Annotated in this window: 40 protein-coding genes and 1 tRNA gene (1 of these 41 only partly in view); 22 read left to right on the plus strand and 19 right to left on the minus strand. The window is 41.2% G+C overall.

Annotation, left to right across the window (positions count from 1 at the left end; all coding sequences use genetic code 11):
- Window positions 1-318: 318 nt before the first annotated feature.
- A tRNA-Arg gene (locus RM347_RS15725) sits at window positions 319-391 on the minus strand.
- A gap of 44 nt (window positions 392-435) precedes the next feature.
- The gene (locus tag RM347_RS15730; protein ID WP_322719410.1) at window positions 436-1623 is read right to left on the minus strand and encodes a murein hydrolase activator EnvC family protein; all 1188 of its coding nucleotides are present in this window, start codon (window positions 1621-1623) and stop codon (window positions 436-438) included.
- A 159-nt stretch (window positions 1624-1782) separates the two neighbouring features.
- Here RM347_RS15730 and RM347_RS15735 point away from each other — a divergent pair, with 159 nt between their 5' ends.
- Window positions 1783-2070: a hypothetical protein gene (locus RM347_RS15735; RefSeq protein ID WP_322719409.1), complete on the plus strand. Its 288-nt coding sequence runs from the start codon at window positions 1783-1785 to the stop codon at window positions 2068-2070.
- A 115-nt stretch (window positions 2071-2185) separates the two neighbouring features.
- On the opposite strand, the gene trmFO is transcribed toward RM347_RS15735, so the two are convergent.
- A complete protein-coding gene (gene trmFO / locus RM347_RS15740) occupies window positions 2186-3502 on the minus strand; it encodes an FADH(2)-oxidizing methylenetetrahydrofolate--tRNA-(uracil(54)-C(5))-methyltransferase TrmFO (RefSeq protein WP_322719408.1) in 1317 nt (438 codons plus the stop codon).
- 77 nt (window positions 3503-3579) lie between these two features.
- Between trmFO and RM347_RS15745 the strand changes: the two genes are divergently transcribed.
- Window positions 3580-3714, plus strand: a complete 135-nt coding sequence (locus tag RM347_RS15745) for a hypothetical protein (RefSeq protein WP_322719407.1) — start codon at window positions 3580-3582, stop codon at window positions 3712-3714.
- Between the two features lie 367 nt (window positions 3715-4081).
- Here the strand turns inward: RM347_RS15745 and RM347_RS15750 are convergent, their stop codons facing one another.
- From RM347_RS15750 to RM347_RS15760, 3 genes are all read right to left on the minus strand, one after another.
- Window positions 4082-6001 (minus strand): tetratricopeptide repeat protein, encoded by a 1920-nt coding sequence (locus tag RM347_RS15750; protein WP_322719406.1) that lies wholly within the window; start codon window positions 5999-6001, stop codon window positions 4082-4084.
- Between the two features lie 314 nt (window positions 6002-6315).
- Window positions 6316-6705: a type II toxin-antitoxin system VapC family toxin gene (locus RM347_RS15755; protein ID WP_322719405.1), complete on the minus strand. Its 390-nt coding sequence runs from the start codon at window positions 6703-6705 to the stop codon at window positions 6316-6318.
- A complete protein-coding gene (locus RM347_RS15760) occupies window positions 6705-6932 on the minus strand; it encodes a type II toxin-antitoxin system Phd/YefM family antitoxin (RefSeq protein ID WP_322719404.1) in 228 nt (75 codons plus the stop codon). Before RM347_RS15760 ends, RM347_RS15755 begins: the two co-directional genes overlap by 1 nt.
- 199 nt (window positions 6933-7131) lie before the next feature.
- On the opposite strand from RM347_RS15760, the gene RM347_RS15765 reads away from it, so the two are divergent.
- Window positions 7132-8403 carry a ribulose bisphosphate carboxylase small subunit gene (locus tag RM347_RS15765; protein ID WP_322719403.1) on the plus strand — a complete coding sequence of 424 codons (1272 nt, stop codon included), beginning with the start codon at window positions 7132-7134 and terminating at the stop codon, window positions 8401-8403.
- A gap of 226 nt (window positions 8404-8629) precedes the next feature.
- On the opposite strand, the gene RM347_RS15770 is transcribed toward RM347_RS15765, so the two are convergent.
- Together RM347_RS15770 and RM347_RS15775 are read right to left on the minus strand one after the other, a co-directional pair.
- Complete coding sequence (locus tag RM347_RS15770) at window positions 8630-9385, minus strand: hypothetical protein (protein ID WP_322719402.1); 756 nt, start codon at window positions 9383-9385, stop codon at window positions 8630-8632.
- A gap of 387 nt (window positions 9386-9772) precedes the next feature.
- On the minus strand, window positions 9773-10168 hold the full coding sequence (locus RM347_RS15775) for a hypothetical protein (RefSeq protein WP_322719401.1): 396 nt from the start codon (window positions 10166-10168) through the stop codon (window positions 9773-9775).
- 792 nt (window positions 10169-10960) lie between these two features.
- Here RM347_RS15775 and RM347_RS15780 point away from each other — a divergent pair.
- The 5 genes from RM347_RS15780 (at window position 10961) to RM347_RS15800 (ending at window position 15450) form a co-directional block, all read left to right on the plus strand.
- Window positions 10961-12121: a sigma-70 family RNA polymerase sigma factor gene (locus tag RM347_RS15780; RefSeq protein ID WP_322719400.1), complete on the plus strand. Its 1161-nt coding sequence runs from the start codon at window positions 10961-10963 to the stop codon at window positions 12119-12121.
- Between the two features lie 179 nt (window positions 12122-12300).
- Entirely contained in the window at window positions 12301-13497 is a 1197-nt protein-coding gene (locus RM347_RS15785; RefSeq protein WP_322719399.1) for a DUF1822 family protein, read from the plus strand.
- A gap of 73 nt (window positions 13498-13570) precedes the next feature.
- Entirely contained in the window at window positions 13571-14038 is a 468-nt protein-coding gene (locus tag RM347_RS15790) for a DUF4870 domain-containing protein (RefSeq protein ID WP_322719398.1), read from the plus strand.
- 64 nt (window positions 14039-14102) lie between these two features.
- Complete coding sequence (locus tag RM347_RS15795) at window positions 14103-15200, plus strand: Gfo/Idh/MocA family protein (RefSeq protein WP_322719397.1); 1098 nt, start codon at window positions 14103-14105, stop codon at window positions 15198-15200.
- A 4-nt stretch (window positions 15201-15204) separates the two neighbouring features.
- Complete coding sequence (locus tag RM347_RS15800) at window positions 15205-15450, plus strand: HNH endonuclease (RefSeq protein ID WP_322719396.1); 246 nt, start codon at window positions 15205-15207, stop codon at window positions 15448-15450.
- Window positions 15451-15722: 272 nt separating this feature from the next.
- Here the strand turns inward: RM347_RS15800 and RM347_RS15805 are convergent, their stop codons facing one another.
- Window positions 15723-18440, minus strand: a complete 2718-nt coding sequence (locus RM347_RS15805; protein ID WP_322719395.1) for a DUF3536 domain-containing protein — start codon at window positions 18438-18440, stop codon at window positions 15723-15725.
- Window positions 18441-18935: 495 nt separating this feature from the next.
- Here RM347_RS15805 and cax point away from each other — a divergent pair, with 495 nt between their 5' ends.
- Window positions 18936-20057 carry a calcium/proton exchanger gene (cax, locus tag RM347_RS15810; RefSeq protein ID WP_322719394.1) on the plus strand — a complete coding sequence of 374 codons (1122 nt, stop codon included), beginning with the start codon at window positions 18936-18938 and terminating at the stop codon, window positions 20055-20057.
- A gap of 305 nt (window positions 20058-20362) precedes the next feature.
- Entirely contained in the window at window positions 20363-21502 is a 1140-nt protein-coding gene (locus tag RM347_RS15815) for a serine/threonine-protein kinase (protein ID WP_322719393.1), read from the plus strand.
- A 156-nt stretch (window positions 21503-21658) separates the two neighbouring features.
- Here RM347_RS15815 and gndA read toward each other — a convergent pair whose 3' ends face one another.
- Window positions 21659-23089 (minus strand): NADP-dependent phosphogluconate dehydrogenase, encoded by a 1431-nt coding sequence (gene gndA / locus RM347_RS15820; RefSeq protein WP_322719392.1) that lies wholly within the window; start codon window positions 23087-23089, stop codon window positions 21659-21661.
- Between the two features lie 216 nt (window positions 23090-23305).
- On the opposite strand from gndA, the gene RM347_RS15825 reads away from it, so the two are divergent.
- Complete coding sequence (locus RM347_RS15825) at window positions 23306-24058, plus strand: Ycf66 family protein (RefSeq protein ID WP_322719391.1); 753 nt, start codon at window positions 23306-23308, stop codon at window positions 24056-24058.
- Between the two features lie 205 nt (window positions 24059-24263).
- Here RM347_RS15825 and RM347_RS15830 read toward each other — a convergent pair whose 3' ends face one another.
- Window positions 24264-24629 carry a DUF1622 domain-containing protein gene (locus RM347_RS15830; RefSeq protein ID WP_322719390.1) on the minus strand — a complete coding sequence of 122 codons (366 nt, stop codon included), beginning with the start codon at window positions 24627-24629 and terminating at the stop codon, window positions 24264-24266.
- Window positions 24630-24838: 209 nt separating this feature from the next.
- On the opposite strand from RM347_RS15830, the gene RM347_RS15835 reads away from it, so the two are divergent.
- From RM347_RS15835 to RM347_RS15845, 3 genes are all read left to right on the plus strand, one after another.
- Window positions 24839-25156, plus strand: coding sequence for a hypothetical protein (locus RM347_RS15835; RefSeq protein ID WP_322719389.1), 318 nt, complete (start codon window positions 24839-24841; stop codon window positions 25154-25156).
- Window positions 25157-25393: 237 nt separating this feature from the next.
- Window positions 25394-26392: a M48 family metallopeptidase gene (locus RM347_RS15840; protein WP_322719388.1), complete on the plus strand. Its 999-nt coding sequence runs from the start codon at window positions 25394-25396 to the stop codon at window positions 26390-26392.
- A gap of 215 nt (window positions 26393-26607) precedes the next feature.
- Window positions 26608-26814, plus strand: coding sequence for a hypothetical protein (locus tag RM347_RS15845; RefSeq protein ID WP_322719387.1), 207 nt, complete (start codon window positions 26608-26610; stop codon window positions 26812-26814).
- 30 nt (window positions 26815-26844) lie between these two features.
- Here the strand turns inward: RM347_RS15845 and RM347_RS15850 are convergent, their stop codons facing one another.
- From RM347_RS15850 to RM347_RS15865, 4 genes are all read right to left on the minus strand, one after another.
- Complete coding sequence (locus tag RM347_RS15850; RefSeq protein ID WP_322719386.1) at window positions 26845-29157, minus strand: AAA family ATPase; 2313 nt, start codon at window positions 29155-29157, stop codon at window positions 26845-26847.
- A gap of 263 nt (window positions 29158-29420) precedes the next feature.
- A complete protein-coding gene (locus RM347_RS15855) occupies window positions 29421-29813 on the minus strand; it encodes a type II toxin-antitoxin system VapC family toxin (RefSeq protein WP_322719385.1) in 393 nt (130 codons plus the stop codon).
- Complete coding sequence (locus RM347_RS15860) at window positions 29810-30028, minus strand: hypothetical protein (protein WP_322719384.1); 219 nt, start codon at window positions 30026-30028, stop codon at window positions 29810-29812. Before RM347_RS15860 ends, RM347_RS15855 begins: the two co-directional genes overlap by 4 nt.
- 14 nt (window positions 30029-30042) lie before the next feature.
- Window positions 30043-31140 carry an ATP-binding protein gene (locus RM347_RS15865; RefSeq protein WP_322719383.1) on the minus strand — a complete coding sequence of 366 codons (1098 nt, stop codon included), beginning with the start codon at window positions 31138-31140 and terminating at the stop codon, window positions 30043-30045.
- Between the two features lie 214 nt (window positions 31141-31354).
- Here RM347_RS15865 and RM347_RS15870 point away from each other — a divergent pair, with 214 nt between their 5' ends.
- Complete coding sequence (locus RM347_RS15870; RefSeq protein WP_322719382.1) at window positions 31355-31591, plus strand: hypothetical protein; 237 nt, start codon at window positions 31355-31357, stop codon at window positions 31589-31591.
- A gap of 424 nt (window positions 31592-32015) precedes the next feature.
- Here the strand turns inward: RM347_RS15870 and RM347_RS15875 are convergent, their stop codons facing one another.
- The 3 genes from RM347_RS15875 to RM347_RS15885 form a co-directional block, all read right to left on the minus strand.
- Window positions 32016-33659: an acetolactate synthase large subunit gene (locus RM347_RS15875; protein WP_322719381.1), complete on the minus strand. Its 1644-nt coding sequence runs from the start codon at window positions 33657-33659 to the stop codon at window positions 32016-32018.
- Window positions 33660-33762: 103 nt separating this feature from the next.
- Entirely contained in the window at window positions 33763-35130 is a 1368-nt protein-coding gene (locus RM347_RS15880; protein WP_322719380.1) for an NAD-dependent succinate-semialdehyde dehydrogenase, read from the minus strand.
- A 203-nt stretch (window positions 35131-35333) separates the two neighbouring features.
- On the minus strand, window positions 35334-36974 hold the full coding sequence (locus RM347_RS15885) for an adenylate/guanylate cyclase domain-containing protein (protein WP_322719379.1): 1641 nt from the start codon (window positions 36972-36974) through the stop codon (window positions 35334-35336).
- Window positions 36975-37863: 889 nt separating this feature from the next.
- On the opposite strand from RM347_RS15885, the gene RM347_RS15890 reads away from it, so the two are divergent.
- The 6 genes from RM347_RS15890 to RM347_RS15915 all read left to right on the plus strand — a co-directional run bounded on the left by RM347_RS15890 (window position 37864) and on the right by RM347_RS15915 (window position 56347).
- On the plus strand, window positions 37864-38118 hold the full coding sequence (locus RM347_RS15890) for a helix-turn-helix domain-containing protein (RefSeq protein ID WP_322719378.1): 255 nt from the start codon (window positions 37864-37866) through the stop codon (window positions 38116-38118).
- A 175-nt stretch (window positions 38119-38293) separates the two neighbouring features.
- A complete protein-coding gene (locus RM347_RS15895; RefSeq protein WP_322719377.1) occupies window positions 38294-43780 on the plus strand; it encodes an ATP-binding sensor histidine kinase in 5487 nt (1828 codons plus the stop codon).
- Between the two features lie 24 nt (window positions 43781-43804).
- Window positions 43805-53110: a non-ribosomal peptide synthetase gene (locus RM347_RS15900; protein WP_322719376.1), complete on the plus strand. Its 9306-nt coding sequence runs from the start codon at window positions 43805-43807 to the stop codon at window positions 53108-53110.
- 186 nt (window positions 53111-53296) lie between these two features.
- On the plus strand, window positions 53297-54151 hold the full coding sequence (locus RM347_RS15905; protein ID WP_322719375.1) for a phytanoyl-CoA dioxygenase family protein: 855 nt from the start codon (window positions 53297-53299) through the stop codon (window positions 54149-54151).
- 193 nt (window positions 54152-54344) lie between these two features.
- On the plus strand, window positions 54345-55427 hold the full coding sequence (locus tag RM347_RS15910; RefSeq protein ID WP_322719374.1) for a class I fructose-bisphosphate aldolase: 1083 nt from the start codon (window positions 54345-54347) through the stop codon (window positions 55425-55427).
- Between the two features lie 554 nt (window positions 55428-55981).
- Window positions 55982-56347 carry a hypothetical protein gene (locus tag RM347_RS15915; RefSeq protein ID WP_322719373.1) on the plus strand — a complete coding sequence of 122 codons (366 nt, stop codon included), beginning with the start codon at window positions 55982-55984 and terminating at the stop codon, window positions 56345-56347.
- Here the strand turns inward: RM347_RS15915 and RM347_RS15920 are convergent.
- Window positions 56326-56541 carry a hypothetical protein gene (locus RM347_RS15920; RefSeq protein WP_322719372.1) on the minus strand — a complete coding sequence of 72 codons (216 nt, stop codon included), beginning with the start codon at window positions 56539-56541 and terminating at the stop codon, window positions 56326-56328. The genes RM347_RS15915 and RM347_RS15920 overlap by 22 nt on opposite strands.
- A gap of 184 nt (window positions 56542-56725) precedes the next feature.
- Between RM347_RS15920 and RM347_RS15925 the strand changes: the two genes are divergently transcribed.
- Window positions 56726-57671, plus strand: partial view of a pyridoxal phosphate-dependent aminotransferase gene (locus RM347_RS15925; RefSeq protein WP_322719371.1) — the 5' portion only. The gene runs 221 nt beyond the window's last position; only the first 946 of its 1167 coding nucleotides appear in the window; the start codon lies at window positions 56726-56728; its stop codon lies beyond the right edge, outside the window.

Here is a 57671-nt window from a genome sequence, read left to right on the forward strand (position 1 = left end):
TTAATTGCGCTCCACAAAAATCCTAGTTGCATCAAACCCATGTGCTGCTAATAGGGAAGATTTAGCCTCTACCTCTACTTTAGGAATTCCCCTCAACAAATGCGCCGTTGTTTTATTTTTTAAAGAAGTTTGGGGTAGGCATAGGGGTGAGAGACTGAATGAGAAAACAAAATGTATAGTGTTATATCACTCACCACAAACGTACACTAATTTTTGTATTCCAGACTATCCGTTGGCATTCTGTCTCATAGGTTAAACTTGGTTTATCCCATGAGAGAAAATGACCTCTCAATTTTGTGCTTAGTCTTGTAAAGGTAACGAGCGCGGAGGGATTTGAACCCCCGACCCACAGAACCGGAATCTGTTGCTCTATCCACTGAGCTACGCGCCCTTAATCTTCAACATTATAGCACGTCTGTGATAAAATTCGCAGCCTTAAAGATAATTAGCTGGGTCTACGGGTGTACCATTCCGGCGGACTTCAAAGTGGAGGTGGGGGCCAGTTGAGAAACCTGTGGAACCGACAGCAGCGATCGCTTGTCCGCGTTCAACTGCTTGTCCCTCAGAAACATACAACTCGCTGGTATGACCGTAGAGTGTAGTCATGCCATTACCGTGATCGATAATTACCGCTCTGCCATAACCACCATACCACCCAGCAAAAATTACTCTTCCCGAATCGGCGGCCCGAATTTTACTGCCATAGCTGGCGGCAAAATCCAATCCGGCATGAAAGCGACGATAGCCAAGAATAGGGTGAATCCGCCAGCCGAAGGGACTGCTAGTAGAAGCATCGCTAGGATATGCCATTACACCAGTTCCCCGAATGATGATACTTGTCCGGCTGTTGGTTTTTGCTTGGGCTTCTGCTACCTTTTGTTGAATCAAGATTTCCAGATTTTTGGATTCTCTCTCTAGCTGATTTTGTGCGGCTTCTAAGGCTAGGCGATCGCTATTGAGGCGTTGAATCAATTCTGTTTGTGACTGCGCCTGAGTTTGATAATCGGATTTTTGTGCCAGCAGTTGCTCACGAATTAAAGCAATTTCGTTTTTTTGCTGTTCTACGTCTGTTTTTTGTTGATTTATCAGGTTTGCTTGGGCGTTGAGTTTTGCCAAAATTTGTTGGTCTGCCTGAAACACTAACTTCAACTGATGACGACGGCTGATAAAGTCGCTAATATTTTGGCTTTGCAGCAAAACTGCCCATCCAACAGATGCAGGCGATCGCTGGAGATAACGCAATCGTGCTACTGTTGCTATTTGACGCTCCTGATATGAACGTTCCGCCACAGCTAAATCAGTTTCCAACTGCTGGAGGCGTTGGGTAGCGAGTTGTAATCGTGATTCGCTCTCTTGAAGATAGCTATCTGTAGTTTGCAGATTTTGCTTTAAACCAGTGAGGTGTTTTTGGGCCTCTTGTTGGAGATTTGTTAAGCGATCACGCTCGTTAACCACACCCTGATGCTGCTGGTTCATTTGCTGCTGCTGTTGTCGCAGAGTATCAATAGACCCTATAGACGTTGCGTAGGCTGGAATTAATGCCAAACAAGCCCACAAAATGCAGCAAAATGCAATAGATAAACAGCAATAAATCTGCTTTTTTCCTAGAAATCGCCCTCTCATAGTGCGAGCCTAACTAAAACGATGCTTTCAAACACTATGAGGATTATTCCCAAAATCTGATTCACCCACTCCAACACATTATTAAATTGGTCTGCCAAGTTGTAACACAAGGATTCCAACTGTGTCAGCATTGAGCAGGTATATCAGCGGGTGAGGTGTATGAATGCACGTATAGCAATTCTCTTAATTACCTTGGTTTTTCCGGGTTTGGCGGTGGTGGGAGTATCGTTGTATTGGTTTAATCTCGATTATGCAGCACTAATCAAAGCTGAAAAGTATGTGGAAAACCTGGTAGAGTCCCCAAAAGTAAATGATAGACAGTTACAGTATGCTTATCATCGCACCTACATTCATCGCATCAATGTATTTGCCAATGGTACCTGGGGATTACTGGGAGGTGTAATTACAGCGCTAGGTATACATGGATTAGTCACTATTAAAGAATAGATGGGGGACAAGGGAACAAGAGGTGAGAACTTGCAACAAGTCTTTCTCCTTGTCCCCAATTCTCCTTGTCCCCTTGTCCTCTTCCCAATCCCCAATCCCCAATCCCCAATCCCCATTAATTATGATTAGCTTTCCAGTTTGCCAAATCAGTTAAAGAGCGATCGCGGTAACGTCCATAACGCTCTGGTTTACTTTTGATTTTCATTCCTAAATCGGGAAAAATCCCAAAGTTGGGCGGCATTGGTTGGAAATGCTTCGGCGAAGCAGAACTAATAAATTCCAATAACGCACCCATCATTGTTGTTGGTGGTAAAACCAAAGCTTCTTTACCCAAAGCCAACCGCGCTGCATTAATTCCCGCCAAGCAACCACCCGCAGCTGCTGCGGTATAACCTTCTGTACCAATCAATTGTCCAGCGGCTAACAATGTCGGACGTTGCTTAAATTGCAAAGTAGGATGCATTAATTGGGGAGCATTAATAAAAGTATTGCGGTGCATTACTCCCAGCCTGACAAACTCTGCTTTTTCCAAACTTGGAATTAATTGAAAGATTCGCTTTTGCTCACCCCAACGCAGATTAGTTTGAAATCCTACCATGTTCCACAGTTGACCAGCTTTATCTTCTTGTCGCAACTGCACTACAGCATAAGGACGTTCCCCTGTGCGAGTATCTGACAATCCCACTGGCTTTAGGGGGCCATAACGCATGGTATCTTCTCCCCGCTGTGCTAGTTCTTCAATGGGTAGACAGGCTTCAAAAAATTTCGCTGTTTCCCGTTCAAAACCTTTGAGTTCTGTTTGTTCAGCTTTACAAAGTTCTTCTCGAAACTGCAAGTACTGCTCTTTATTCATTGGGCAGTTGAGATAAGCGGCTTCACCTTTGTCATAACGTGATGCCATAAAAGCAATGTCACGATTAATCGATTCTCCCACGATAATCGGACTAGCCGCATCAAAAAAGCTCAGGTATTCCATCCCCGTAAAGCGCAGCAAATCTTCTGCTAAGTCGGGGCTGGTTAAAGGCCCGGTTGCCAAAACCACAATCCCTTCAGGAATCGCAGACACTTCACTCCGACGGAATTCAACTAAAGGATGACTCGCTAAAGTTTCAGTTAAATCTTGGCCAAATTGTCCCCTGTCTACAGCTAGCGCCCCACCAGCAGGAACGGCGTGTTCATCAGCTTTAGAAATGACGATAGAACCTAGTTGGCGTAACTCTTCGTGCAATAATCCCGCCGCGCGATCGCTTGCCATTGCTCCAAAGGAATTACTACACACTAATTCTGCCAAATGTTCTGTATGATGAGCAGGACTAAATCGCTTTGGACGCATTTCATGCAGAATTACTGGCACTCCAGCTTGGGCTATTTGCCACGCTGCTTCTGTCCCAGCTAGTCCACCTCCAATTACTTGTATCGGTTGTGTTTCCATAGTTAAATTTTTAATTCCCATATCATAAGTATCCATCAGCATCACAGAAGTAAAATTAAATAAAAAGAGGTAAACTCATGACTACTTCTGTAAATACAACCAAAGTTTACGACGAAATTGTTGAGTTCATTGCTACTGGAACTACTCCCCAAAGTGTAATTAATTTTCAATTTTCCAATGCAGCGAAAGAGCGCTTAGAGGATCTAGTTTAGCGCGCAACAAATGAAGGTCTTCCAAAAAGCGACCAACGAGAGTTAGATTATTTCCTCACGTTAGAGCATATTATGACATTAGCAAAAGCGAAAGCTCGTAAATGCATCAACCCTAAGTGAGTATTCAAAGTGCCTCGTCCATTAGAGCGTTTTACAGATAGCCAGCGTCATTACGAATTCGCAAGAGAAGATTCAATAAACTTAACAACGCGCTTAAGGGTTAGCAGAAAAATTGCGTAGACGCGTAGCAGCTTGTCGTTAAACATCGCTTGGCATAGATCCAGATAGTCTTGACTAACCCTAATTACTATAATTTTTCTCTTTTGCAAATAATATTGCTGACTTTTTGAACCAGTCGGTAATCTGGTTATTTCTCAAGTTGTTTAATGCGTTTTAGAGCATATTCATAGTCATTTTCTTTTCCTTCTTGTTTATACAAATCGGCAGATTTACGAAAATCTTCAATTGCTGCTTGCTTATCTCCTAAAGTAGAACGAGCTAAACCCCGGTTGTAGTAAGCATTTGCATAGTTAGGATTAATTTTAATGGCTTGGTTATAATCTTCAATTGCTGCTTGCTTATCTCTTAATTCATAGCGAATTACACCCCGGTTGTAATAAGCTAGTGCATAGTCGGGATTAATTCTAATGGCTTGGTTGTAATCTTCAATTGCTGCTTGTTTATCTCCTAATTCATCCTGAGCTACACCCCGGTTGTAGTAAGCTAGTGCATAGTCGGGATTAATTTGAATGGCTTGGTTGTAATCTTGAATTGCTGCTTGTTTATCTCCTAAAGCAGAGCGAATTACACCCCGGTTAATGTAAACATTTGCATAGTTAGGATTAATTTTGATGGCTTGGCTGTAATCTTCAATTGCTGCTTGCTTATTTCCTAATTCATCCTGAGCTACACCCCGGTTGTAGTAAGCTAGTGCATAGTTAGGATTAATTTTGATGGCTTGGTTATAATCTTCAATTGCTGCTTGCCTATCTCCTGAATTCGAGCGAGTTACACCTCGGTTGTAGTAAGCTAGTGCATAGTTAGGATTAATTTTGATGGCTTGGTTGTAATCTTCAATTGCTACTTGCTTGTCTCCTAAATCATCGTGAGCTAAACCCCGGTTTATGTAAGCATCTACATAGTTGGGATTAATTTGAATGGCTTGAGTGTAGTCTTCTATTGCACCGCGAAAATCTTTGTTGTTGTATTTTTCTATTCCTTCTTTATAGTAAATATCAGCACTTTTCTGTTCTATTCTTCCTGGATTTGTCAGTCCTAGCAAATAAACAGTACCACCACCTATCAATACAATTAATGGAATGACAATAAGATATATAGGAATAGAATTTTTTTGGCGGGGTGGTGGAGTAACTGCATGTGTAACAGGCTGAGTTACTGGTATTGGCTCTGAATTTAACGTTTTTAAAACTTCCGCCACCGACTGATAACGCTGCTGGTATTCTTCTTGCAACAACTTATCCAGCATTCGCCCTAATTCTTGACTGACTGGTTGCTGCAAATATTGTCGCCAACTAGTGACCCAACCATAACCTTGTCGTTGCCAAAGTTCCCAAGGGTGAATTCCACTCAACATGTGAAAGCAAGTTGCACCGATACTATATAAATCACTCGCTGGGTAAGCTTGACCTCCCTGCATTTGTTCTAGTGGGGCATAACCAAAAGAACCAATGGTGGTTCCTACTTGCGTCATCACCGTTGCTGTCAATTGTTTGGATGCACCAAAGTCAATTAGTACGAATTTCCCATCACCTCGACGAATGATATTCTCTGGCTTGATGTCGCGGTGAATGACTTTCTGTTGATGAACTGTTTTGAGAATATCTAACAAATCCAGCAATAATTCTCTGACTTTTTGCTCGTTGAAAATTCCCTGCTGTTGTAATTCCACCAATAAATTCTGCCCTTCGATAAACTCCTGCACTAAATACAGGCGATTATCTTGTTCAAAATACGCCAACAGTGTCGGAATTTGGGGATGGTTTCCTAAGTGTTGCAGTTGCTTTGCTTCTTGCTGAAATAGTTCTGTGGCTTTGTTTAGTGCGCTTGTTCCCTGGACTTGCGGTGCAAATTGCTTGATTACACAATGCTCATTTAGTTTGTCTATATCTTCTGCCAAATAAGTTTTACCAAATCCGCCACCACCCAATGTTTTAATTGGGCGATAGCGGTTTCTCAGCACCACCAATCCTGTGCCGCAGTTGGAGCAAAACATTGTGCGATCGGGATTAGGCGGATTGTGGCAAACTGGATTAAGGCAGCAGAGCATAACTGTGCTTTTATTGGCAAATATAATTATTATCGCCTAGCTACAGGCTATTACTCAGAGAAATCGCAAAATAGTATATAAATTGACTTATTCGCAGCAAGCAGGTTTGCAAACAGTCAGCATCTAGGGTTTATATTATTTATGTCACAGATGAGGGACAGTTTTAAAAGGAATTTTGGGTAATTAGACTTAGTAGATACAAAGGACTTCCATTAATTGTAGCGACCTGCAATACTAGGGCGTGTTTTCAAACCTCGCTGTCTTCTAAAAAATAGGCAAGTGGATCTATCTTATTGCGACTTATTTTCTGAAATTTATTCACCAAAGTCGCGTAATTGAATAAGCATCAAATGCTGTATTACACTAATAATTGGAATTTTCTCTACCATTGCTTGGGCAATCAAAATCCTATCAAAGGGGTCACGATGTTGTAAAGGTAAGCTAGTAATTACATCAATATGGTCGAGATTGATATTGAGTAAATTAAAATCATTCAATGCTAGTTGTTGCTCAATAAAAGTTTTAATTGGTAAACTAAAACTTAGTTTACCAATGCTTTGTTTGATTGACATTTCCCAAACGCTAACAATGCTGATGAGCTTTTCATTATTTTGGTCTTCGATTAATAGTCTCATCTTGTCACTAAAACTTTGATGTCCTTGGAAAAACCAAATCAAAGTATGAGTATCTAATAGCACCTGCATTACATGTAATCCTGGAATTCTTCTAATGGCTCATCAAAGTCATCTGATATTGTTATCAAATCTTTGGCACTCCCAAATAAAGGAGAGCGTTTTTTTTCTAGAATCACCGGAGTCAGCTTAACCATTGGCTGCTCATCTTTGGTAATAATAATTTCCTCACCATTGATTGCTGCTGCGATTAATTCATGTAAGTTTTGTGATGCTGCGTCAATCGTAATGTGTTGCATGACTATCACCATTTCATTTAATTAATTATTTTACAGCAGTTTTCACGAGTCCATGCTTGGGAGCGTGTTCAACTTTGGCAACAGACAATCAACCCAACAAATGAACAAGCACAAGCTTGTCTGAAAGAAAAGCGATCGCTATCCCAAAAAAAAACTTAACATTAAACTTAGAAGTGTTAATTTTTCATCATATAAACTCATGGGTTACTACATCGCTCCCCGCTTTTTAGACAAACTTGCTGTCCACATCACTAAAAACTTCTTGAAGCTTCCTGGCGTGCGAGTTCCTGTGATTTTGGGTATTCATGGACGCAAAGGAGAAGGCAAAACATTTCAATGTCAATTAGTCTTCGAGAAAATGGGTATCGAAGTAACTCACGTATCTGGCGGCGAATTGGAAAGTCCAGATGCAGGAGATCCGGCGCGGTTGATTCGGCTGCGCTATCGGGAAACAGCGGAACTCATTAAAGTACGCGGCAAAATGTGTGTACTGATGATTAACGATTTAGATGCAGGTGCTGGGCGCTTTGATGAAGGCACTCAATATACTGTAAATACACAGTTGGTGAATGCCACACTGATGAATATTGCTGATAATCCCACAGATGTGCAGTTGCCGGGTAGCTATGATTCTACGCCTTTACATCGTGTGCCGATTATTGTCACAGGTAATGATTTTTCTACCCTCTATGCACCGTTAATTCGGGATGGACGGATGGAGAAATTCTACTGGGAACCAGATAGAGAAGACAAGGTGGGAATTGTCAAGGGGATTTTTGAACCAGATGGACTGTCACAGAAGGAAGTTGAACAGCTAGTTGATACTTTTGTCAATCAGTCTATTGACTTTTTTAGCGCTTTGCGATCGCGCATTTATGACGAACAAATCCGCAACTACATCCATAAAGTAGGGTTTGAGCAGATATCCTTGAGTGTGGTTAACAGCGTTGAAGGGCCACCAGAATTTAAAAAGCCAGATTTCAGGCTGTCTCACTTAATTGAGTCTGGTAACTTCCTCGTTGGTGAACAAAAACGGGTGGAAAATTCTCATTTAGTTGATGATTACAATCGACTAAATCGAGGTAGAAATTCTCAATCTGCACCACCTGCTGCTGTGACACCAATTAGTCAGCCGTCAAATGGCGCAACCCAAGAAGTAAAAACTAATGGATTCCAGAAACAGCAAGTATCGAGTCCACATTTGACTTTAGAGACACAAGAACAGATTCGGCAATTATTGTCTCAAGGTTACAAAATTAGTATTGAACACGTAGATGAGCGTCGTTTCCGCACAGGTTCTTGGCAAAGTTGTGTTAATAGCCACATTGATGCCGAATCTGATGCAATCTCAAATTTGGAATCAACTCTAACAGAATATAGCGGTGAGTATGTGCGCTTGGTTGGGATTGATCCAAAGGCTAAACGGCGGGTAGTAGAAACGATTATTCAGCGTCCAAATGGGAGAAATTAGGAATAGATACAGCCGAATTCAAGAGTTAGGAATCAGAAGTTAAATCGGCAGTAAAAAACCGCATTTACAACAGACAAAACCCGCACAGGCGGGTTTCAACAAGGGGCTTAAGCCCTTTGTTAATTTTCTATTAAGTAAGTAGGCACAATAAAACCAAACGATGTGAAGCAAGCTAAACAGGACTAAAATTCCTTGTCCCTCTGCCTCTTCGTTGAATTCTAACTTTTTAACTACAAGTGTTTGCTGAAGCCGAGTTCATCGTTCTTAAATCACCAGTGAATATAACTGTGTATGGATAAGGTGATGAACCAGAGCAACTCATGGAATTTGTATTAGTACGACGGGGAGTCCACCATGACTTTGCTTGCACAGTTAAAGTCGAATTTGTGCTATTCCATGATAGGTTGTTGACAACTAAAGAGTTAGTTTGTCCATTATCCGCTTTTTTGGCACTTAAGAAAGTCGCATAGGAAACATCGCCATTAGCTGGATTAATCCGGGCTATAACTGCGACTTTTGGCCCGCCTCCGCTACCATAGCTAGGTAACCAACGCCCAATGGCAAAGCGGCGAAAATCATTACCTGTCTGACTACCGGTGGAAGAGAAAACGCCATACAAAACACTACCACCATTCCAATACAATCCGTAACCTGTACCATCATCCTTGGTTGTTTCGTAATCAGTCCGACACCATGCTTTTATCCCATTATTGAAGCGGGCAATTATCGGGTCTTTGTTATTTGAGAGTTGCCGATAGCCAATGTAAACGCTTGTTGTTCCATTAACTACTTTGGGCCCATTTTTAGCTTTGATTGTTGCTTCACTATCGTTGCAACTAAATGTCACAGCATTAGCGATAGATGTATTTACTGTTTGGGCTAAAGCTGGAGGAGCTTTTTGTGTGAGTACTAAATCAGATACTAATATTAGAGACAAGGAAAAACCTGCAAAATACTTCTGTAATTTGCCAGAATAAATCATGGTATAAACCTGCCGAGTAAAGGGGAACGGAAAACACCGTACCACTATAAACTCTAATCAGTATTTAGACAAGTAAAATTTTTTATTTAGACAAGTAAAATTCTTTAAACTCCCATTTTGCAGGATTTTCAACATTAAAAAAAATGAGACTATACTATAAAGTGCATAATCTAAGATACATTAGAATGCATGTTATTAGCTGCATATAATTGTTTCTTATCAAAGAGCGTCAGTGAATTGAAGAAATTACGATGGGCTACGCCTCTCAATAGGGGATTGCAGCAGTCAAAAACATGGTTTTAATGAACAATGTAGCGTTTGTTCATTCTCCACATTCCTTACGAGAAGCTTTCTTCCCCTATGCTTTCTGCTTCTGGTCGTAATTTCTTAGGCGATTTTAGCATTTTCTACTGATACTTCTCCTGCACCACCTTTCAGGCGGCTCAATCTGCTTTTGCGAATACGTTCGCTATCACGAACGCCACCTGCCATCTCATACTCGCTGCTGTCTTTGCCATATTTAAAAGCAACTCCCCTTAGCATCTTATCTGTAAGATTGCTTAAAGTTTTTTCCATCTCATCAATTTTAGTTTTGGAAGAATCAATTACAGCTAAAGCGGTGTTATAAGAATCAAGCATAGTCCGTAGCTGCTCAATTGATTTATTCAGATTTTGCAAATCGCAATTATTACCAAAATCCATATTTGAATCAATTACTTTCAGCCCAGTGGATCTCAATTCAGCTTTTTCTAAAACACGGGATGTACGTTTTCTACGAGACATAGAGATATTTGTTAGAGAGGGTTATAGAGCTAGTTTGCCTTAGTAAAGCTGTTTTCTGGTTCAGTAAAATTAGTGAATAATTATCTTTGCTAAAAAGATACAAATAAATCTGTGTGAATTTTCTTAATTTATAGCTTGTACCTGTTTTTCTTCACAATTGCTTTAATGTTGATGACGGAGATTACAATGTTGATGACGAATATTCCAATGTTGATGATGGAGATTGCAATGTTGATGACGGAGATTACAATGTTACTGAGGAATGTTGCAATGTTTATGAAGAATGTTGCAATGTTTATGAAGAATGCTCCAATGTTGATGAAGAATGTTCCAATGTTTATGAAGAATGTTCCAATGTTTATGAGGAATGTTCCAATGTTACAGCAGTTTTCATGTATTTAGACCACAACTAAGAATACAAACGAAAAGCGCTATAGCAGACTAATAGAGACTGTTTTCAAACCCGAAGATCCCCCCCAACCCCCCTTAAAAAGGGGGGCAAAAACCTCTCAAAGTCCCCCTTTTTAAGGGGGATTTAGGAGGATCAGATGACGTTTTGCATCGTGTGTAGAGATGTGTGTACACCGTAGCCTTGCCTTTTTAAGGAGGGTTAAGGGGGATCTTCAAAAATTGGGGTGCTTAGGGAGAGGTTTGAAAACACGCCCTAGTACAGCTGGGGCGTAAATCCAGCTACCATCTCAATTAACAAGACTTGGGGCGGAAGCAACTGGTTAAATGTAGGTAAGCTTTTGCCACAGTGTATTAGACTTAATTTTGAATTTTCCAATTTTTATGCAACCTCGACAAAGCATCATTGAAATCTTTTCAACTTTTGTGCAGTTTGCTGGCGATCGCTTCAGTCGTTGGGCGATAGAATCAAGTTTGCGTCGCAGTATCCAAAGTTGTCTAAACTATACGCCACAAGAAACTTCTGAATATTTTTGGGCACTTTACTGGTATAAGTTTTGGCAGCTTCCCGAAACTGAGCCACTAGCTAGGCAACATCTCATGGCTTACTTGCAAGAACCTTGCTATTGGGTATCTCAAAAGACGGTTGCTAGTTTTGCCAGTACTCAGTATAAACTTTCTGACTGTTTTCAGATTGCGATCGCTCAAGTTGATAAAGTCCTCAAAGGTTTTAACCCCAATCAAGGTTTTACCTTAAAAAGCTACGCCCAAGCCGTTTTTAGCAGTGCTATCCGCGAAACCTTGCGTCAAAAGAGAGAAATTGATATTTGTACAGATTGGGGACTGTTACGAAAAATCACTAAAAAGCTTTTGGTGGAGTCTTTGGAAAATGCTGGCTTATCCCCAGAGAATATTAATGCTTATATTCTTGCTTGGAACTGTTTCACAACCTTATATATTCCTACGAAAACTGGTACTTCTCGCCAACTATCTCGACCCGACGATAAAATTTGGGAAGCGATCGCTAAAGCTTATAATTCACAAAGTAGTCAGCAAGTCAATCCCCAAACCCTGGAGAATTGGTTGCTAAATGTTGCTAAATCTGTACGCAAGTATTGTTATCCCACCCCGGAGTCTCTCAATACTCCCAAAGGTGGTGATGATTCCTGGGAGTGGCTAGACAATCTTACGGGAGGTCAACAAGAATCCCTAATCAATGAAATTGTCGCTCAAGAAGAAGAACAAACTAGAATCTCTCAACAAACTGAGATTAACAAAGTTTTAGTCGTAGCGATCGCTCAACTTGAACCGCAATTACAAGAGATTGTAAAACTTTACTATGGTCAAGAACTAACTCAAGACAAAATTGCTAAACAATTACAAATGCAGCAGTATACTGTCTCGCGGCGACTAAAAAAAGCGCAGGAAGCTTTATTGCGGTCTTTAGCTAACTGGAGTCAAGATAAATTGCATATTTCTGTCACCTCAGACCTACTCAAAAGTATAAATACAGTCATGGAGGAATGGCTGAGAAATTATTACTAGAGAGTGGGGAAAAAGCAGAGGGGCAGGGTGCAGGGAGCAGGGGACAAGGGGACAAGGGGAAAGACTTGTTGCAAGTTCTCATCACCTTGTCACCTTGTCCCCTTATCCCCTTGTCCCCTTATCTCCCCTGCTCCCTGCTCCCCTGCCTCTTTTCAATGCCCAAAACCGGAGTAACCACCATGACTGCTAACACCACTGTATTTACTTTTGCTAACCCAACTGACCTGATTTTAGAAATTCCTACCGCCACCCAAAATCAGGCGGATGTTCGCAGTCAATCTTTTTCTAACCCCACTTCTGGCTATCAAGGTTATATTAATCAACTTTGCCTAAGTGCAGTTTTGCTATGGTTACAAGAGGATTTCACACCCCAAGCAAAGGTCTGGCCAAATACAACTGTTTTATCCAGTTTCTGGGAACTAGTAAATGGAACCGCAATCACCTTAGATGCAACTCGATTTATCTTGATTCCCAGTGAGACAATTGATTTAAGCGAACTTCGAGTACCGCAAGAATGGGTGGATATTCCCAGTTGGGTAGGTGATTATTACTTAGCTGTGCAGGTAGAACCAGATGAAGGCTATGTCAGAGTTTGGGGTTACTGCACTCATGCACAACTCAAATCTCAGGGCAGTTTTGATCCAGGCGATCGCAATTATTCTCTTGATGCTACTGACATCATCAATGATATCAGTGTTCTAGCTGTGGCGCGGCAACTTTGCCCAGAAGAACCAACACGTAGCGCTATTGAAGAGATTCTTACCATACCGCAACCACAAGCACAAAACTTAATTGCTCGTCTGGGAAATCCAGAAATACTTACACCGAGACTAGCTATCCCTTTTCAATTATGGGGAGGCTTAATTGAACATGGCGGTTGGCGAAAAAGCTTATATCAGCGACGTTTGGGACTACCAGAACAGTGGTCAGTTATCGAATGGTTGCAAAGTGGTGTTTCTCAAGTTGCTGAAACTGTCGGTTGGGGAAGCTTTGATTTCCAACTGGGTGCAGCTGGGGCGCGGGGTATTGACCAAAGGCAACCAGGATCTATTTTATCTCGTCAATTGGCGATGCCTGCGGCGGGCTACGCCTACGCAGGTCAAATCTACGAATTGCTGATTATACCACAACGCGAACCAGACACAACTATTTGGCGCTTTGAGTTACGTAACCTGACTGTGGGTGCAGCCATTCCTGGTGGTTTTAAACTCCGACTACTCACAGAAGATTTACAGCCCTTTCCCAACAACGAAGATATTGCTATAACCGCAGTAGAACAACTTTTCGTAGAAGTTGCTTTGGAGCCAGGAGAAGGCATAGTCTGGGAAATAGAACCTCTTCCCGATAATTATGACCGAGAAATACTCAGATTTTAAGCTCTTGTTTGGCTTTTTTATAGATAATTACAGTGGAGAATTATCTCGTAAATCCATTTACACATAAAAAGCCATGAGAGCAAAACCTAAACAACAAATGCGTATATGGGCGATGTTGTGTCATTTCTCGGCTTTGCTAGGGTGGATATTATTGGTTTTTTTAGTATTTCTTGGTATTCCTTTATATTTACCTTTAAATCTTTTAGCTCCACTCTTGATTTGGCGATTAAAAAAAACTCAATATCCCTGGATTGATTTACAAGGAAAGGAATCATTAAATTTTCAACTTACTTTAACATTTTATACCTTTATTGTCATAGTAATATCTTTAGTTTTAGTGTTAACTAGCTTTAGTTTGGCAGTGACTAGCAATGGTTCAGTTAATGAAATAAAAAACACTTTAGACAGCTTATTAATTGTACTTATGTCATTCATTTTATTTAAACTGGCACTACAATCCTTTGTAGTAACTCTCGCTGCTATTAAAGCTTACAAAGGTGAGCATTATCGTTATCCTTTTACAATTAGAGTTTTACGATAAGATATGATTGATCGAGTGATATTGAGCAAACAATAAGTTACATAAAGATGGGGATAAAAATTATATGATTGGAGTTGCGATCGCAGGCACTGGATTTGGTCAAAAAGTCCACATACCTGGATTCCAAGCACATCCTCAAACGGAGGTAGTCGCTGTTTATCACCGAGATATAAATAAAGCCAAAGCTATAGCAGAATCTCATAATATTCCCCACGCTTCCGACTCGCTTGCAGATATTTTGGCATTACCAGAAGTGCAAGCAGTCAGCATCTCTACACCGCCATTTTTGCACTATGAAATGGCAAAAACTGTACTGCAAGCTGGAAAACATTTATTACTAGAAAAACCTACAACTTTAAATGCAGTTGAGGCTAAAGAACTTTATCAGTTAGCGAAAACAAAAGGCGTCATTGCAACTGTAGACTTTGAATTTCGTTTTGTACCAGCATGGCAGTTATTTGCTGAATTATTGTCAGAAAACTATGTGGGTGAGTTGCGCCTAATTAAAATTGATTGGTTAGGTTCTTCTCGTGCTGATACTTCACGCCCTTGGAATTGGTATTCTGATAAAAAGAAAGGAGGCGGTGCATTGGGATCTTTAGGTTCCCACGCCTTCGATTACATTCACTGGTTATTCGGGCCAGTCCGCAGATTAAGCGCCCATTTGAGTACTGCTATTCCTACACGAGTTGACCCTGTTAGTGGGGAATCTAAGCCAGTGGATACCGATGACAACTGTATATTAACGCTGGAATTAGCAGATGGTACACCTTGCCAACTATCTATCAGTGCGGTTGTTCATGCATCAAGAACCCATTGGGTAGAAGTATATGGCGATCGCGGTACATTAATTGTGGGCAGTGAAAATCAAAAAGATTATATACATGGTTTTCGTGTTTGGGGTTCCCAGCCAGGTAAACCGCTAACGGAAATAGAAATACCGAATCGGTTAATTTTTCCCAAAAATTATGCTGATGGGCGGATTTCGGCATTTATCCGCGTAGTAGACCAATGGGTACAAGGGATTGACCGCAATCAGGAAATTACACCATCGCTGCGAGAAGGAATTTATTCTCAGTTGTTGATGGATTTATCCCATGAATCTCATCAAAAAGCAAGTTGGATAGATGTACCCAGCTTGGAAGGATTTCTTAGCAACTAAGGAAATGAGTAAAACTCCCCGCATTCGTATCCCGCCGGAAGTAAAGAAATATGTTTTTCAACGTGACAAATATCAATGCCAAAGTTGCGGTAAAACTACTGGAGAAACTAACCTCAGCATTGACCATATCATTCCCCTCGCTCGTGGCGGTCAAAACGATATCAGCAATCTCCAAACTCTCTGTTTTAGCTGCAATCAGCAGAAAACAGATAATATTGATCCCCGTTTCCGGCGTCATTTTGATTTATGACGCTTCTCAATCAATACGCTTGGGCTAAGGGTTATTGGTGTAGATAATTGGTCTTTCAAGACGCGATCAATCGCGTCTCTACATTAGGGTTTTGGGCTTATGGCAATGACGTTATATCAACCCTACTCAATTACCAATTAAGTCGTCGGAACCCCTCCCCTTACCAAGGGGAGGGGAGACAAAGCGTAGCTTTGGCGGGGTGGGGTAAAACGCTTGTGGGATAAGCGTTTGAACTTAAGTTGACACCAATGCACAGTAGTAGTCCACTACATCTATCCCAACTGATTTGAGATCGAACTGACATCAACTGCTAACTTTTTACCCAACTTGAGCAACTGAAGACACTGATTATCGCCTTCATTTTCAAGGCTAGTGATACACACTGGTGCTATCTGACTTTGCAGACAACTAAAATATAGTTCTTGCGATCGCTGTAGGGAAATATCAATATTAAGTTGATCCCCGACATCAATCAACCGCTCCAATAGTTGGATATCTGCATTAAAGCTACCATTAGCATCGTGCAACAATTGCCAGAGCGATCGCGCAATTAGCTGTTCTAACATCTGCTTACCGTCAGGAATATTCAGCCGACAACGCAAATGTTTTGCTTCAGTAGCGATCGCCTCCAATTCTAAGATGTGATTCCAACTCTTTTGGGGATCGGCAATCTCTTGCTCTAGCGATCGCAATGTCATCAGACAGCGATGCCCTAAAGCAATATCTGCTGCCACCTGCAATTCTTGCGGTACTGCAATTTCATCACGATGAAACGCCATCAGCACACCGTAATTATCACGGTAAGCTTGGGTATACAACTGTCCTAAACGTGCCAGTGTTTCTTGACTAAGCAACCGCATAATCCGGTGGCGTTCTTCAGCAAATAGATTTTGCAAGCTGAAAGCTTCTTCCCCAAATAGCTGTGTCATCGCCAAGATCGTATGAGCCGCACTGGCTTGTTTTAGCGCTCCAAACAGCTTTTCTTTTAATTTGCTGTAGTCACGCCGCCCAGTAAATTGTTGAATGCAGCAGTGGAAATCCCAGCCTCCCAAATGTAGAACCGCAAATACCAAATGCTCACTTTCCCAAGTAATCTCTGATACCAGCTTTAAATTTCCCACAGCCAGAGTTAGCGATCCCATCCGTTGCAGTTGGTAATCTAGCTCATTGGCAGCATAGCAATAAACCCGCTTCTGGTAACGCTGAGACTGTTTGTCAGCAGCATCTTTTCTCGGTAGAGAATTGTGCGTTTCTGCTGGTTTCTGATTGGTAAACAGGGAAGTAATGGCGTAATGGGCTGCAACTTGCTTAAAGCCAAGTTGGGCAGTTAACACTAGTTGCCGATAAATTTCTGCACCGTGTTTGAACTCGTCTACATTACTGGGGGCTAAACCTAGATGTTTGACGAAGCCTTTTTCCAGCTGCACACCGGCCACTTCCCCTGCCAATTCCAAAGCACGGGCGGCATAGCGCAGAATTTGTGTCCCTTCTGGACGGGAAATTTCTTCAAAAAACCAGCCGCAACTAGTGAACATTAACAAAGCGTGACGCTGCATTTCCAATAGGCGGAGGGCGTCTACTTGTTCGGCTGCGGTTAGTTTGTGGGTTTGATGACGGGCAAGGAAACGGTTGACATTGGTAGCAGAGCGATCGCGCATTACTTGGATATATTCATCTCGCGCTAGCCAGGGATCGCGAAATAACTGTCTACCATGTTCCTCATAAACCTCAGTTAGCTGATCCCGCAGCCAATTTAGGGCATCCCGCAGTGGACGACGCCATTTCTGATGCCAAACTGAGCCTTCCCCACCGCAACCACAGTCATCTTCCCATCTGCCGACACCGTGGGCGCAACTCCAGGCTGTGACTGACTTTAATTCCACTTCCCAACTGGGAGAATTTAAGCTCAGGTAGTGGGCGAAGTTTGTTACCGTCCAACCTTGTTGAGGAAACTCTTTGGTAAAGGCGTAGGCTAAAGTTTTCTCTGTTCCCTTTTTGTGATGTCCGAAGGTTTCCCCATCTGTCGCCACCGAGATTAACTGTGCCAGACGATGATCCCCACGCACTGCCGAACCGATACGTCCAGCAAAGTGACTGGAATTATAAACGACATCACTAAAACCCATATCCCGCGATATCGGCCCATCGTAGAAGAAGATATCAATGTAGGGTAATTCTTCTGTACTACTATCGTTGGGGCTAGTGGCGATCGCACTCAGAGGTGAAGATGAAGTATCTAGTGTCGGCTGCAAATAACAACGATAGGGACGGGTGGAATCAATCTGACTACCACCGACTTCGATCCATTCAGGATGGGGACGATCTGGAGTCGGGAGGGGACGGCAACGCAATGCTTGAGACGGTGCCAGGACAATGAAGCGAATACCCTCAGCAACAAGAGCTTCTAGGGTGGCGTAGTCTACAGCAGTTTCTGCTAGCCACATCCCTTCGGGATCGCGGCCAAAGCGGGAGCGGAAGTCTTCTTTACCCCAGCGAATTTGGGTATATTTGTCGCGCTCGTTCGCCAGAGGCATGATGATGTGATTGTATACTTGCGCGATCGCATTACCGTGACCATGCAAGCGTTGGCTACTCTTAGCATCCGCCTCTAAAATCCGCTGATAAACCTCCACATCGTAGCGTTCTAGCCACGACATCAGCGTTGGGCCAATATTAAAACTGAAATACTCATAATTGTTGACGATCCCCACCACTTCACCTCGGTCATTTAAGACTCTGGCAAAGGCATTCGGGCGATAGCATTCCCAATGAATCCGCTCATTCCAGTCATGGAAAGGTGCAGCGCTCGGTTGGCGTTCAATTGCGTCCAGATAAGGGTTTTCCCTCGGTGGCTGGTAAAAATGACCATGCACCGTCACATAAACACCATTAGCCTTTCTCAGGGGATCGGTTTCGTGAGCGTTTTTGGGATCTGAATGTAATGTTAACGTTGAGCCAGAGCTAGCTGGCATTTCAGCAGCAGAAGTCATGTATATTTATCCAAAACAAAAAACTTGCAGTTGTACCAAAAACATTGTGCGTAACCCTTTCTACAATGGTTTCCACACAAAATCCGGTATAAACAACAACTATGAAATCCAACCAAATTTTTGACAAAGCGGTTTTATTGTAGTGGGAAATCTGCGTTATCGCACAGCCCTTTCCCTGAAGGCTCAAAATAGTTAGCCATTGAACAAGGCCTCAGTTAGGGGTTTTCTCGTTAGCAGCGCCAATCAAAATTTTAATTGTCTTTTAATATATTAAACCCCATTCCTGGTGTAATATTTTGGCTCAAATTCATAGTTTTGCAACAAAAGATTACAACAACTCATTATATCGCAACCTAATTTTACATACACAGCAGTGAGCTGAAAACAGTAAAATTTCTGAATTGCTCTACAGACGGTTGAGAGTATCCTATGGGAGTGATGAGTGAAAGTGATTTTTAATTCAACACTCCAAATTAAAACTTAGGATTGCTCGCTGTGAATGATACCCTCAACTCAAGACAACAAATGTCAACCAAAAACATTATTCTTTTCGCTTTATTACTGTTTATCCCGGTTTCTGTAGCAGCCCACTTTCTGGAATGGGGAGAATTGATAGTTTTCATTACAGCTGGATTAGCAATTCTGCCCTTAGCAGCTTGGATGGGTACAGCCACAGAAGAAATTGCTGTCGTAGTCGGGCCATCATTGGGGGGCTTGTTAAACGCCACCTTTGGCAATGCTACAGAATTAATCATTGCCCTAGTGGCGCTGAATGCTGGGTTAATAGATGTAGTCAAAGCCAGTATCACGGGATCGATTATTAGCAACTTACTACTGGTGATGGGTTTTTCCATGCTTTTGGGAGGACTGCGCTACAAAGAACAGACATTTCAGCCAATTGTGGCGCGGGTGAACGCTGCTTCAATGAATTTGGCGGTGATTGCCATTTTGATGCCAACGGCGATGAATTACACCTCTCAAGGAATTAACGAACAAACACTGCAAAATCTTTCTATTGCTGTTGCTGTAGTATTAATCCTGGTTTATGCCCTAACGCTGCTATTTTCGATGAAAACCCACTCTTATCTATATGATGTAGGTGTAGCGGAGATAGAAGCAGAGGAAATCCCTCATGCTAAACCAAATATGATGTTGTGGGTTAGCGTGCTGCTAGTATGTACCTTGCTAGTGGCAATTGAGTCAGAAATGTTGGTCGATTCTCTGGAGGTGGCGACATCTCAGCTAGGTTTGACAGCGCTGTTTACAGGGGTAATTTTGGTTCCCATCGTCGGTAACGCGGCTGAACACGCCACAGCAGTCACCGTGGCGATGAAAGATAAAATGGATCTTTCCCTTTCGGTAGCTGTGGGATCAAGTATGCAGATTGCCCTATTTGTCGCGCCCGTGTTGGTGATAGCAGGGCGGATATTGGGCCAACCAATGGATTTAGATTTCAAACCCTTTGAATTAGTAGCTGTGGTTGTGTCAGTATTGATTGCAAACAGTATTAGTTCCGATGGTAAGTCCAATTGGCTGGAAGGCACTTTATTATTAGCTGCCTATACAGTATTAGGGTTCGCCTTCTACTTCCATCCAGTTATGGATGCAGTGGGGTAGGTAGCTAGCAGTGCGTAGGCGTAGCCCGCACTTCTCTACGAGAGGCATGGTTCGACTCCGCTCACCAGCCGCTCAGTGACCATCTTAGACATCGCTCATAGTTTAACCCAAAGCGATCGCTCTTGATTATAGGTAATAACCGGGCTGATTTTAGATTCTTTTGGTTCATGCCGAACTAACTTCCTGCTACGCCCTTTCGCCCGTTGTGGGTGACACGAATCCAAAATTTAAAATCCAAAATCTGTTGATTACACCCTTTTGCCTGGGACAGGAGAAAATAAAGACATATAAGAGCGATCGCCTGTATGAGCTACTGCCTTAATCCCCATTGTCCCAAGCCGGAAAATCCTAATGATGTCAAGTTTTGCCGGACTTGCGGTTCCAAGTTACTCCTCAAAGAACGTTACCGTGCTATCAAACCAATCGGACAAGGTGGTTTTGGCAAAACCTTCTTAGCTGTGGATGAAGATAAACCCTCAAAACCACGCTGCGTAATTAAGCAATTTTATCCCCAATCCCAAGGCACTAACACTCTTGCAAAAGCTGTAGAGTTATTTAACCAAGAAGCAGTGCAGTTGGATGAATTGGGCAAACATCCCCAAATTCCCGAACTACTTGCATATTTTACCCAAGAAGATCGACAGTATCTTGTACAAGAATTTATTGACGGGCAAAACTTAGCCCAGGAATTGGCACATAGAGGTGCTTTTAGTGAAACGCAAATCTGGCAATTACTAAATGATTTATTATCAGTATTAAAATTTTGTCATGCCAGACACGTAATTCACCGTGATATTAAGCCAGAAAATATTATTTTACGTAGCGGTGATAGCAAACTAGTATTAGTAGATTTTGGTGCAGCTAAATCTGCCATTGGCAACGCCTTAAATCAAACTGGTACTAGTATTGGTAGTCCAGAATATGTTGCCCCTGAGCAAATGAGAGGTAGGGCTGTTTTTGCCAGCGATATTTACAGCTTGGGTGCTACCTGTATTAATTTATTAACCCAGCGATCGCCCTTCGATTCCTATGATATCAATAACGATACATGGGTTTGGCAGCAATACTTGCAAACTCCTGTTAGTAATCAGTTAAGTCGTATTCTTAACAAGATGCTAGAAAGTATTCCAATTCGGCGTTATCAAACAGTAGATGAAGTTCTCAAAGACTTAAATCAGCAGCCGAAAGTAGCACCTACGCCAGCGATACCGCCAAAACCTATCCCTCAAGCCCCACCAAATTCTCCAGCAGCTTTTGTATCGAAATCTCCAAGTCAACTTGAAAAAGAATTAGAGGAAATGAAAACCCAATTTTTGGGTAGCAGCAAACCTCAACCAAATAAAATACAGCCACCAAACCCCACATCTCAGCCTTCTAGTAAAAGCAAAATAGATGAAGAATTAGAAGAATTAAAAGCCAAATATCTTGGTAATAATAATCCTTAAAATCCATAAAAAATAGATTATGTCATATCGACTCGCATAACAGTCATTGCGATCGTCGTTAAAAAAAATGACTCTGAAACTCAGAGCCACTTGTAATATATATTCTGAAACAGTCTAAACTTTCCCAATAAATTGAGACTTTAGATGTATGAAACTTTACTTCCCAGCTTCAGCAATGGGTACCCATTCGGTGTGGAAACTTCCGGGCTTATCAAGACGCAGGTAAGTATGTGCGCCAAAGTAGTCGCGTTGTGCTTGAGTCAGGTTTTGAGGCAAGCGATCGCGGCGATAGCTGTCAAAGTAATCCAAGGATGCGCTAAACGCAGGTACTGGAATTCCCAGTGTTGCGGCTGTCGCAATCACTTCCCGCCAAGCAGTCTGTCTGTCGAGAATTGTCTGCTTAAATTCGGGAGCTAACAGCAAGTTAGGCAAAGCTGGATTTTCGGTAAAAGCCTTCTTAATCTTATTCAAAAAGCGAGCGCGAATAATACAACCACCTTTCCAAATCCGCGCCATTTCGCCCAGATCCAAATTCCAGTTATATGTTTTTGAAGCTGTGGATAGCAACGCCATCCCTTGAGCATAAGAACAGATTTTTGAGCAATAGAGAGCATCGCGTACTTTATTGATAAAGTCCTTAGTTTGCCCGTCATACTTGCCACTGGGACCTGTGAGGACTTTAGATGCTGCAACCCGCTCCTCTTTAATAGAAGAGATAATTCGGGCATTAACTGCTGCTGTAATTGTGGGAATAGAGACTCCCAATTCCAATGCAGTTTGCACAGTCCAGCGTCCAGTTCCCTTTTGACCTGCTGCGTCAACAATCAAATCCACCAGGGGTAGATTTGTTTCTGGGTCAAGATATGGGAAGATATTCTTCGTAATCTCAATCAAAAATGAATCGAGTTCATCGGTGGTGTTCCATTCAGCAAACACCTCATGTAGCTGATTATGGTCTAATCCAACGACATTTTTCAGTAAGTCGTAGGCTTCAGCAATTAGCTGCATATCGCCGTACTCAATGCCGTTGTGTACCATTTTGACATAATGGCCAGAACCACCAGGGCCAATGTAGGTTACACAAGGGCCATCATCGACTTGGGCAGCAATTTTGTTGAAAATTGGTGATAGAAACTCGTAAGAGCTTGTTGTACCTCCAGGCATCAGAGATGGGCCATTTAGTGCCCCTTCTTCACCGCCACTGACACCCATACCAAGATACCGAAGCCCAGCGGGTTCTAATTCCTGAGTGCGTCGTTCCGTATCTTCAAACCAAGAGTTGCCACCGTCGATAATGATATCGCCTTCGTCTAACAAGGGTTTGAGTTGAGCAATCACCGCATCCACTGGCTTACCAGCTTGCACCATTACTAGGATTTTGCGGGGACGTTCCAATGAGGCGACGAATTCTTCCAAGGTAAAGGCGGCTTTGACGTTCCGTCCTGGCGCACGCTGCGCCATAAACGCATCCGTTTTTTCTCGGGAGCGGTTGTAAACTGCAATTGGGAAGCCATTGCGCTCCACGTTTAGAGCGATGTTCTCACCCATAACGGCTAATCCAATCACACCAAAGCTTTGTAGTGTCATAAAAAATTTCTGGCTAACTCTTGCAGATCCTTTTACCTTTAAGGGTAGTCCGATATTTTCCGTTCTCCCCTAAAGAAGACCTTAAGACTTGAATAAAGGGCAAAAATCCACAACTAACACGGATAATTAATTTTAAATTGTATCTAAATCAACAATTGACTGGCAAAATTTGCAAAATTTAAATAGTCAAAGGACGCAGTAAGGAGTAACCAAATAATGCTGGCATATATCCTAGCTTTGGTGGTCGGTCTTGGTAGTTTAGCCATTTACATAGCAGCTTTCTTTTTCCCAGAAATCCACCGCAAGAATGACTTTATCTGGAGTGGTGTAGGACTGTTCTACGCCTTAGTATTATGGGTGTTTGCACCACGCATTTCTGGGGGTTTGTTGCTGGGTCATGTGGCTAGTGTGGCTCTTTTAGTCTGGTTTGGCTGGCAAACTCTATCATTACGTCGGCAACTTACCCCGCAAGCACAACAAACCCAAGTACCCAGTCCTGAGACGGTGAAAACTGGCATTCAGGAACAGGTAAATAAGTTGTCCCTTCAGGAACGGCTGGGTCAGTTGCAACAGGGTCTTGGTAGCACCTTCAGTGGCGTGAAAGACAAGGTGCAACAGACTGTGAGTAAAAAAACACCTACAACCCCCAAACCTGAAGATATTACCTCTGTACTAGCAGAGAAACCTGTTGTTGAGATTATCGACAAAACTACTGTCATACCAGAACAACCAGCAGAGGAGACAGTTACAACTGATACTGAAGCAAAAACCGAGAGTGTGCCCGAAGCAATTCCACCAAATCCCCCATCCTGGGAATTGGTGGAAGCAGCGCAACCAGATTTTGAAGTTGAGGACAAGCAACCGATTCCTGTAGAAGAAATTGCTCCAGATGCGGTACTCGCTCCGCCAGCGGAAGCACCACCGGAAGAAATACCGGAAGAAATACCGCCGAATAATCAGGCTAGTTGAATGCTCTGAAACCCAACGTTAACCTAATATAATGTTGGGTTTCACTTAACTTGTTTTAATGTTCTGCCACAAATCGGCTGAAACAAACCTAGAAAATAACCAACATTAGTTGTTGCGATCGCTACATCTGCAATGGTAAGAGTTACAGCTTAGGCTACTAAAATTACCTGAGTTTGACGAGTTCAAAAAAGCCCATACTGAGAAATTAAAAAGATTCATCCTTGATATTGTTCTTTTTATTCTTTGCTTGCTCAATTTCTTTTGCCAAAAAGAAATTCAGAATTGTTCGTAGCGCAATGATAGCAGCTAGTTTACCAATTTCGTCCCAAGTTGGAGCGATCGTGCTACGTAAAATGTCAGCAGCCAATGCAAACTCAAGGGAAAGAGCCAGCCACATACCCAACCCTAGCCGAATTTCCTCTTTAGCCTCGTTCAGCTTTTTACGGCGGCTGAAGAAAAAAACCAGGATCTTGACTACAGCTTCCAAAACAGCGATACCAATAATAATACCAGTGAAGATATCAACTGCTGTCGCAAGTACACTCGTCAAATTCGTGACGAAAGCTTCCATATAGTTGATTTCATAGGTTTCAGCAGGCAAACACCCACGCGCAAAGCATTGGCAATACTTGTCAGTGTTGGGTTAACAGATCCAATACAACCTGCCATCTACTAGCTGCTCAATCATGCTATCTTCGTATCCTATCTAGGATTTACAAGAAAGTAAAACCTATCTTCTCCTCATTGTGGTAACAATCGTTAAAAGACAAAGACAATTCTATGAGTAAGTTTCAAATCGATATCGACTTCAGCAATATAGATTTAGCTTCCCTTGAGACAGAAGACGATTTTCAAAGAGAGGCAAAAATATTACTACCAAAGGTACTGGTCAAACTAGGTGAAAGTGTGGGGGAAAAGACTTGGGAAGAATTACAGCAAAAGCTCCAAGGCACTGGAGGTAAACTCAAATCTTCTCCAAGCGAGAAACGCAAGTTTATTCAAGAAACAGGAAGAACTTATCAACGAAATGCCAGTAACAGAGAAAGACAAGAACTGGAAGATTATATAGTAGAGCAATTACGCCAGCACAAGCAGTAAATATCTACCCAAGTCTGATGCAAGTGTATTCTAACTTCTATGTCTGAGTAGCGATGTCTACGACAGGCTATGCCTACGCCGTGCGACTGACATGGCTACAGTCGCTAACGCCAACAGACCGAAGTCCGCTCAGGCGGACTTTGTTTTGTAGTACCTTTGTAAATCTTCAATTTACACAAAATCTATTTTGCATTATTGTATAAAAATCATCCTTGTATCACAGCGATATCAACAATAATGCTTAACTGGAACAGAACACTGCTAACTACTAGCTCCTTGGGACTACTTTTGTTCACTGCAACGCTACCAGTCTGGGCTAAACCAGTCCAACAGAAGAAACCAGCACCCACAGCTACAACAATTTACCAGCAAGCTAAGAAAGAATTACCTGAAGATTTTTATACTCTCTATCGCGTCATAGATAGAGTAGCGCGTGCCAACGAATTAGATAATCGTCCTTGGCGGGTTGTGGCTGTTCCCAAGTATGATGTCAATGCATTTGCAAGTGACGTTAATTTGGTTGCCATTTACGATGGCATACTTGACCAGTTAGCTGGTGATTCCTCAGCATTAGCTTGTGTAGTTGCTCATGAAATGGGTCATCACACTAAACGTCACATCGCTGTTGGTGCAGCTCAAAGAACTGAGTTGATTGCCAAAATTCAGGAAGAAGCAACCAAAGAAGTACTGGGAGAAAGAGAAGCTGCAAACCAAGAGTCAACAGCTGCTACAGTTGGCGGTGCCGTTGTGAATCGTGTAGTCGGAGGAACTTTTGGTGGTTTGCTGGGTTCAGTTCTTGGCAATCAAGGCACTCAACGACAAGTAGAATCACAGCAACGCATTAATGAGATTGTCGAGAAAAAGAAAAAAGAGTTAGAACAGCGTTTAGCAGAACAAGAACGACAACAAGAGTTTGAAGCTGATGAAATTGGCTACATAAATTCTGTGAAAGCAGGCTTTGAACCAGAAGGATGTTTGAGAGTGATGCAGGTTTTGGCTCAAACTCCTGGTTCTGAATTTGATACAACTCATCCAGCAGTACCCAAACGGATTGAGGCAATTAAAGCTTTAATTATTAAGTATCCACCCCAGACTTTGGTCAAAGAGGGTGAAGCGCGAATATCTAAGACAAAGCCTTTAACGTATAACATTTCTAAAGATAAGACCTCGTTACGGATTAACTCAGTTCGCGGCGGTTCCCAGGCAGATGATATAGAGCGTCGGTTTGGTAAATAAAAACTCTGGGCGACGAATAGTTAAGCTCAGATGAGTCTTTGAACTCCGTCAACGAGTCTTTGAACTCCGTTAACGAGTCTTTGATACTCGTGAATGAGTCTTTGAACTCCGTCAACGAGTCTTTGATACTCGTGAACGAGTCTTTGAACTCCGTCAACGAGTCTTTGATACTCGTGAATGAGCCTTTGAACTGCGTCAACGAGTCTTTGATACTCGTGAACGAGTCTTTGAACTCCGTCAACGAGTCTTTGATACTCGTGAATGAGTCTTTGAACTCCGTTAATGAGTCTTTTATATCATCCCTGGCTGAATACTTGTCATTGCGAGCGGAGCGAAGCAATCCCAACATCCTTGCGATTGCTTCTCTTCTCTACGAGAAGCTACGCCAACGAGATGCTCCGCGATCGCTTGACTCACAATGACGTATCATAGGTTAACTTACCGGACATGATTCAAACAAACCAGCGACGAATCAACTCCACTTGGAAGCCATAGCCGTCGTCAATTTCCTCAATTAACTCACGTTGCAACAGCAAGTTGAGAGTAATATTAGCATCGGAAAACTGTTGCGATAGAGTTTGGCGGCTAACCATAGCCCCTTCCCCTTGAGCGGCGATAAAACGTAAAATAGCTTGTCCAGTAGCGTCTACTTGGTTGTTTTGAATGTCAGCAAAGAAAAAGCTGCCACTTTTTAAAGCTTCTGGTATCCCTGCTTCCACATCAGCGAAAGTTGCCAATCGCCGGATAGAGGGGTCTTGTTCGTTTTTGAGGACAATAATTTCTGCACAGAGTAGTTGTACTAAGAATGGGTGACAGCGCGTGAGTTGCAGTACTCGCTCAACAGCGTTGGGTTCATAGCGGAGAGTAAAATCTTTGACGGGACGTTCAATTAATTGTCGTGCTTCCGTTTCTTTGAGGTAGGAGATATGCACTACTTGGACATTAATCAGATAACTAGCCCAGCACTGATATTCTGCGATAGGATGAGAGCCAGCCAGTAACACCTTGAAGCGGGGACGATGTTGGATGAGGTGACGCAGCATCCCCAAAACATCCTGTTCATAAAAACGACCTTTGGCTATGGCGTTGTCTAGCACCTCGAATTCATCTAGCGCTAGTAAGGCGGTATTTTGTTCTAGAGCCTGTTCTACTTTATCTAGCCATTCATAGAAATAGGTGAAGGGGTCAGATTTTAACACTTCGCGGGCTAGGGACGGTAGAATTACACCTTGTTTTTTCGCTGACTTCTCCATATCTCTAGCCAGATTGTAGAGAAAACCTGCATGGTCACTAGCTGATGAAGGTGCGCCTTGCAAGTCTACAAACATGGGGATGATGTTACTAGGTAGTAATTTTCCGATGTTATTGAGGAGGGAAGTTTTACCCATGCGTCGCTGACCATATAGTAGCAGAGGTGGACGACGGCGATCGCGCAGTAGTTGCTCGATGCGTAAGCCGATGTCATCGCGCCCCGTGAAAATTTCTTGCTCTAGTGTAATGGGATTCCCAGTAATGTAAGGCGAGTCAATTTCTTGGCGCAATTCAGTAATTTTAGCCAGTTCATCTATATACTTAGTTACTATCTCACGCCAACTTTTGATAATGGGATAGAAACGGACTGTGTATTTGTCGCTGCTACGAGCGAAATTTTCCAACTGTAGATTTAATTTATCTGCAACATCTCTGAGGAGTAAGCGTTGGTTATAAGTGCTTGCTTGATTGAGTGCAGCATCTACATTTTCACTGATACCGCTAAAGATTTCTAGTAGAGGGGTAACTTCACTCCTTAGTTCGTCAATTACCAGACTGCGATGAGCGTTACGAATAGCTTCCACATCGGTACAGCCTTGTAAACTGCGTGCATCCAGTTCAATTTGTGCAGCTTGAGCCGCCCAGCGCTGGGGGCTGGTAGTGAGATATTCTAAAGCAGCTTCGCTTTCAACTGGGTTATTTTCGATTATAAAAAGGAGATGTTTATCCAAACCAGGCAGATATAAACGCTGCCACTCATCCCAAAAGGCGGAGTGAAAGCGCAATAAACAAGGGCTTTTACCATTACGCCCTTTGTCTAATCTATAAAGCAAAGAATTCCAAAGAATGAGAAATGGAAAGGATAAAACAGGCCGCCATGAATTGATACTGCCTCCCACGCCTACCGCCACGAAGACTACCGGCAAGCCTAGCACCACGCCTAGCACCAGCACCACGCGTCCCACCACGCCTACCCCCACGCCTCCCACCACGCCGAACGCTACGCCTACCACCACGCCGAACGCTACGCCTACCTCCACGCCTACCTCCACGCCTCCCACCACGCCGAACGCTACGCCTCCCACCACGCTCAACAGCACGCCTACCGCCACGCCGAACGCTACGCCTGCCTCCACGCTCAACAGCACGCCTACCGCCACGCCTACCGCCACGCCGAACGCTACGCGAAAAGCTATATTTGCGATTGGTTCACCCAATGCCCACACCACCAAGCCCAATAATAAGTTAGGCAGGATAGGTAAGATAAAGAATCCCTGGATGAACAGCCGCCACAGAGCAAGGTTTCGCCAAAGGTTTCGCCATCGCCCTTGTCTCAACAAGATAATCAGCGAGGAGTCGGTGTCTAAAATAGGGTCAATGCGCTTGAGATGGTTACGCCATGCTGAGGGGCGAAAAAAAAGCCAGAAAAGTAGTTGCAAGCTACCGAGTATTAAGTTGGGGTGCTGCTGGGGTGCATCGGTGTAGGCGTTGGGGGGTAGTTGTGGTGAAGTCAACGTTTTTGCACTCCTAGCGCGGTGTATAGCTTTCTCTCAAACCTAACCCCCAGCCCCTTCCCTACAAGAGAAGGGGAGCAAGACTTAAAGCCTCTCCCCGCTTCGGGGAGAGGTTTGGAGAGGGGTTTTAAGAATAAGTCGCACATCGCACACTCCTATTTAATACTCGGCTTTGCTGAATCAGGATGTTAAAGAGTTTCACGCAAAAGTGCAAAGACGCAAAGAATAATTCATAGGTTAGTTCAGCAACGCAAACTTTTCTTTCACTTTCTGAGAGTTTGCACCCCAGAATATGCCAGAATTTTTGCGTCAGCCGTGAGTAACGCACAGTCGTAAATTCTGGCGGTGGCTACAATGATTTGGTCAGATGGATCTTTGTGAAAACCTGTGAGTTTGGTTGATTCAAGGATAATTGGAATTGTCAGTTCGAGTAGCTGCACTCCTGGATAAGCTAAAGCTGCTGTTATCCACTCGTCAACTGAAATTGAAAAAGCAAGTTTGCGATTCTCAAGCAGTTTGGCAATTTCCCAACAAGAAATAATGCTGACTCCTAGTCCTTGAGATTGATATTCTTCAATCCAATCTCGATATTTCTGGTTTAGTCGTTGATTATTATCTACCCACCAAATCCAAATATGAGTATCTAAGATTATCATTGCAAGACTTCCCAATCCTCTATAGGTACTGGAGGCTCAAAGGGATCGTCATAGTGAATAACTGTTCCCCGTAAAGGATAAGGATTAGATTCTGAAGGTTGGGGAAAACGTTCTAAAACAATGATTTCTACTGCTTCGCCAGCCTGAAACGGTAAATCCTCAAGAATCAAGGTTCCGTTTTGAGTTAACTTTGTTTCAATTCGGTGTGCTTTCATAGTTACTCTGCTAGTTATGAATCTAATAAATGAGCAAACGGTTTCATTTGTCGTAATCCTTCCTCACGCCAATTATCATTATTCTCCCCTTCTTCTAAGTTAAATAATCTTTCTCTACACAGAATTTGTAACAACAGTGGCCAGCAGCAACTTTGTGTCAAAATCGACTCTACATCTTCGTCAGTGAAGGGAATGGGCGAACTCGCTATCAATTCTCGCGCTTCTCTCTCAGTCAATGCTCCCAGATATGCGATGTAGCCGAAAATATTGAAAAAGGGTGAACTGTGTCCTGTGTTGTGCGCTAGTTCAATCGGTGATTCAGGGGTAGCCAAGACAAATGCTAGATTTCCGCCTGTGTGGTTAGTCGCTAAGGAACGCAAACTTTCCCAAAAGCTATCATCTAATTCTGGACAGCGTTGCAACCCAACACTAATCTCATCTAATAAGATGACCGTGGGAGAATGCAAATTATCGCTGACTACATCCATGAAATCATCTAAATCGCAAGGTGTCGGCACTTGCATCTTCATTGATTCTAGGATGTACTTTAGCAGTCCTTCTCGGCTTTGCATTCGTGCGTCTTGTAAATCTACAAAAATCCAACGGTAATTTTCTGGATGCAGTAGCCAGTCAGATTTTTGACTATGACGCAACTGTTCTGCTGGGGTGGTGCTGATATTTTTTAGGTAGTGCAACAGGGATGTTTTACCACTACGCTTTTTGCCGATAATGGCGGCGTTTTGTAAGGGATGGCGTTTGAGTAAGTTGAAGAGGCGTTTTAATTCTTTCTCGCGCCCAAAAAAGTAACGTGGTTGGGTAATGGGTGCGCCAGTTATGAAGGGTGATGCTTCCCCGTTAGTTGGTTGAGGTTTAGGCGGTTGAGTTTCTGGTTCTTGGTATGCAATGTCTTGCCAGTTTAACCCCAGTTTTTTGGTAAGTTCTACAAAATTTAGATAGTCAACAGCTTTACCAGTGAGGAAGCTTTTGACTGTGGATAGAGAAAGCTCCATGCGAGCAGCCAAAGACTGCTGGCTGTGATAGCCATTGCGCCCAAGTGCTGACCTAACTTTATCAATATACTCTGGGGCTACCCGAAGCGATCGCGCCATCATTCCTCATAGAGAAACTGCTGTGAGTATATCAGGTTTTTATACTAGCTAAATAGCAAAGCTGTTTAGCGATAACGCCTTGCACTCTAGAAATTATAGTCATCCTGAACTTAACCGATAATCAACTAAAACTCGTCTAATCGATGACTATTTCTCAACTCTGTTCTCAGCCAGCACCAAGTTGTAATGAGAATGTAAGGGATTAAAGGCTTTAAAAATGAAACGAGTACTGGGAGTTTTGCAAATTACCTTATCACTTTGCGGAGTGATGATGTTTGGTACAGTAACTTACGCCGCTATTAATATGGTAAATGGTCAATACCGAGTTGAAATGGCGCTCAATACTAAGGGACTCATGATTAAGTCAGATATTGACAAAAGGCAATGCAAAGCAGTAGAAGATATTGCCCAAGAGCAGGAAAGCACAAATTATGACCAGAAGACAATTAAGTAGGAGTCAAAATCAGTAATGAGTTAGAATCAATAACTTCTAATTCATTGTCAATGAACCTCTGAGCTTTGTAAATGAACCTCTAAGCTTTGTCGATGAACCTTTGAGCTTTGTAAATGAACCTCTGAACTTCGTCGATGAACCTCTGAGCTTGGTGAATGAGTCTTTGATACTCGTGAATGAACCTTTGAGCTTTATGGTTTTTTTTACGAACCGCAAAGGACGCAAAAGACGCAAAGAAAGAGAATAAATATGTATATAAATGAAGTGAAGTAAAGCGGTATGTTAGTTGTGTCACGCCACTACCAAAACACTAAAGGACTAGAAATTAATAAGGAGTTAGGAATAAATAACTCCTAACTCCTAACTCTTATACAGATGCGATTAATCACTCTTGTAGAGACGCGATTAATCGCGTCTCTACTTTTTACACCGCACAACTCAACTCACCGGCTTTTTGACTAAAGCGGTGATTCTCCCGATAATCTACGGGACAATCTATCACCGCAGGTACATCTTGAGCGAGGGCCTCTTTGAGTGTGGGAATCAAATCTAAAGCTGATTCAACTCGGTAGCCTTTCAAACCCATACTTTCGGCATATTTGACAAAATCAGGATTGCTAAAATGCACAAAAGATGAGTTTCCTTTGCCAAATTGATTTTCTTGCTTCCACTCAATTAATCCATAGCCACCATCATTGAAAATTATCGTGACAAAGGGCGTACCGACACGTAAGGCGGTTTCTAATTCCTGAGAATTCATCATAAAGCCGCCATCGCCTGTTACAGCAACGACTTTGCGCTTAGGATGAACAAGTTTTGCTGCTAATGCGCCAGGAATGGCAATACCCATAGCCGCGAAGCCGTTGGAAATTATGCAAGTATTAGGGCTATGGCAATGATAATGACGGGCCATCCACATTTTATGTGCGCCAACATCTGAAATGACGATATCATCTGGGCCCATCACTTGCCGTAAGTCATAAATTAACTTTTGCGGCTTAATGGGAAATCCATCATCATGGGCGTACTGTTCGTAATCAGCGCGAATATCTGACCTTAAGCTGATGGCAAAGGGATCGGGTTTACCTTGTCGGTCTGCTAATTTTAAGATTTCATAGAGGGAATCTGAAATATCTCCGACAACTTCGGCGTTGGGAATATAACTACTATCAATCTCCGCCGGATTTACCCCAATATGCACAATGGGAATTTCACCATTACGATTCCATTTCTTCGGGGAAAACTCAATCAAATCATAGCCGATCGCAATTACTAAATCTGTGTTATCAAATCCACAGGTAATGAAATCTCTTTGCTGTAATCCCACTGACCACAAAGCTAATTGATGTGTATAAGGAATAACACCTTTACCCATGAAGGTATTGGCAACAGGTATATTCAGCAAGGTGGCAAATTGCGTTACGGCATCACTGGCATGAGCGCGAATTGCTCCATTTCCTACTAAGATTAATGGGTTAACTGCTTGGCAAATTGCGGCTGCTGCTGCCCGAATGCTAGCAAAAGATGCATAAGTTTTTTCGCTATTATCCTTATGCAAAGGTTTGCCTTCGACAGGCATGGCAGCAATATTTTCTGGCAAATCGATGTGAACTGCACCAGGTTTTTCGGATTGCGATCGCTTAAATGCTTTCCGCACTACTTCTGGTGTAATACTTGGTCGCACAATCTGCTTATTCCACTTGGTAACAGGTGCAAACATTGCCACCAAATCTAAATATTGATGGGATTCAATGTGCATTCTATCTGTTCCCACTTGACCGGTAATTGCCACTAAAGGCGCACCATCGAGGTTAGCATCTGCTACCCCAGTCATCAAGTTGGTTGCCCCAGGGCCAAGAGTAGAAAGACATACTCCGGCTTTTCCTGTTAAGCGTCCGTAGACATCGGCCATGAATGCTGCACCCTGTTCATGACGAGTCGTAATAAATTTGATGGAAGAATGTTTTAGCGCTTCCAAAACGTGCAGGTTTTCTTCGCCAGGGAGTCCAAAAATATATTGCACTCCTTCATTTTCTAGGCACTGCACCAATAATTCTGCTGTATTCATTTTATTTCCTAACTATTTATTTAGTCATTTGTCCTTTGTCATTTGTCCTTCGTCATTAGTCATTTTTTTGGCTAATGACCAATGACTAATGACCAATGACTAATCACTTCACCCACACGGTTTTAACATTGACAAACTCATGTATACCCTGGATACTCAATTCTCTGCCATATCCAGAACGCTTAATACCACCAAAGGGCAACCGGGGATCAGATTTGACCATACTGTTGATAAATACGGCACCAGCTTCGATTTCCTCAACCAAGCGATCGCTCTCTTGGTTGTTGGTTGTCCAAGCACTTGCACCTAATCCAAATGGGCTGTCATTAGCGAGTTTAATGGCAGCATCGATATCAGGAACCCGGAATAACAAAGCTACTGGGCCAAAAAATTCTTCTTTTGCAATTGGTGTGTCAGGCGGGATATCTATGATAATCGTTGGCGGATAAAAGTTCCCTGGACGATCTGATAAAGGATGTCCGCCGATGAGGACTTTACCACCACTTTTTGTAGCAGATTGCACTTGTTGATTTAAATCCTGGAGAATACCAGGTGTTGCCAGTGGGCCTAAATCGGTATCCGGTTGCATAGGATCGCCTACTTTTAGGGCCTCGAATTTTTCTAAAAGCAATTTTTCAAATTTGTCTGCGATCGCTTCTGCGACAATAAAACGTTTTGCTGCAATACATGATTGCCCGTTATTCAACATCCGTGCTGTAGTAGCTGTGACAACTGCTGCTTCTAAGTCAGCACTTTCTAACACAATAAATGGGTCGCTTCCTCCCAATTCCAAAACTGTTTTTTTAATTTGTTTGCCGGCGGCGACGGCAAGGGACATACCTGCTGGTTCGCTTCCTGTTAAGGTGGCGGCTTTTACGCGGTCATCAGCCATTAAATCGGCAACTTTCGCAGCGCCTATTAATAGAGTTTGAAAAGCACCTTCAGGAAAACCTGCGCGTCGGATAATGTCTTCAATTGCCAAGGCGCACTGCGGCACATTGGAAGCGTGTTTGAGTAAGCCGACATTTCCCGCCATCAGCGCTGGTGCAGCAAAGCGGAATACTTGCCAAAAGGGGAAATTCCACGGCATCACCGCGAGAATTGCGCCCATTGGTTGGTAGCGAACAAAACTATGGCTGGCATCAGTTTTTACACTGACATCAGCCAAGAAACCAGGGGCGTATTCGGCATAGTAGCGACAGACGACGGCGCATTTTTCGACTTCGGCGATCGCAGCTTTAAATGGCTTACCCATTTCCAGAGTCATTAACTTAGCAAATTCTGCTTTGTCTTGCTCTAAAATAGCGGCAGCCTTTTGTAGCCATTGCGATCGCGTCAAAAAACTAGTCTGACGATACTGTTCAAAAGCCTGATTCGCCAAATCGAGTTTAGCGTTAATTTCTGCATCATTGAGTGGCTCAAAGGTTTTGAGCGTTTCCCCAGTGGCGGGATTAATAGTGGCGATCGCCATTACCTGACCTCCCGTTAAAAAATAGCTTGACTGTTGGCTTCCTAGTGTTACACAGATCAATTCTGGAAGCTACCACCCAAATTTTAGTCTTTTAGCTAAAAATTAGCTGCTCAATATTACAATTTCGCAATTATTTTGGAAATAAAATATACAACTTAACTAAGTATTTATCTTGATAAATTAGTCATTAGTCATTCCAATGACTAATGACCAATAATTGTTGGCACTTGCTGCAAATTTGTCTGATAAACCTTCACTAATCGATCAATACCTTTGAAACGATAATCTCCCATTTCCTCAAAGTCTGAAGGTAGTGAAAGCATTTTATGAGTGGCTTCACTAATCACGCATTCACTAGGGGGACAAACTGCTTCCATACGAGCAGCAAGATTAATTGTCGCGCCTAATGCCGTATAATCTACCCTTTGGGAACTACCGACATCTCCCACAACAGCCTTACCGCTATTAATAGCAATACGTAATTGCAGGGGTTCATGCCAAAAACCGTTGGCATTAAGATGTTCGAGACGAGTGAGCATTCCTTTGGCAGCAGCAACGGCGCGATCGGCATGATCTGGTTGCGGTTCGGGAGCGCCAAAAAATGCCATGATACAATCGCCAATATATTTATCTAAAGTACCGCCGCAAGTAAACACTTCTTTTAGCATTTCTTCAAATAAATTATTTAATAGTTTAGCGATCGCAGTTGGCGTTAATCGTTCAGAAATTGCTGTAAAACCAACTAAATCCGCAAACAAAATACTGATTTCGCTCTCAGCGGGAGCTAAACGACCACCCGGTAATCCGCCTACAGAGATCAACTGCTGTACAACTGCTGGAGAATGATAGCGTTCTAGTCGGTGACGAATCATCTCTTCAGTTTTGAGTTTCTCTACCAGTAGCCAACGCTGGACGCTCGAAGCTACAAGATTTGCTAAAGCTGAAAAAAAGCTGAGTTCTTCCTCACCTTCATTGGCCCAATGGTAAGAAGAAAGATTGGCATCGGCATACAGTACGCCCACAACTTTATTTTCATCCCATAAAGGCACTGCCATCGCGCTGCGAATGCCTTTGACCAAAATACTCTGTTCACTAGCAAACCGTTCATCCTGATGAGTATCAGCGGTTTGAATAACTACTTTTTCCTCAAATACCTTTTGACAGATACTACGACTAATCCAACTACCATCGGAGGGGAGATGTTTCTGTTGGGAAATGTTTCTAGTGGCAGCATTCACTAATTCCAACTGACCGCAACTATTGACATCAATTAACAATGCCAAGCGATCGATACTATCAAGGTAACGAAAAACCACTTGCTGCACCTGAGAAAAAATCTCTTCTATAGACGCCGCCGCACAGAGATTTTTAGCTATATCCACTAAGTCTTTGAGACGGGCAATGGTTTTGTCTTTATTATTAATGTTGCCATCTTTGCTATCAGCCGCAATCCATTGCTGTTGTAATTGTTCGACATTATGAAGGATTGTTCTCTGTTCATTAATGTCCGAAGTTCCGGGATACTCAGGTGTCGATTGTGAAACAAGGCTTGTGAGCAGCACTACCAGGTTAACATTGCCCAGCCAAATGACATCGCCGTGATGTAACTCTTGGGGACAGTTGACAAGATATTTATTAACTTGTGTCCCGTTTTTGCTGCCCAGATCCTCAATAGTCCATACACCGTCAGCCGTTTTCACAAGGCGAGCATGGTTGCGGGATACTCCAGCAAAAGGTAAGTACAAGTTACATTCCGGCAAACGACCAATTGTAAATACATCTTGATCAACTGCGATCGTTGTCTCGGTATCTCCCTCTTGTAGGCGTAGCGTGAGTTCAGTCATGAGTGTGATAGATCCATTGAGGCTAGAGGTGCAAGCAGCTGTGAGGTAAGTTATACCCTACAGGTTAACCTTCACCTTTTCTTTATGACACTGTTAACTGCATTCCGACAACTGTATGTGACGGATATTACATTGAAAGAGACAATTTTATTGGAGATTCCGTTCAAACTAGGTTTGAATCCTTTTGTCAAGGAGAACCACCAAATTTTCAATTTTGTGAACGAGCTAGCGCAGTGAGTTCAGCACTGTAAGAGAGTTTCTTAGAGCAGGCGACTAGCGACCCTATAAACTTCGTAAGGGGTCTTCTCCGTTCGCACAGCGTCTCGTAGAGAGCATCTGGGAGTTTCCCCAAACCGCACCGCCCACCTCTTGCCTTTCTTGATAAAACCCTCAGGAGAGAAGCACATCTATCATTAGTGTCAATTCTATGTAAGGCTGTTTAAAAAACATTCCCCAAGCTTTTGTCAATTTGCAAAACCTCTTAGGCCAAGGAAAGTGACTGCGTTACCTGTGTCAGGATAAGACCCGACTAGGGCGTGTTTTTATCGGTGTATCCTAAAAAACAGGCGATCGCTATATTTTTAACTCATTTTTGAACCAAATTTATAATCATGGTCATGCCTATATTTCATGAAATTATCTTCTCTTCTCTACGAGGCGCACTCGCGTTCGAGACTGCCTGTAGCTAGATTTAGAGAACTGAAAAATTTAAGTTGATGATGAGTATAATTACTTAAAGTATACATATAAATACGTGGTAATTACATAGAATCTTATTGATTATCTTCCAGAAGGAATAGTATATTAGCGGGTTACAATTAAGCCTTAGCACCATTAGCATGTAACAAAATATATATCACTTGCTACATTCAATGGTGTTTTAAGTTACATGGTTAAAAACCCTTTGGTAATAATTCAACAACCAGAAGTTGGCAAGCTAATTCTTAAACTTCGTATGGTCACTGGTTTGACACAAGAAGAGTTTGCAACATCTTTAGGTGTTACTTATTCCACAGTTAATCGTTGGGAAAATGGACACACCAAGCCATCGCGCCTGGCTATGCACAGGATTGAAGAGATGTTAGGAGAGATAGGTGAACAGGGGCAAGAGTTATTAGCAAAATATTTACCAAAGAAGTTTTAAAGCAAAAATATCTTTTCTATAGATGAATATTATTAACATTTGTTGATTTCAAAAAACTTATGCTTAAAAAAACTTGTATTTACTTACATATTTCAATTAAAACGCAATGTTTAGTTTAAACAGTATATGTCAGTATACTTAATAGCTTTATAATAAATAGTTAGAGGGAAGAAAAATGGCTGCTAATTCAAAATATAAAATTATAGAAAAAATTTCCGATGGTCTAGATACTGTTGTTTATCGAGCGCAGGATCTTACAAATGAAAAAATGGTTATTCTTAAAATACTTAAAAGTGAGTACGCTAACCTTGAATATGTAACAGAGTTTAAACATGAGTATGAAATTGCTAAATCACTAGATTTACCAGGAGTTATTAAGGCTTATAGATTAGAAAATTATCAAAACAGTATTGCTTTAGTTTTAGAGGATATTGGAGGACAAAACCTAAAACAATTTACTAATAACAACAAACTTAATATAATAGATTGTTTGAAATTAGCCATTCAGATTACAGCTATAATTATAGATTTGCATGAGCAACATATTATTCATAAAGATATAAAACCACAAAATATAATTATTAATCCTAAGTCAATGCAGGTTAAAGTTACTGATTTTAGCATTGCCTCACGCCTGTCAAAAGAAAATGCAATGATCAGCAATCCTAATTTGCTTAAAGGAACACTTGCTTACATGTCTCCAGAGCAAACAGGTCGCATGAATAGGACGATTGATTACCGAACAGATTTTTACTCTTTAGGCGTAACTTTTTATGAACTGCTAACTGACCATTTACCATTTAATTGCACTGATCCCTTAGAAATAATTCACTCTCATATTGCCAAACAGCCGATACCTCCTCATCAGATAAACCCACAAATTCCGGAGGCTGTATCTAATATTGTAATGAAACTATTATTTAAAACTGCTGAAGAAAGATATCAAAGTGGCTTAGGGCTAAAAGCAGATTTAGAGATTTGCTCAAAACAGTTATTAAATAATGGAAAAATCGAAAATTTTATTCCTGGCAAGTTAGATAAATTTAGCCAATTTACAATTCCTCAAAAACTCTATGGGCGTGATAAAGAAGTAGCATTTCTCATGTCAGCTTTTGAGCGAGTAAGTGTTGGTAGAAGTGAGATGATGTTAGTTTCAGGTTATGCAGGGATTGGGAAATCCTGCTTAGTTAATGAAATTCATAAACCTATTCTCCAACAACAGGGATATTTTATTTCTGGCAAATTCGATCAATTTAAGCGAAATATCCCTTATACGGCTCTAATTGAATCATTTCAAGAATTAACCCAACAGTTATTAACAGAAAGCTCTGAAAAAATATTTGTTTTGAAACAGCGGTTTTTAGAAGCATTTGGTGAAAATGGTCAAATTATTATTGATGTTATTCCTGAGATTGAAAAGATTGTAGGTCAACAACCATCTGTACCGCAATTAGGAGCAATTGAATCCCAAAACCGCTTTAATCGAGCGTTTCAAAAATTTATTCAAGTATTTACTCAAAAAGAACGCCCACTTGTTCTATTTTTTGATGATTTACAATGGGCAGATTTAGCGACTTTAAAATTGATTCAAATGCTGATGCTTGATGATAGCCAATATTTTTTGATGATTGGGGCTTATCGAGATAACGAAGTCGTATCAACTCATTATTTGAATCAAACCTTGAATGAAATCCAAAAAGCAGGAGTAACTGTAAATAATATTACACTAAAGCCTTTAAGTATTAGTGATGTGCATGAATTAGTAGTAGATACACTTCATACTGCAACAGAAAAAACAAAAGCACTAGCTGAACTTCTTTTGAATCAAACTCAGGGAAATCCTTTTTTCTTAACTCAGTTGTTCCAAACTATGTACCAAGAAAAGCTATTAAATTTTGATTTTAATAGTGGAATATGGCAGTGGGAAATAAATCAAATTCAGACTATTGGGATTACAGATTATGATGCCCTAGAATTAATTGTGAGAAATATTAAAAAATTGCCTCAAGAGACACAACAGGTCTTAAAACTAGCTGCTTGTGTTGGCAATCGTTTTAACATAGATATTCTAGCAATTGTAAATGAAAAATCTCAGTCAGAAACAGCCTCTGAATTATGGGAAGCACTTCAAGCAAGCCTAATTTTGCCCTTGAGCGATAACTATAAAGCTCCGCTGTTTTTTGACAAAGACATATCTATATCCTTAGAATCTCAAGAATTAAAAATTTCATATAAGTTTTTGCACGATCGCATCCAGCAAGCTGCTTATTCCCTGATTCCAGAATCGCAAAGAAAACAAACTCATCTGAAAATTGGGCAATTAATCCTAGAATCTTACCAAACAGAGGAAATTGAAGAAAATATTTTTAATATTGTTAACCACTTAAATTTTAGTACTGAATTTATTTGCGATCAATCTCAAAGAGATCGGCTAGCGAAATTAAATCTCATAGCTAGCCAAAAAGCAAAAGCATCATCAGCATATGAAGCTGCCCTTAACTATTCGACAGTTGGACTAGAATTGCTTACACCATCGAGTTGGGAAAATAACTACAACTTGATGCTAACACTTCATCTAGAAAGTGTAGAAGTAGAGTACTTAAATACTAATTTTACACGAGCAGCTATCTTAACTGAAACTATTCTAGAGAAAGCTAATAATCTGCTGGATCAAGTCAAAGCCTATCAATTACAAATCCAGTTTTATATGGCTCAAAATCAGATGCTTAAAGCCATTGATACTGGATTAGAAGCGATCGCAAAGTTGGGGGTTACTCTGTCGGCGGCACCAAATAAGCAAAGTACTATAGCTAATTTACCTCAGCTTGAAGATTTAGAGAATTTTCCAGTTGTCAAAGACCCTTCCATACTGGCAGCTTTAAAAATCCTTGTTACTATTGCTGGTGCTGCTTTTATTACTAACCCGACAAAGGCAACTTTTCCCCAAATAATCTTGACTGTCGTCAATCTCTGTATTGAACATGGTCATTCAGCTTTGGCAGCTCATGGATATGCTTATTATGGGATGCTATTATGTGGCTATCTTGAAAATATTGATGCTGGATATCGCTCTGGTCAAATAGCTTGGCAAATATTAGGGCAGTTCCAAAGCGTTGAACTTAAAAGTAAAGTATATGCACCTTTTTATGGTTTTACCATTCATTGGAAAGAGCATCTTAGAGAAACAATTACTCCGTTGCAAGAAGGAATTCAAAGCGCGTTAGAAATTGGAGATTTAGAATACGCCGGCTACTGCTCTGTCCATTATTGTGGTCATATATTTTTTAGAGGAGAACAACTTGAATCAGTAGCTAATCAGCAAACATCATATATTAATCTCTTAGAAAATTTTAAACTAGATTTTCCTATAAACTATATTAAAATTTGGCATCAGTTAGCACTAAACTTACAAGGTTTGTCACCAAACAAACATCTTTTAGTTGGTGATAGCTTTGATGAAGTAGCAATGTTGCCATATCTACAAAATACTAACAATTCTACTTCTTTGTCTGCTGCTTATGTTGGCAAATTGATTCTTTCTTACTTATTTCAAGATTACACTCAAGCAATTGATAATGCCAAATTAGCTTCAGAATATATAGGTAGTGTGATGGGGATGATGACAGTTGGCATCCACAACCTATACTATTCACTAGCTCTAATTGCTTTATATCCAAATGTTGAAACTCAGATTCAACAAGAATATCTGGCTGTTATCAATAGCAATCAGGAAAAAATGCGGTTATGGGCTGACCATGCTCCTACTAACTATCAGCATAAATATGATCTGGTAGAGGCAGAAAAAGCACGGGTTTTAGGGCAAACCTTTATAGCTATGGAGTATTATGAGCTAGCTACTCAAGGAGCAAAAGAACAGGAATATCTTCAAGAAGAAGCACTAGCCAACGAGTTAGCAGCAGAATTTTACTTTTCTCGTGGTAGAGATCAGCAGGCGATCTTCTACCTGAGAGAATCTTATCATGCTTATATACGTTGGGGAGCGATCGCAAAAGTCAATGATTTAGAGTCAAAATACCCCGATTATTGCCCATTAAAAATAAATCATGAATCATCCAGTTTGAAGGCTAGCTTGCGAACTACTTCAAGCAAGATAAATAATTTGGCATCTTTTGATTTATCTACAGTTTTTAAAGCTTCGCAAGCGATTTCTAGTGAAATCATGCTAGATGAATTGCTATCTAAGTTGATGACAATTGTTATGGAAAATGCTGGAGCACAAACTAGCTGCTTCCTTTTAGAAATAAATGGCCAAATGGTAATAGAAGCATTGGTGGGAATTAACAAAAATGAGATGTTTTTGGAAACCTCTATGCTTTTAGATAATAGTCTATATGTACCCATATCTATACTCAACTATGTGATGAGAACTAAAGAAAGCGTCGTTATTGGTGATGCTAGCTCTGAAGGAAAATTTACTAGCGATCCTTATATTATTCAGAATAAATGTAAGTCCGTTTTATGTACACCGATAATTCATCAAAGTAAACTTATTGGAATTCTATATCTACAAAATAACTTAACAACGAATGCATTTACTACTGAACGGTTAGAAGTTTTAAAAATTCTTGCCTCTCAAGCAGCTATTTCTATTGAGAATGCCAAGCTGTATACTAATTTATCTAAACTAAATAATAACTTGCAACAAGCTAACCATCAATTAGAGAACTATAGCAAAAATTTGGAAATCAAGGTCGAAGAAAGAACACAGGAATTACATGAAAAAAATGTGTGTTTGGAAGAACAAGCACAAAAATTAGAACTGACATTAAAGCAATTACAAACAACACAATTACAGATAATTCAAAAAGAAAAAATGTCTGGCTTGGGTCAATTAGTTGCTGGTATAGCTCATGAAATTAATAACCCAATTAATTTTATATATGGCAATATTTCTCATGCTAGTGAATACATTAATGATATGTTACATCTAATTAAAACTTATCAAAAAGTATCACCCAATCTCAATCCTCAAGTTCTGGCAGAACAAGAGGATATAGATTTGGAGTTTTTGCTTGAAGACTTACCAAAATTGCTATCTTCAATGAAAATTGGAGCCGATCGCATCCGCCAGATAGTTCTGAGCTTACGTAACTTCTCCCGTTTGGATGAAGCAGAAATGAAGGCAGTTAACATTCATGAAGGTATTGATAGCACCTTACTAATATTGCAACATCGGCTCAAAACTGAGTCAGTCAATTCTAAAATTCAAATTATTAAAAACTATGCTTCTTTACCATTAGCAGATTGTTATCCAGGTCAGCTAAATCAAGTATTTATGAATTTATTAGCTAATGCTATTGATGCATTGGAAGAGTATAATTTTCAGCGTTCATTGAAAGAAGCGGAACTTAATCCAGGTTATATCAAAATAACTACTGAGTTATTAGAGCAAAATCTGCTAGCTATTCGCATTGCTGATAATGGTTCTGGTATGACACCGGATATACTTTCTCAGATTTTTAATCCTTTCTTTACTACTAAACCTATTGGAAAAGGTACTGGTTTAGGATTATCTATTAGCTACACAATTATTGTAGAAAAACATGGAGGTCAAATCAGTTGTCAGTCAGTACCAGGACAAGGAACTGAGTTCTTAATTGAACTTCCAGTGCATCAGAGTAATTCTAAGTTAATCAAGTAAAAATTTTACATTAAAGGAATCTTTATGGCTAACAATTATCAAGGTACAGATATTGCTACTATTTCAATTTCCGAAGTCTTTATGGCTTTGGTAATAGGAAATATACTAGATGAGCCTTATGAACCTTCAAATATTGGAAAAATATCCCAATTAACAACTACACAAAGAGATTTATATCTGGATAATATGCTTCATCCAGATAGTACTGTTTTTAGTTTAGCATTATCGGTAAAGCTACCAAAAAATTTAGATAGATTTATTTGGGAACAGGCAGTAAAAATAGTATGTCAAGCAGATGATACAATTAAAACAAAGTTTATTTTTTATCAAGATGAAGCTTTTCAATTTGTAGATAAAAGTGCTGATATTCATTTTGAATTTATCGAATTAAATACTAAAACCCCTGAGTTTAATACTTTAGAATATATTATAAAAGAAAAAATTAAAATAAAGCTTGAGTTTAACAAAAAGCATTTATTTAAAAATATTTTAATCAAAGATAACCAGAGTAATTATACTGCTATTTTAGGTGCGCCTCATATTCTTTTTGATGGATATTCTGGCAAAATTTTCTTTGAGAAAGTTGGAAAAGTTTATTTAGATTTAAAAACAGGTAATACTCCTCAAAAATTCAAACTTGGATCTTTTTATGACTGTATTGAAGAGCATCTACTTGAATTTGATACTCAAGAAATTCAGCAGTATTGGCAGGAATCTTTAAGCAATATTATTCCTGTCACATCTTATATAAAAACCAAAAGAGAAAACAAAGCCCAATCTAAAAAAGTACAAATTACTGGGAATGAGCTAGAGCAGATTAGAAAATATTGCCAATTAAATAAATGTAATATCCCAGCTTTTTTTAGGGCTGTGTATGGTATTTACTTGAGTAAGTATTTACAAGCACCAGGTGATTTTGTATTTTATGATATTATCGGTAAAAGAGATAAGCAAACACTTAATGTTTTAGGTTGTCTTTATCAAGTAGTTCCTGTTATTGTTAATCAAAATCTTTTTGGAAATAATTCAAACATTTTTAATTATCTTTCATATATAAATGATTATCGAAAAAATCTCAACCATTATCAAAATATTTCTGTATTTCAACAAAAAAAATCTTTGAAAGAGGAACAATTAAAATTCTTCTATAATTTTTATAAATTCAGAACTCTTAATCTACCTATTGCTGAAGAAAATCCTACATTAATTGTTTATAATTCTTTTGCTGATAATGAAGTTCATCTTATAGTTAACGAGTTTAAGGATATTCTAGAGATAGAAATATTTTATAATGAAACTTCTTTTGTATATGTAAAAGCTTTAGAAAGATTGCTATTTTTAGCTCATCAAATTATTCAAGGATGTGAGTATTTTCATCAATTGAATATATTGCCAGAAAGCGAGCATAAAGAATTATTAGAAAGCTGGAACAATACCAGTACGAGTTACGCATTAGATGAATGCGTTCATCAGCTATTTGAAGCGCAGGTGGAGCGATCGCCAGATGCTGTAGCAGTATTCTTTAAAGAGGCAGAGAACCACAGACAATCTTCACTCACTTACCGAGAGCTAAATCAGCGCGCGAACCAGTTAGCACACTATCTGCTTTCGCTAGGTGTAAAACCAGATATGCCCATAGGAATCTGTGTAGAAAGAACCCTGGAAATGGCGATCGCAGTTTTGGCAGTTCTCAAAACTGGTGGGGCTTATGTACCAATGGATTCAGCATATCCCAAGGAACGTCTAGCCTTTATGCTTGAGGATACTCAAGTATCAATATTACTCACTCAACAACAACTATTAGCAGAGGTTCCTGAAACTAAAGCGCAGATTATCTGTTTAGATACCGACTGGGACAAGATAGGCCAATATAGTCAGGAAAATCCCTCTAGTGAAGTAACAGCAGAGAATTTAGCCTATATCATCTACACTTCTGGTTCTACAGGCAGACCGAAAGGTATCTGTTTAGCTCACCGTCCTTTAGTGAATTTACTGCAATGGCATCTAAACTCACTATTAACAGGTGTACGTACCTTGCAATTTGCCTCTTTGAGCTTTGATGCCAGCTTTCATGAGATGTTTGCTACTTGGTCTTCAGGAGGAACTTTGTTTCTCATCTCAGAAAACTTGCGTCGGGATACTACAGCTTTAGCTCGCTTTATTCAGAGTCAAGAGATTGAAAAAGTCATCCTACCTGTTGTCGTACTACAGCAAATGGCAGAGATGGCTGAATCTCAGTTGGAATTATTTACTAGCTTAAAAGAAGTTACCACCACAGGTGAGCAACTGCAAATCACCCCAGCCATTGTCAAATTATTCAAATCGCTGCCACACTGTTCATTTCACAATCACTACGGGCCATCAGAAACTCATGTGGTAACGGCTTTAACATTAGATCGAAATCCTGATTTCTGGCCAACTTATCCGTCTATAGGTCGTCCCATAGCTAACACCCAAATCTATATCCTCGGTGCAGAGTTAAAGCCAGTTCCTATCGGTGTTCCGGGAGAGCTTTACATTGGTGGTGATAGTTTAGCTAGGGGTTACCTCAATCGACCCGATCTGACTAGTGAACGCTTCATTCTCAATCCCTTTAGAAAAAGCAAAGAGAGCAGCAAAGCAGAGAAAGAATTTTTAGTCTCTCAAAGCACTTCAGACCGTTTGTATAAAACAGGTGACTTAGCTTGCTACTTACCGGATGGAAATATTGAATACCTGGGTCGGATAGACCAGCAAGTGAAGATTCGCGGCTTCCGCATTGAGCTAGGGGAAATCGAAGCAATGCTGTTGCAGCATCCTGACGTGCGTGAAGCCGTAGTTATCGCACGCGAGGATGTGCCTGGCGACAAGCGCCTAGTCGGTTATATTGTTTCCAGCTTGATTCCAGAACGAGTACCTTATGAAAGTGTTTGTCGAGTAGAAACTGATAACAACCGAATAGTAGAACTACAAACAGAGGATATTTCCAATGGTGGCGTTTGTTTGTTAGGGGTGCCATTTAGTTGGGCAAGAGGTAAGCGTGTCCGTCTTTGCCTACGCTTGCCAGTCACATCACAAGAACTATGGTTAAATGGCAGCGTTGCTTGGAGTCAGGGTCAACGGGCTGGTATTCAGTTGACTCTAAGTCCTACCGAAAAAGCCCTGTTTCACCAGAGCATAGAGCATATCTTGGAAACCCAACATCTATGGAAGATTTTGCAGCGCACAGTGAGTGGCAATCTCCGTAGGTTTCTTAAGGAGAAGCTGCCAGATTATATGGTGCCTTCCAGCTTTGTGATGTTAAATGCATTGCCACTAACACCTAATGGGAAAGTAAATCGTCGCTCCTTACCAGCACCCGATTGCACTGGACGGAATCTGGAGCAAGATTTTGTCTCACCTCGTACCACTGTTGAGGAAGTATTAGCAAAAATTTGGGTGGAAGTTTTGAGATTGGAGCAGATTAGTGTCTACGATAACTTTTTTGAGATTGGAGGACACTCACTGCTAGCAACTCAGGTAATCTCTCGGATTCGAGATACCTATCAATTAGATTTACCATTGCGGCGTTTATTTGATGCACCTACTGTTGCCAGCTTGGCGGAAAGTATCGAGACAGAACTCAAGCAAAATTCAGAATGGCAGACTTGGGGAATCGCACCTATAACGCGCAACCAAAACTTGCCCCTTTCCTTTGCCCAGCAGCGATTATGGTTTCTGGAACAGTTGTTGCCTGACAGTCCCTTTTACAATTTTCCCCAAACTTTTCGTCTGTTTGGTCAGGTAAATTTGAGAGCTTTAGAGCAAAGCATCAACGAAATTGTTCGGCGACACGAAGTTTTACGCACCACTTTTGCTTCATCAAATGGGCAGCCTGTACAAATTATTGCTCCGACTCTGAGTGTACCTATACATCTGATAGATTTGCACTCGCTGTCTGAAACACAAAAGGATACAGAAATTCAGCGGTTGATGATTGAAGAGTTCCAGCAGCCCTTTAATATCAACCGTGGGCCGCTATTACGAGCAACCCTATTGCAGTTAGATGCAGAGGAATATCTACTGCTTTTGAGCATTCACCACATTGTTTTTGATGGTTGGTCAGTTAGCGTGTTGTTTCGAGAGCTGACATTGCTGTATCAGGCTTTCACCAATGGTTTACCTTCTCCCTTAGCTGAACTTCCTATTCAGTATGCAGACTTTGCTGTCTGGCAACGGCAATGGTTGCAAAGAAAAGTCATATCAGAGCAACTAGTTTATTGGAAACAGCAGTTAGCAGATTTACCAATTTTGCAGTTACCAAGCGTTAGCGAAGCTCGCCGTAGGCATCGCCCCCGTCCAGCAATCCAAACTTATCGTGGGGCGCGTCAACCTCTAGCACTCTCCAAATCTCTCAGCGAGGCAGTAACTCGGTTCAGCCAGCAGGAGGGAGTTACTTTATATATGACGCTCTTAGCAGCATTCCAAACCCTGCTATTCCGCTATACAAGTAGCGAAGATATCTTAGTAGGTTCGCTAATTGCCAACCGTCATCACCAACAAATTGAGAATTTAATTGGATTCTTTGTTAACACTTTAGTACTACGCAGCGATTTTTCTGGCTCTCCTAGTTTCCGCCAGTTGCTCAAGCAAGTGCGAGAAGTTACCTTAGAAGCTTATGCTCATCAAGACATCCCGTTTGAGAAGTTGGTCGAGGAACTCGAACCAGAGCGGGATTTGAGCCGTCATCCCTTGTTCCAAATCTGCTTTGCGCTGCAAAACGTACCCATGCAAGCTCTGGAACTTTCTGGTCTAAGCATTAACCATCGCTTAGAATACAATGGCACAGCCAAGTTCGATCTGTTCCTAGAACTCTTTGAAACGCCAGATGGGATTAGTGGTTGGTTTGAGTACAGCACTGACTTATTTGATGCTGCTACCATCTCTCGTATCGGAGAACATTTTCAGACTTTAGTTGCAGGGATTGTCGCTAATCCAAATCAGAAAGTTGCAGATTTACCTCTTTTAACACCTGCTGAACGCCAAAAATTATTAGTGGAATGGAATCAAACTCAAGCAGATTATCCACAGCTAACTTGCATTCATCAACTATTTGAAGCACAAGTAGAGCGTGAGCCTGACTCTGTAGCAGCAATTTTTGCAGATCGGCAAATCACTTACCGCGAGTTGAATGCCAGAGCGAATCAATTAGCTCGTCATTTACAAACTTTAGGTGTAGGTGCAGATGTATTGGTAGGTATTTGTGTGGAGCGATCGCTAGAGATGATCGTAGCTTTATTAGCCATCCTCAAAGCCGGTGGTGCATATATACCTTTAGATCCAGCTTATCCACAACAACGTTTATCCTTAATGCTGTCAGACTCTCAGGTACCAGTGCTATTAACTCAACAACATTTGTTGATGCAACTCCCTGAACATCAAGCGCGTATTATCTGTTTGGATAGAGACTGGCAGGATATTACTACGCAAAGTGAAGATAACCTTGATATTAGTATTAATCCTGACAACTTAGCTTATGTAATCTACACCTCCGGTTCTACTGGCAAACCGAAAGGTGTACAAATTATGCACCGCTCTGTAGTTAATTTCCTCCACTTCATGGGTCAGCATTTAGAACTGACAGAGCAAGACATACTCCTTTCCGTCACTACTTTATCCTTTGACATTGCGGTACTAGAAATTTTCTTACCGATTACTCTCGGTGCCCGTGTCGTTATGGTTCGTCGGGAAGAAACTATGGATGGCACAGAATTAATCGCAAAGTTAACTAACTCTGGCGCTACCATCATGCAAGCTACCCCAGCCACTTGGCAACTGCTTCTAGAAGCAGGTTGGCAGGGCAGCAAGCATCTGAAAATACTGTGTGGTGGGGAAGCCTTACCGAAAAAATTGGCTCAACAGTTACAACAGCGATGTGCTATTTTATGGAACGTCTATGGCCCTACTGAAACTACTATTTGGTCAGCAACATATAAAGTAGTGTCTGAGGATGGACAAGTTTTGATTGGTCGGCCTATAGCCAATACTCAATTCTATGTACTCAACGCTCAGTTACAACCAGTGCCAGTGGGTGTCCCAGGAGAACTCTACATTGGTGGTGCTGGTTTAGCACGTGGCTATCTCAATCGCCCGGATCTTACAGATGCTCGGTTTATTCTCAATCCCTTTAAGAAGGCAGGAGGCAGGAGGCAGGAGGCAGGAGGCAATAACGATCTTCGCCTCTATAAAACAGGGGATTTGGTTCGCTATCTCCCTGATGGCAATATCGAATATCTCAGTCGTATTGATCGCCAAGTAAAGATTCGTGGTTTCCGAATCGAGCTAGGAGAGATTGAAGCCTTACTCATGGAACATCCATCAGTAAAGACAGGTGTGGTGATAGATCGGGAAGATGCACCCGGACAAAAGCGTTTGGTAGCTTATGTGGTGCAAAATCAACAAGATGAGAATGCCCAAGAGTTATTAGCAGATTGGCAAACTGAACACCTTTCTCAGTGGCAAACACTCTACGATCAAACCTACAAGGAAACTACTGAGAAAGAAAATCAAGTATTCAATATTATTGGTTGGAACAGTAGTTATACAGGTATGCCCATCCCTGCGGAAGAGATGCGCGAATGGGTAGACCATACTGTTAAACGCATTCTCTCTCTGCAACCTAGCCAAGTACTAGAAATTGGTTGCGGTACAGGTCTTTTGCTATGCAAAATTATTTCCCATTGCGATAAATATTGGGGTACTGACTTTGCGCCCGAAGCACTACGGCAAATCCAACAGTTACAAATGTCTGGTCAGGATTGGCCCCAGCTGACTTTGTTACAAAGACCTGCTGATAATTTTGAGAACATTGAGGCAGATACCTTCAATACAGTAATTATCAACTCGGTAATTCAGTATTTTCCTAGCATTGACTATCTGCTGCAAGTTTTGGCAGGAGCTGTAAATGCTGTGAAGTCTGGCGGTTTTATCTTTGTCGGAGATGTGCGTAGCCTGCCGTTACTAGAGGCTTACCACGCTTCTGTAGCATTGTATCAAGCATCAACCGCACTTTCCACAATACAGTTACAAGAGCGCGTTCGACAACGCCTTAACCAAGAGGAAGAACTGGTAATTCACCCAGACTTTTTTACGGCATTGCAACAGCATTTACCCAAGATTAGCCAAGTACAAATTCACGTCAAGCGCGGTCAGCATCACAATGAACTGACAAAGTTTCGCTATGATGTGATTCTGCATATAGGCACTAATACCAGTAACACTGTAGATATTCCTTGGTTGGATTGGCAACAACAAGAGCTAACGTTGTCATCTATTCGTCACCTGCTATTAGCAACTCAGCCACAAATTCTGCGAATTAAAAACGTACCTAATGCCAGGGTAATTAAGGAAGTCAAGACTGTAGAATTGCTAAACAACCCAGATGAGTTTAAGACAGTAGGCGAATTGCGATCGCATCTAGAACAACTTCCCCAGATTGGGATTGATCCTGAAGAACTGTGGAATTTGAGTCAGGATTTACCTTATTCGATCGATATTATTTGGTCAGACTTTAGCGTACTTGACTGTTACGAGGTAGTTTTCAGACATTGCCAAAGGGGAAAAGTGGATGTATTCTCAGAGGCGATCGCTTCTCAACATACAGTTCACACTAAGCCTTGGAATTACTATGCCAATCAACCGTTACAGAGTAAGTTTACTCGCAAGCTGGCTTTAGAACTCCGCCGCTTTCTCGAACAAAAGCTACCAGAATATATGATACCTACAGCTTTTGTGTGCTTAGAGAAATTACCACTGACACCCAATGGCAAATTAGACCGTCGCGCACTACCTGCTCCCGATCAGTCTAGAGCGACTCTGGAAGTAGCATTAATTACACCTCGTACTCCTACCGAGGAACAAATGCTCGACATCTGGGCTAAGATACTCGATATTGATCGTGTGGGCATTCGGGATAATTTCTTTGAGCTTGGCGGTAATTCTCTGCTAGCAGCACAGTTAATGATGTCTGTACGAGAAACTTTCCAAGTAGAACTGCCCGTAAGATGTATTTTTGAGCAGCAGACTATAGAAGGACTCAGCCAAATTGTTGACAAAATACGTCAAGAAGGAACTGCTAGTCTCAATACTGTTGTTAATCTCAAAGCTGAAGCTGTACTCGATCCAAACATCTATCCTCAAGGAGTGCTTGCTAACGATATCAGTCAGCCGCAGCATATTTTCTTAACAGGAGCAACAGGCTTTTTAGGTGCTTTCTTAATCCATGAATTGCTACAGCAAACTCAGGCGAAAATATATTGCCTTGTGCGTGCTAATAACGAAAGTGAAGGTTTCAAAAGACTACAGAAAACCTTAGAAAAATATTTAATATGGGATGCAAGCCAAAGCTCAAGAATCATCCCCATACCAGGAGATTTAGCTTTGCCTCGTCTTGGACTTTCCGTAGAGCAATTTGAGAAACTGGCAAAGCAGATTGATGTTATTTATCATAGTGGTGCTCAAGTCAACTTTGCTAAACCATATTCTGTAATTAAGGCAGCAAATGTTCTTGGTACTCAAGAAGTTCTCAGATTAGCGTGTCAGCATCAACTCAAGCCAGTACACTACATCTCAACAATGGCTGTTTTTGGTGCAATGGCCTGTTTAAATGGATTAAATGTCCTTTATGAGGACGATGATATTGATAATAGTGAACCTTATCTCTCTCAAGAGATTGGCTATACACAAAGTAAATGGGTAGCCGAAAAACTTGTTTGGATTGCTAAATCTAGAGGAATCCCTGTAACAGTCATTAGATCGGGATTTTTAATGGGACATCCACAGACTGGCGTAACTAATACAGATGACTTCATATCTAGATTGATCAAAGGTTGTATACAAGTAGGTAGTTTTCCAGAACTAGTAAATCAAAAACAAGATTTAATCACTGTAGATTATGCCAGTAAAGCCATTGTACAAATATCTAGGAAAAAAGAATCTTTAGGAAAGGCCTTTCATATAGTGCCTTTACCATCCGAAAACATCGATTTAATTAAATTATTTGAGTTGATATCAGCTTGTGGATACCAACTTCAAAAAGTACCATATTCCCAATGGACAGATAATTTAATCAATCAAACTCAGTATTCACAGACAAATCCCTTGTTCCCTCTTTTGCCAATGTTAACTGAAAAAGTGAATCAAGGACTCGCGGCATGGGAGCTATATCAAAATACTGCTGATTTAGACTGTCGTAATACACTTAATGCAATTGCTGATGCGTCTATTACATGCCCATCAATGGATACTGAATTAATCAGTAAATATTTAGTTTATTTTCAACGTAGCGGATTTTTAAACATGGACTTTATCTAGCAGATCAATTTGTTGGCGAATCGGGTATGCAATACTCATTAATACCTAAGCTAGTAATGACTGACTTAAATTAAATGAGTATTTTAACCGATTAAAAAAAACATCGATTATTTAAGTATTTTTGGCAATGTCTATTAATAATTAAAAGAGTTAAATTTTAATTGTTAATAGATGCAAGGTTTTAATATGTACTTAACAGAAGAACAATTATTAATCTATAAAGAGCAAGGATTTCTTTTATTATCAGAATATATCTCCCGCACTGAGGTCGGAATTGTCAAAGCAGAATTATCTGCACTGTCTACAGAAAAATCGCCTCGAAAAATTCTTGAGAAAGATGGTAAAACTGTACGCTCACTTCACGGGTTGCATACTAAAAATGATGTTTTAAATTGCCTAACACGACATCCATTTATTGTTGAGCCTGCTATGCAAATAGTTGGCAATCAAGTATATACATATCAATTCAAAGCAAATCTTAAGGCAGCATTTACTGGTGATATTTGGAAATGGCATCAAGACTATATCTATTGGCACAAGGAGGATGGAATGCCAAGACCGCAAGTAGTCAATGCTATGTGTTTATTAGATGATATGAATGAATTTAATGGACCACTATTTGTTATCCCTGGCTCCCATAAAGAAGGGATGATTAATATTATGGCTCATAATTCTAGACTAACAAACACAAATTCTGATACTTCTGGTGATAACCCTGCATGGGTATCAAGTTTTAGTGCTAATTTGAAATATTCTGTAAACCAGGAATTAGTTACTAATTTAGTATCAAAGTATGGAATTACTTTGATAAAGGCTGCGGCTGGTTCAGTATTATTTTTTGATAGTAATATTGTACATGCTTCATCAAATAATATCTCGCCATTTGGGCGTTCTACTGTGATTGTTACTTATAACAGTATTGAAAATATTCCTTTACCAGTTCAAAATCCCCGACCAGATTTTCTTGTGAGTCAAGATTATCGACCAGTCATTCCTGTAGCACCTGATGCGTTATCCCAGTTTTCTAGCGTTAAGGTTTAACAGAAATACTGATGCCATTTTTGTATAAATATGCGCTAAATTCTCAAAAAGAGGGCATTTGGTATAAGTGTGATTAAGACTGCTATATCAGAAGGATTTTACATATAGTTAATCTCCGCACAACCAGGTTAGCAATATTAAAAATGCTATCTTAAAAGCAAAGGTCATTTGCTCAATTTTTGAGGAAAACGCTATGACTACAACGCTCATAGAGGCTAATTCTATCGAGTCATTGCTAGGTAAAGAGGCTGAAGACCTACTTACCTACAAAGCAAAAGTTTCTCAGGATTTACTACATTTGCCAGGGCCAGACTTTGTAGATCGAATCTGGCTCAACAGCGATCGCAACCCTCAAGTATTGCGTAATCTCCAGCTACTTTATTCTACTGGTCGTCTTGCATATACTGGGTATCTCTCTATTCTACCGGTGGATCAAGGGATTGAACACTCAGCAGGTGCGTCTTTTGCGCCCAATCCGATTTACTTTGACCCAGAAAATATTGTCAGGCTAGCGATCGCCTCAGGTTGCAATGCGGTTGCTACCACTTTGGGGACATTAGGTATCGTTTCGCGCAAATATGCCCACAAAATTCCCTTTATTGTCAAAATCAATCACAATGAATTGCTGACTTTCCCCAATCAATTTGACCAGGTATTGTTTGCTGATGTGGAACAAGCTTGGAATTTAGGGGCCGCCGCCGTAGGTGCGACAATTTACTTTGGTTCAGAGCAGTCTACTAGACAAATTCAGGAAATCAGCAAAGCTTTTAAACGCGCTCATGAACTGGGGATGGTCACAATTCTCTGGTGCTATCTGCGGAACAACGCTTTTAAACAAGATAAAGATTACCACGTTGCTGCTGACCTCACCGGACAGGCGAATCATTTGGGTGTAACTATTGAAGCTGACATCATTAAACAAAAGTTGCCCGAAAATAACAATGGTTACGGTGCAATTGCCAAAGCCACTGGTAAAAGTTACGGCAAAACTGATGAGCGCGTTTACACAGAGTTGACAACTGACCACCCAATTGATTTAACTCGTTACCAGGTACTAAATTGTTACTCTGGGCGCGTGGGGCTGATTAATTCTGGTGGGGCGACTGGTAAAAATGACTTCGCAGAAGCAGTTCGCACTACTGTAATTAACAAACGCGCTGGTGGTTCGGGATTAATTTCCGGGCGGAAGACGTTCCAGCGACCGTTTGAGGAAGGAGTCAAACTATTTCACGCCATTCAAGATGTTTACTTGTCGCCAGATGTGACTATAGCTTAGGGACTGGGGACACTTCTCTTCTCTACGAGAGGCTACGCCCTAAGCGTAGCTATGCCGCAGGCTTTACGAGACGCTGCGCGTAGCTTGCTTCCACGCGGTGGTACGACAAACGTTAGTTGAGCGCAGTCGAAACTCAGTGCACCGCTGGGAATTTGGGAAGAGTTTTCCCGATAGCCAATGCGTCAATAAGCAATACTCAGTTACTAATTCATGCCCTTGATTTTCCATCGTTTCTCTGTCAATAGATAGATAAAGAGTTAATCAAATTAGAAAAATAGGTGGGTAATTCCCACCTTACTTTTTATTGATATATGGCGGTTTTCGATTGGTTGAGTTACTGTTTTGACCTTTCTCCAAAGCTCTATCCTAAAAGGAGAGAGGCTTTGAATCTTTCCCCTTTCCCGTGTAGGGAAGGGGGCTAGGTCTGTCTGTATACTTGTCCTCACCGAATTGAAAATAGTTATATAGGCAACCAGCCTAGAGGAAGACGTTCACTCAATCCGAATTTCCTAATATTTAAACGTTTATTAAATATTGAGAAGGAAATTTTTCCCATGTTGGAAATCCAAAGAATATTTAATCAATTGCGTCGCAAAATCGCGATAGTCATGCTGGCAGGTTTATTTTGGTTAATTAGCTTACCTGCTATTTCAGCTCAGGCAGAAGGTTATTATTCGAAAAAAAACCACAAGGTAGAAGCAACTAAACCTTATTACGCCACCAAAGACCGCCGGGTACAAAATGAACCTTCCAGACCTTATTACGCCACCAAAGAACGTCAGAAACAAAAAGCTAATATCCCAGCAACTGGCGATGATTATCTCGACAGTGGAAGGCGTGGAATAGAAGGGATTCCTAGAGACGGAGGAAGTGAAAGTAGACCAAGAAATTCCAGAAGTTATGCTGAACCGAGGCGGTGAGGAAGCGCTCCTTGAGAGCGAAAGACTACGATCGCACTAAAATTAAAAAAGAACTTGCGCCCAATAAAGCCGCAAAAGGGGATTTTGATTGAGTCACCAAACTTCGCTACAATCCAAATCCAACAGAAATAATTACCCTTACACTCTACCTCCAAAGGAGGCTTGGTCAGATTGATAGCTGTTTTTAATTGCATAGAAGGTTTTTCTTTGGTAGGGGCGTACAGCTGTGCGCCCTTGCATCTATAGATACCTAGCTGCTAAATAAGAGTGCAAATGTTTGCGAACTAGACTAGATCAGAGAATTCTAAAGAGGCAAATCTTGGTAAGGATTCTGGGATATCCTTAGATAAGTGAAAGATTTGCCAAAAAATAGTAAGAATGAAGCTGGCAGCAAGAGTAAGTCAGGTAACACCTTCATTAACCTTAGCGATCGCAGCCAAGGCTAAGGCACTGAAGGCAGAGGGAATAGATGTTTGTAGTTTTAGCGCTGGAGAACCAGATTTTGATACCCCAGCGCATATTAAAGCCGCAGCAGTAAAAGCTTTGGAAGAAGGCAAAACCAAGTATGGTGCAGCAGCTGGAGAACCAAAGTTAAGGGAAGCGATCGCCCACAAGCTTAAAACTGATAACGGTCTTGATTACAAGTCAGAGAATGTCATCGTCACCAATGGCGGTAAGCATTCTCTGTACAACTTGATAGTGGCGCTGATCGATCCAGGCGATGAGGTAATTATCCCTGCACCCTACTGGCTAAGTTATCCCGAAATGGTGACTTTGGTTGGTGGAGTTTCAGTGATTGTACCCACCGATGCCACGACGGGTTATAAAATTACTCCCGAACAACTCCGTAAAGCAATCACGCCCAAGACAAAGCTATTTATCCTCAACTCCCCATCTAATCCCACAGGGATGGTTTACACGCCAGATGAAATCAAAGCACTGGCGCAGGTAGTCGTTGATGCAGATATCTTTGTCGTCTCTGATGAGATTTACGAAAAGATTCTCTACGACGGTGCAGAACATATCAGCATCGGTTCTCTTGGGAAGGAAATTTTTGACCGTACTTTGATCAGTAATGGGTTTGCGAAGGCTTATTCCATGACTGGGTGGAGACTTGGTTATTTAGCGGGGCCTGTGAAAATCATTAAAGCAGCGAGTTCCATCCAAGGGCATAGTACATCTAACGTGTGTACCTTTGCCCAATATGGTGCGATCGCGGCTTTGGAAAGTTCTCAAGATTGTGTCGAAGAAATGCGCCAAGCCTTCGCCAAACGGCGACAGGTGATGCTAGACAGACTCAACGCCATTCCCGGATTGAGTACCG

The organism is Nostoc sp. ChiQUE02 (assembly GCF_034531305.2).
In the GTDB taxonomy this organism is placed as follows: Bacteria; Cyanobacteriota; Cyanobacteriia; order Cyanobacteriales; family Nostocaceae; genus Nostoc.

Coding starts and splice junctions, on each gene's coding strand:
- RM347_RS15730 (WP_322719410.1), bottom strand. CDS start 1,623: ATGAGAGGGCGATTTCTAGGAAAAAAGCAGATTTATTGCTGTTTATCT.
- RM347_RS15735 (WP_322719409.1), top strand. CDS start 1,783: ATGAATGCACGTATAGCAATTCTCTTAATTACCTTGGTTTTTCCGGGT.
- trmFO (WP_322719408.1), bottom strand. CDS start 3,502: ATGGAAACACAACCGATACAAGTAATTGGAGGTGGACTAGCTGGGACA.
- RM347_RS15745 (WP_322719407.1), top strand. CDS start 3,580: ATGACTACTTCTGTAAATACAACCAAAGTTTACGACGAAATTGTTGAG.
- RM347_RS15750 (WP_322719406.1), bottom strand. CDS start 6,001: ATGCTCTGCTGCCTTAATCCAGTTTGCCACAATCCGCCTAATCCCGAT.
- RM347_RS15755 (WP_322719405.1), bottom strand. CDS start 6,705: ATGCAGGTGCTATTAGATACTCATACTTTGATTTGGTTTTTCCAAGGA.
- RM347_RS15760 (WP_322719404.1), bottom strand. CDS start 6,932: ATGCAACACATTACGATTGACGCAGCATCACAAAACTTACATGAATTA.
- RM347_RS15765 (WP_322719403.1), top strand. CDS start 7,132: ATGGGTTACTACATCGCTCCCCGCTTTTTAGACAAACTTGCTGTCCAC.
- RM347_RS15770 (WP_322719402.1), bottom strand. CDS start 9,385: ATGATTTATTCTGGCAAATTACAGAAGTATTTTGCAGGTTTTTCCTTG.
- RM347_RS15775 (WP_322719401.1), bottom strand. CDS start 10,168: ATGTCTCGTAGAAAACGTACATCCCGTGTTTTAGAAAAAGCTGAATTG.
- RM347_RS15780 (WP_322719400.1), top strand. CDS start 10,961: ATGCAACCTCGACAAAGCATCATTGAAATCTTTTCAACTTTTGTGCAG.
- RM347_RS15785 (WP_322719399.1), top strand. CDS start 12,301: ATGACTGCTAACACCACTGTATTTACTTTTGCTAACCCAACTGACCTG.
- RM347_RS15790 (WP_322719398.1), top strand. CDS start 13,571: ATGAGAGCAAAACCTAAACAACAAATGCGTATATGGGCGATGTTGTGT.
- RM347_RS15795 (WP_322719397.1), top strand. CDS start 14,103: ATGATTGGAGTTGCGATCGCAGGCACTGGATTTGGTCAAAAAGTCCAC.
- RM347_RS15800 (WP_322719396.1), top strand. CDS start 15,205: ATGAGTAAAACTCCCCGCATTCGTATCCCGCCGGAAGTAAAGAAATAT.
- RM347_RS15805 (WP_322719395.1), bottom strand. CDS start 18,440: ATGACTTCTGCTGCTGAAATGCCAGCTAGCTCTGGCTCAACGTTAACA.
- RM347_RS15815 (WP_322719393.1), top strand. CDS start 20,363: ATGAGCTACTGCCTTAATCCCCATTGTCCCAAGCCGGAAAATCCTAAT.
- gndA (WP_322719392.1), bottom strand. CDS start 23,089: ATGACACTACAAAGCTTTGGTGTGATTGGATTAGCCGTTATGGGTGAG.
- RM347_RS15825 (WP_322719391.1), top strand. CDS start 23,306: ATGCTGGCATATATCCTAGCTTTGGTGGTCGGTCTTGGTAGTTTAGCC.
- RM347_RS15830 (WP_322719390.1), bottom strand. CDS start 24,629: ATGGAAGCTTTCGTCACGAATTTGACGAGTGTACTTGCGACAGCAGTT.
- RM347_RS15835 (WP_322719389.1), top strand. CDS start 24,839: ATGAGTAAGTTTCAAATCGATATCGACTTCAGCAATATAGATTTAGCT.
- RM347_RS15840 (WP_322719388.1), top strand. CDS start 25,394: ATGCTTAACTGGAACAGAACACTGCTAACTACTAGCTCCTTGGGACTA.
- RM347_RS15855 (WP_322719385.1), bottom strand. CDS start 29,813: ATGATAATCTTAGATACTCATATTTGGATTTGGTGGGTAGATAATAAT.
- RM347_RS15860 (WP_322719384.1), bottom strand. CDS start 30,028: ATGAAAGCACACCGAATTGAAACAAAGTTAACTCAAAACGGAACCTTG.
- RM347_RS15865 (WP_322719383.1), bottom strand. CDS start 31,140: ATGATGGCGCGATCGCTTCGGGTAGCCCCAGAGTATATTGATAAAGTT.
- RM347_RS15870 (WP_322719382.1), top strand. CDS start 31,355: ATGAAACGAGTACTGGGAGTTTTGCAAATTACCTTATCACTTTGCGGA.
- RM347_RS15875 (WP_322719381.1), bottom strand. CDS start 33,659: ATGAATACAGCAGAATTATTGGTGCAGTGCCTAGAAAATGAAGGAGTG.
- RM347_RS15880 (WP_322719380.1), bottom strand. CDS start 35,130: ATGGCGATCGCCACTATTAATCCCGCCACTGGGGAAACGCTCAAAACC.
- RM347_RS15885 (WP_322719379.1), bottom strand. CDS start 36,974: ATGACTGAACTCACGCTACGCCTACAAGAGGGAGATACCGAGACAACG.
- RM347_RS15890 (WP_322719378.1), top strand. CDS start 37,864: ATGGTTAAAAACCCTTTGGTAATAATTCAACAACCAGAAGTTGGCAAG.
- RM347_RS15895 (WP_322719377.1), top strand. CDS start 38,294: ATGGCTGCTAATTCAAAATATAAAATTATAGAAAAAATTTCCGATGGT.
- RM347_RS15900 (WP_322719376.1), top strand. CDS start 43,805: ATGGCTAACAATTATCAAGGTACAGATATTGCTACTATTTCAATTTCC.
- RM347_RS15905 (WP_322719375.1), top strand. CDS start 53,297: ATGTACTTAACAGAAGAACAATTATTAATCTATAAAGAGCAAGGATTT.
- RM347_RS15910 (WP_322719374.1), top strand. CDS start 54,345: ATGACTACAACGCTCATAGAGGCTAATTCTATCGAGTCATTGCTAGGT.
- RM347_RS15915 (WP_322719373.1), top strand. CDS start 55,982: ATGTTGGAAATCCAAAGAATATTTAATCAATTGCGTCGCAAAATCGCG.
- RM347_RS15920 (WP_322719372.1), bottom strand. CDS start 56,541: ATGCAATTAAAAACAGCTATCAATCTGACCAAGCCTCCTTTGGAGGTA.